The organism is Halodurantibacterium daqingense (genome assembly GCF_042666235.1).
Classification (GTDB): Bacteria; Pseudomonadota; Alphaproteobacteria; order Rhodobacterales; family Rhodobacteraceae; genus Halodurantibacterium; species Halodurantibacterium daqingensis.
The window spans coordinates 333636-391306 of sequence record NZ_JBHTFQ010000002.1; the positions used below are offsets into that span (position 1 = coordinate 333636).

At 66.4% G+C, this 57671-nt stretch carries 49 protein-coding genes (1 of these 49 only partly in view); 25 read left to right on the forward strand and 24 right to left on the reverse strand.

Annotated elements, in window-relative coordinates; genetic code table 11:
* Positions 1-85 precede the first annotated feature (85 nt).
* From phnG to phnN, 8 genes are read left to right on the forward strand one after another with little or no spacing between them, the layout of a single operon-like run.
* A complete protein-coding gene (phnG, locus tag ACFQXB_RS05025; protein ID WP_377400059.1) occupies positions 86-544 on the forward strand; it encodes a phosphonate C-P lyase system protein PhnG in 459 nt (152 codons plus the stop codon).
* Positions 544-1104, forward strand: a complete 561-nt coding sequence (gene phnH / locus ACFQXB_RS05030) for a phosphonate C-P lyase system protein PhnH (protein ID WP_377400062.1) — start codon at positions 544-546, stop codon at positions 1102-1104. The genes phnG and phnH overlap by 1 nt, the downstream gene beginning before the upstream one ends.
* A complete protein-coding gene (locus ACFQXB_RS05035) occupies positions 1104-2180 on the forward strand; it encodes a carbon-phosphorus lyase complex subunit PhnI (protein WP_377400065.1) in 1077 nt (358 codons plus the stop codon). The genes phnH and ACFQXB_RS05035 overlap by 1 nt, the downstream gene beginning before the upstream one ends.
* The gene (locus ACFQXB_RS05040; RefSeq protein WP_377400068.1) at positions 2177-2767 is read left to right on the forward strand and encodes an HAD family hydrolase; all 591 of its coding nucleotides are present in this window, start codon (positions 2177-2179) and stop codon (positions 2765-2767) included. The genes ACFQXB_RS05035 and ACFQXB_RS05040 overlap by 4 nt, the downstream gene beginning before the upstream one ends.
* Positions 2768-2777: 10 nt before the next feature.
* Complete coding sequence (locus ACFQXB_RS05045) at positions 2778-3641, forward strand: alpha-D-ribose 1-methylphosphonate 5-phosphate C-P-lyase PhnJ (protein ID WP_377400071.1); 864 nt, start codon at positions 2778-2780, stop codon at positions 3639-3641.
* Complete coding sequence (gene phnK, locus ACFQXB_RS05050; RefSeq protein WP_377400074.1) at positions 3638-4405, forward strand: phosphonate C-P lyase system protein PhnK; 768 nt, start codon at positions 3638-3640, stop codon at positions 4403-4405. The genes ACFQXB_RS05045 and phnK overlap by 4 nt, the downstream gene beginning before the upstream one ends.
* A gap of 1 nt (position 4406) precedes the next feature.
* The gene (gene phnL / locus ACFQXB_RS05055; protein ID WP_377400077.1) at positions 4407-5090 is read left to right on the forward strand and encodes a phosphonate C-P lyase system protein PhnL; all 684 of its coding nucleotides are present in this window, start codon (positions 4407-4409) and stop codon (positions 5088-5090) included.
* Positions 5090-5632 (forward strand): phosphonate metabolism protein/1,5-bisphosphokinase (PRPP-forming) PhnN, encoded by a 543-nt coding sequence (phnN, locus tag ACFQXB_RS05060; RefSeq protein WP_377400080.1) that lies wholly within the window; start codon positions 5090-5092, stop codon positions 5630-5632. The genes phnL and phnN overlap by 1 nt, the downstream gene beginning before the upstream one ends.
* Here the strand turns inward: phnN and ACFQXB_RS05065 are convergent.
* Complete coding sequence (locus tag ACFQXB_RS05065; RefSeq protein WP_377400083.1) at positions 5614-6294, reverse strand: DUF1045 domain-containing protein; 681 nt, start codon at positions 6292-6294, stop codon at positions 5614-5616. The two genes, phnN and ACFQXB_RS05065, sit on opposite strands and share 19 nt — an antisense overlap.
* Positions 6295-6392: 98 nt before the next feature.
* Between ACFQXB_RS05065 and ACFQXB_RS05070 the strand changes: the two genes are divergently transcribed.
* The gene (locus ACFQXB_RS05070) at positions 6393-7535 is read left to right on the forward strand and encodes an alpha-D-ribose 1-methylphosphonate 5-triphosphate diphosphatase (protein ID WP_377400086.1); all 1143 of its coding nucleotides are present in this window, start codon (positions 6393-6395) and stop codon (positions 7533-7535) included.
* A 2-nt stretch (positions 7536-7537) separates the two neighbouring features.
* Here the strand turns inward: ACFQXB_RS05070 and ACFQXB_RS05075 are convergent, their stop codons facing one another.
* From ACFQXB_RS05075 to ACFQXB_RS05095, 5 genes are all read right to left on the reverse strand, one after another.
* The gene (locus ACFQXB_RS05075; RefSeq protein ID WP_377400089.1) at positions 7538-8122 is read right to left on the reverse strand and encodes a protein-methionine-sulfoxide reductase heme-binding subunit MsrQ; all 585 of its coding nucleotides are present in this window, start codon (positions 8120-8122) and stop codon (positions 7538-7540) included.
* On the reverse strand, positions 8122-9021 hold the full coding sequence (msrP, locus tag ACFQXB_RS05080; protein ID WP_377400092.1) for a protein-methionine-sulfoxide reductase catalytic subunit MsrP: 900 nt from the start codon (positions 9019-9021) through the stop codon (positions 8122-8124). Before msrP ends, ACFQXB_RS05075 begins: the two co-directional genes overlap by 1 nt.
* A 54-nt stretch (positions 9022-9075) precedes the next feature.
* A complete protein-coding gene (locus ACFQXB_RS05085; protein ID WP_377400095.1) occupies positions 9076-10065 on the reverse strand; it encodes a cytochrome-c peroxidase in 990 nt (329 codons plus the stop codon).
* 374 nt (positions 10066-10439) lie between these two features.
* On the reverse strand, positions 10440-12149 hold the full coding sequence (locus tag ACFQXB_RS05090) for a catalase (protein WP_377400098.1): 1710 nt from the start codon (positions 12147-12149) through the stop codon (positions 10440-10442).
* Between the two features lie 88 nt (positions 12150-12237).
* On the reverse strand, positions 12238-13104 hold the full coding sequence (locus ACFQXB_RS05095; RefSeq protein ID WP_377400101.1) for a polysaccharide pyruvyl transferase family protein: 867 nt from the start codon (positions 13102-13104) through the stop codon (positions 12238-12240).
* A 111-nt stretch (positions 13105-13215) separates the two neighbouring features.
* Here ACFQXB_RS05095 and ACFQXB_RS05100 point away from each other — a divergent pair, with 111 nt between their 5' ends.
* The 4 genes from ACFQXB_RS05100 (at position 13216) to ACFQXB_RS05115 (ending at position 16957) form a co-directional block, all read left to right on the forward strand.
* Entirely contained in the window at positions 13216-14070 is an 855-nt protein-coding gene (locus ACFQXB_RS05100) for a glycosyltransferase (protein WP_377400104.1), read from the forward strand.
* Positions 14071-14146: 76 nt separating this feature from the next.
* The gene (locus ACFQXB_RS05105; RefSeq protein WP_377400107.1) at positions 14147-15127 is read left to right on the forward strand and encodes a TRAP transporter substrate-binding protein; all 981 of its coding nucleotides are present in this window, start codon (positions 14147-14149) and stop codon (positions 15125-15127) included.
* A 53-nt stretch (positions 15128-15180) separates the two neighbouring features.
* Complete coding sequence (locus ACFQXB_RS05110) at positions 15181-15681, forward strand: TRAP transporter small permease (RefSeq protein ID WP_377400740.1); 501 nt, start codon at positions 15181-15183, stop codon at positions 15679-15681.
* Positions 15674-16957 (forward strand): TRAP transporter large permease, encoded by a 1284-nt coding sequence (locus tag ACFQXB_RS05115; protein WP_377400110.1) that lies wholly within the window; start codon positions 15674-15676, stop codon positions 16955-16957. Before ACFQXB_RS05110 ends, ACFQXB_RS05115 begins: the two co-directional genes overlap by 8 nt.
* A gap of 3 nt (positions 16958-16960) precedes the next feature.
* Here ACFQXB_RS05115 and ACFQXB_RS05120 read toward each other — a convergent pair whose 3' ends face one another.
* From ACFQXB_RS05120 to ACFQXB_RS05130, 3 genes are all read right to left on the reverse strand, one after another.
* Positions 16961-17470 (reverse strand): isoprenylcysteine carboxyl methyltransferase family protein, encoded by a 510-nt coding sequence (locus ACFQXB_RS05120; protein ID WP_377400113.1) that lies wholly within the window; start codon positions 17468-17470, stop codon positions 16961-16963.
* Positions 17467-18591: a type III polyketide synthase gene (locus tag ACFQXB_RS05125; protein WP_377400116.1), complete on the reverse strand. Its 1125-nt coding sequence runs from the start codon at positions 18589-18591 to the stop codon at positions 17467-17469. The genes ACFQXB_RS05120 and ACFQXB_RS05125 overlap by 4 nt, the downstream gene beginning before the upstream one ends.
* Before the next feature lie 85 nt (positions 18592-18676).
* On the reverse strand, positions 18677-19705 hold the full coding sequence (locus ACFQXB_RS05130; RefSeq protein ID WP_377400119.1) for a serine hydrolase domain-containing protein: 1029 nt from the start codon (positions 19703-19705) through the stop codon (positions 18677-18679).
* A 294-nt stretch (positions 19706-19999) separates the two neighbouring features.
* On the opposite strand from ACFQXB_RS05130, the gene ACFQXB_RS05135 reads away from it, so the two are divergent.
* Genes ACFQXB_RS05135 through treY form a run of 7 tightly spaced genes read left to right on the forward strand, consistent with a single transcriptional unit; the run spans position 20000 to position 35779 of the window.
* The gene (locus ACFQXB_RS05135) at positions 20000-21994 is read left to right on the forward strand and encodes an alpha-1,4-glucan--maltose-1-phosphate maltosyltransferase (RefSeq protein WP_377400743.1); all 1995 of its coding nucleotides are present in this window, start codon (positions 20000-20002) and stop codon (positions 21992-21994) included.
* Positions 21994-25290: a maltose alpha-D-glucosyltransferase gene (gene treS / locus ACFQXB_RS05140; RefSeq protein ID WP_377400122.1), complete on the forward strand. Its 3297-nt coding sequence runs from the start codon at positions 21994-21996 to the stop codon at positions 25288-25290. The genes ACFQXB_RS05135 and treS overlap by 1 nt, the downstream gene beginning before the upstream one ends.
* A complete protein-coding gene (gene glgB / locus ACFQXB_RS05145) occupies positions 25287-27473 on the forward strand; it encodes a 1,4-alpha-glucan branching protein GlgB (protein ID WP_377400125.1) in 2187 nt (728 codons plus the stop codon). Before treS ends, glgB begins: the two co-directional genes overlap by 4 nt.
* Positions 27470-29554 carry a glycogen debranching protein GlgX gene (gene glgX / locus ACFQXB_RS05150; protein WP_377400128.1) on the forward strand — a complete coding sequence of 695 codons (2085 nt, stop codon included), beginning with the start codon at positions 27470-27472 and terminating at the stop codon, positions 29552-29554. The genes glgB and glgX overlap by 4 nt, the downstream gene beginning before the upstream one ends.
* Positions 29551-31332, forward strand: a complete 1782-nt coding sequence (gene treZ / locus ACFQXB_RS05155) for a malto-oligosyltrehalose trehalohydrolase (protein ID WP_377400131.1) — start codon at positions 29551-29553, stop codon at positions 31330-31332. Before glgX ends, treZ begins: the two co-directional genes overlap by 4 nt.
* A complete protein-coding gene (gene malQ, locus ACFQXB_RS05160; protein WP_377400134.1) occupies positions 31329-33149 on the forward strand; it encodes a 4-alpha-glucanotransferase in 1821 nt (606 codons plus the stop codon). The genes treZ and malQ overlap by 4 nt, the downstream gene beginning before the upstream one ends.
* Positions 33146-35779, forward strand: a complete 2634-nt coding sequence (gene treY / locus ACFQXB_RS05165; RefSeq protein ID WP_377400137.1) for a malto-oligosyltrehalose synthase — start codon at positions 33146-33148, stop codon at positions 35777-35779. The genes malQ and treY overlap by 4 nt, the downstream gene beginning before the upstream one ends.
* Before the next feature lie 188 nt (positions 35780-35967).
* On the opposite strand, the gene ACFQXB_RS05170 is transcribed toward treY, so the two are convergent.
* The 15 genes from ACFQXB_RS05170 to ACFQXB_RS05240 all read right to left on the reverse strand — a co-directional run bounded on the left by ACFQXB_RS05170 (position 35968) and on the right by ACFQXB_RS05240 (position 53183).
* The gene (locus tag ACFQXB_RS05170) at positions 35968-37740 is read right to left on the reverse strand and encodes a SulP family inorganic anion transporter (protein ID WP_377400140.1); all 1773 of its coding nucleotides are present in this window, start codon (positions 37738-37740) and stop codon (positions 35968-35970) included.
* A 52-nt stretch (positions 37741-37792) separates the two neighbouring features.
* Positions 37793-38656 (reverse strand): MBL fold metallo-hydrolase, encoded by an 864-nt coding sequence (locus ACFQXB_RS05175; RefSeq protein ID WP_377400143.1) that lies wholly within the window; start codon positions 38654-38656, stop codon positions 37793-37795.
* 54 nt (positions 38657-38710) lie between these two features.
* A complete protein-coding gene (gene gph, locus ACFQXB_RS05180) occupies positions 38711-39370 on the reverse strand; it encodes a phosphoglycolate phosphatase (RefSeq protein ID WP_377400146.1) in 660 nt (219 codons plus the stop codon).
* Entirely contained in the window at positions 39367-39921 is a 555-nt protein-coding gene (locus ACFQXB_RS05185) for a thioredoxin family protein (protein WP_377400149.1), read from the reverse strand. Before ACFQXB_RS05185 ends, gph begins: the two co-directional genes overlap by 4 nt.
* A 567-nt stretch (positions 39922-40488) precedes the next feature.
* Positions 40489-41190, reverse strand: a complete 702-nt coding sequence (gene rpe, locus ACFQXB_RS05190; RefSeq protein WP_377400152.1) for a ribulose-phosphate 3-epimerase — start codon at positions 41188-41190, stop codon at positions 40489-40491.
* A 541-nt stretch (positions 41191-41731) separates the two neighbouring features.
* Positions 41732-45172, reverse strand: coding sequence for an Hpt domain-containing protein (locus ACFQXB_RS05195; RefSeq protein WP_377400155.1), 3441 nt, complete (start codon positions 45170-45172; stop codon positions 41732-41734).
* Positions 45173-45220: 48 nt separating this feature from the next.
* Complete coding sequence (locus ACFQXB_RS05200; RefSeq protein WP_377400158.1) at positions 45221-45625, reverse strand: response regulator; 405 nt, start codon at positions 45623-45625, stop codon at positions 45221-45223.
* 31 nt (positions 45626-45656) lie between these two features.
* Positions 45657-47444, reverse strand: a complete 1788-nt coding sequence (locus ACFQXB_RS05205; protein WP_377400161.1) for a methyl-accepting chemotaxis protein — start codon at positions 47442-47444, stop codon at positions 45657-45659.
* 209 nt (positions 47445-47653) lie between these two features.
* A complete protein-coding gene (locus ACFQXB_RS05210; RefSeq protein WP_377400164.1) occupies positions 47654-48394 on the reverse strand; it encodes a ParA family protein in 741 nt (246 codons plus the stop codon).
* 3 nt (positions 48395-48397) lie between these two features.
* Positions 48398-48925 (reverse strand): chemotaxis protein CheW, encoded by a 528-nt coding sequence (locus ACFQXB_RS05215; protein WP_377400167.1) that lies wholly within the window; start codon positions 48923-48925, stop codon positions 48398-48400.
* Positions 48926-48927: 2 nt separating this feature from the next.
* A complete protein-coding gene (locus tag ACFQXB_RS05220; protein WP_377400170.1) occupies positions 48928-50043 on the reverse strand; it encodes a protein-glutamate methylesterase/protein-glutamine glutaminase in 1116 nt (371 codons plus the stop codon).
* Positions 50040-50852, reverse strand: coding sequence for a CheR family methyltransferase (locus tag ACFQXB_RS05225; RefSeq protein WP_377400173.1), 813 nt, complete (start codon positions 50850-50852; stop codon positions 50040-50042). The genes ACFQXB_RS05220 and ACFQXB_RS05225 overlap by 4 nt, the downstream gene beginning before the upstream one ends.
* On the reverse strand, positions 50849-52066 hold the full coding sequence (locus tag ACFQXB_RS05230; RefSeq protein ID WP_377400176.1) for a chemotaxis protein CheA: 1218 nt from the start codon (positions 52064-52066) through the stop codon (positions 50849-50851). Before ACFQXB_RS05230 ends, ACFQXB_RS05225 begins: the two co-directional genes overlap by 4 nt.
* Positions 52067-52111: 45 nt before the next feature.
* Positions 52112-52375, reverse strand: a complete 264-nt coding sequence (locus tag ACFQXB_RS05235) for a hypothetical protein (protein ID WP_377400179.1) — start codon at positions 52373-52375, stop codon at positions 52112-52114.
* A gap of 175 nt (positions 52376-52550) precedes the next feature.
* Positions 52551-53183, reverse strand: a complete 633-nt coding sequence (locus ACFQXB_RS05240; protein ID WP_377400182.1) for a response regulator transcription factor — start codon at positions 53181-53183, stop codon at positions 52551-52553.
* Positions 53184-53453: 270 nt separating this feature from the next.
* Here ACFQXB_RS05240 and ACFQXB_RS05245 point away from each other — a divergent pair, with 270 nt between their 5' ends.
* The 5 genes from ACFQXB_RS05245 to ACFQXB_RS05265 form a co-directional block, all read left to right on the forward strand.
* Positions 53454-54008: a molybdopterin-dependent oxidoreductase gene (locus tag ACFQXB_RS05245; protein WP_377400185.1), complete on the forward strand. Its 555-nt coding sequence runs from the start codon at positions 53454-53456 to the stop codon at positions 54006-54008.
* A 22-nt stretch (positions 54009-54030) separates the two neighbouring features.
* Positions 54031-56895 (forward strand): hybrid sensor histidine kinase/response regulator, encoded by a 2865-nt coding sequence (locus tag ACFQXB_RS05250; protein ID WP_377400188.1) that lies wholly within the window; start codon positions 54031-54033, stop codon positions 56893-56895.
* 63 nt (positions 56896-56958) lie between these two features.
* Positions 56959-57333 (forward strand): flagellar protein FliS, encoded by a 375-nt coding sequence (locus ACFQXB_RS05255; protein ID WP_377400191.1) that lies wholly within the window; start codon positions 56959-56961, stop codon positions 57331-57333.
* Complete coding sequence (locus tag ACFQXB_RS05260; RefSeq protein ID WP_377400194.1) at positions 57330-57656, forward strand: hypothetical protein; 327 nt, start codon at positions 57330-57332, stop codon at positions 57654-57656. Before ACFQXB_RS05255 ends, ACFQXB_RS05260 begins: the two co-directional genes overlap by 4 nt.
* Positions 57653-57671, forward strand: partial view of a hypothetical protein gene (locus ACFQXB_RS05265; protein ID WP_377400197.1) — the 5' end (the start) only. The gene runs 290 nt beyond the window's last position; the window shows 19 of its 309 coding nt (coding positions 1-19); its start codon is at positions 57653-57655; its stop codon lies beyond the right edge, outside the window. The genes ACFQXB_RS05260 and ACFQXB_RS05265 overlap by 4 nt, the downstream gene beginning before the upstream one ends.

Consider the following 57671-nt stretch of genomic DNA (forward strand, 5'->3'; position numbering starts at 1 on the left):
AAATTCACCTTGCGACGGCTTGTGAAACCGCTGCCTTGGCGGTAAGGTTTGTCTAGTTGTATAGATGAATAGACAAGTTGGCAAGATGTGTGCATTCGCAAACACGACCGCGACAGGAACCGAAACGCGCCAGGGCTGGATGGCGGTGCTGGCCCGATGCCCGCCCGCGCGGCTCGCGGCACTGCTGCCCGATCTGCCCCCCCACGAGGTTCTGCGCGCACCCGAGGTGGGTGCGGTAATGGTGCGCGGGCGGCAGGGCGCCACCGGTGCGCCCTTCAATCTGGGCGAGATGACGGTGACCCGCTGTTCCCTGCGGCTTGAGGGTGGCGCGGTCGGCCATGCGGTCGTGCAGGGGCGCGACAAGGATCACGCCCGGCGCGCCGCGGTGGTCGATGCGCTGATGCAGGGCGCCGAGGCGGAAGCGGTGCAGGCAAGGGTCATCGCCCCGCTTGCCGACGAGGCCGCCGCGCGGCGCCACGCCCGCGCTGCCCGCGCTGCCGCGACCCGGGTCGAATTCTTCACCATGGTGCGAGGAGAGGACTGATGGAGACGGCAGCCCTTCAGGGCGGGTTCAGTGACACGGCCCGTCAGTCGGCCGAGGGATTCCGCGCCTGCCTTCAGGCAATGGCCCGCCCCGGCACCATCCACCGTATCGCGGGCGCCACGCCGCCCGCGCCCCTGTCGCCAGCTGCGGCGGTTGCGCTTCTGGTGTTGGCCGATGCCACGACACCGGTGCATCTGGCCGGCGCCCATGACGTGCCGCTGCTGCGCGACTGGATCACCTTCCACACCGGGGCGCCGTTGGTGGAAGCCGGCGATGCGGTGTTCGCCCTGGGCGCCTGGCAGGCCCTTGAGCCGGGAGCATATGCCATCGGCACGGCGGAATATCCCGACCGCTCGGCAACGCTGATCGTCGAGATGGCCGCGCTGCGCCCCGAAGGTGCCCGCCTGTCCGGCCCCGGTATCCGCGACAGGGCGGCGCTGAACCTGCCGGAGGTGGCGGCCTTCCAGCGCAATGCGGCGCTGTTCCCGCTGGGGCTGGATTTCATCTTTACCTGCGGCGACCGGCTTGCGGCGCTGCCCCGCACGACAAGGGTGTCCTGATGTATGTCGCGGTCAAGGGTGGCGAACGCGCCATCGACAACGCCCATGCCTTTCTGGCCGAGGAACGGCGCGGCGACCCTGCGGTGGCGGAACTGTCGGTGCCGCAGATCCGCGAACAGCTTGCGCTTGCGGTGAACCGGGTGATGGCCGAAGGCTCGCTTTATGATCCCGATCTCGCGGCGCTGGCGATCAAGCAGGCGCGCGGCGACCTGATCGAGGCGGTGTTCCTGATCCGTGCTTACCGCACCACCTTGCCCCGGCTGGGCGGATCGCTGCCCATCGATACCGGTGCGATGGCCTGCGTGCGCCGCATCTCGGCCACGTTCAAGGATGCGCCGGGCGGGCAGGTGCTGGGGCCGACCTTCGACTACACGCACCGGCTTCTGGACTTCAAGCTGATGGCGGAGGGCGAGCTGCCCATCGCCCCGCAGGCCCCCGCCGATGACGCAGCCGTGCCGCATATCACCAGCTTCCTGAACCGCGACGGGCTGATCGAGACGGAGACGCCGTCGGATGCCATACCGCCCGACCTGACGCGCGAACCGCTCGAACTGCCCGCCAACCGCGCCTTGCGCCTTCAGGCACTGACCCGGGGGGATGAGGGCTTTGTCCTTGGCCTCGCCTATTCCACGCAGCGGGGCTATGGGCGCACCCATGCCTTCGTGGGCGAATTGCGCATCGGCACCGTTCCCGTCGAGGTCGAGATCCCCGAACTGGGCTTTGCGGTCGAGGTGGGCGAGATCGAGGTGACGGAATGCGAGACCGTCAACCAGTTCAAGGGGTCGAAAACCGAGCCGCCGCAGTTCACCCGCGGCTATGGGCTGGTGTTCGGGCAGTCGGAGCGCAAGGCGATCTCCATGTCATTGGTGGACCGGGCGCTGCGCTGGAAGGAACTGGGCGAGGATTACATCGGTGCCCCCGCGCAGGATGAGGAATTCGTGCTGTCCCACGCCGACAATGTGCAGGCCACCGGGTTTCTCGAACATATCAAGCTGCCGCATTACGTGGATTTCCAGTCGGAACTGGAACTGATCCGCCGGCTGCGGGCAGAGGCAGGCAAGGAGGCTGCGGAATGAAGGCCATCGTCTTTGACATCGGCAATGTGCTGGTGAAATGGGATCCGCATCTTGCCTTCCTTGACGCCTTGGGAAGCCGCGCGGCGGTGGATGAATTTCTGACGCGGGTGGATTTTCAGAGCTGGAACTATGAAAATGACCGCGGTCGCAGCATCATGGGCACGCTTGATGCCTTCGAGGGGCCGGATCGCGACCTGCTGGCGGCCTACAAGGACCGCTTTCACCTGACGATTGCCGAAGCCGTACCGGGAAGCTGGGAACTGCTCGACCGGCTCGCCCAGCGGTATCAGGTCCATGCGATCACCAATTGGTCGGCGGAAACCTGGCCCACGGGCGTGGCCGCGCATCCGCGGCTGGCCGAGGTGTTCGGTGTCACCATCGTTTCGGGCGCCGAGGGGCTGGTCAAGCCCGATGCCGCGATCTTCGCGCTTCTGTGCGAACGGGCGGGGTTGGCGCCGGGCGAGTGCCTGTTTGTCGATGACAGCGAAAAGAACGTGGCCGGTGCCCGCGCCTTCGGGATGGAAGCGCATCATTTCACCGATGCCGCGACGCTTGAGCGTGACCTGACCGCACGCGGCTTGCTGTAAGGGGGCCGGAATGGACGATTACAACTTCGCCTATCTGGACGAACAGACCAAGCGGATGATCCGCCGCGCCTTGATGAAGGCAGTGGCGATCCCCGGCTATCAGGTGCCCTTTGCCAGCCGTGAAATGCCGATGCCCTATGGCTGGGGCACCGGGGGCGTGCAGGTGACGGCGGCCTGCCTGACCCCGGACGACCGGTTGAAGGTGATCGACCAGGGCGCCGATGACACGACGAACGCGGTGTCGATCCGCAAGTTCTTCCAGCGCACCGCAGGCGTTGCCGTGACCGAGGCGACGGCCGAAGCCACCGTGATCCAGACCCGCCACCGCATCCCCGAGGCGCCGCTGAGCGAAGACCAGATCCTTGTCTATCAGGTGCCGATCCCCGAGCCGCTGCGGTTTCTGGAGCCGCGCGAGGTGGAAACGCGGCGGATGCACGCGCTTGAGGATTACGGGCTGATGCATGTCAAGCTGTACGAGGATATCGCCCGGCACGGCGAGATCGCGACCTCTTATGCCTATCCGGTCAGGGTTGAAGGACGCTATGTCATGGACCCGTCGCCGATCCCCAAGTTCGACAATCCCAAGCTGGGCGGCTGCGCGGCACTGCAGTTGTTCGGCGCCGGGCGGGAACAGCGGATCTATGCGCTGCCACCCTGGACCGAGGTTGTCAGCCTCGATTTCGAGGATCACCCCTTCGTTCCGTCCAAGGCCGACCACCCCTGCGCCCTGTGTGGGGCCGCCGACAGTTATCTGGACGAGGTGATCGTGGATGATGCCGGCGGGCGGATGTTCGTCTGTTCGGATACCGATTACTGCACCTCGCGCCGCGCCGCCGGCCACCGGGGCGCCCAACTTGCCGAGGATGCCGCATGACACCGCTGTTGCAGGTCAAGGGTCTGACCAAACGCTATGGCCCCCGGATCGGCTGCGCGGATGTCGGATTTGATCTTTATCCCGGCGAGGTGATGGGGATCGTGGGCGAAAGCGGCTCGGGCAAGTCCACGCTGCTTGGCTGCCTTGCCGGCCATATGGCGCCCGATGCGGGCGAGGTGATCTTTGACACCGCCACGGGCCCGCGCGACACGCTGCGCATGACCGAGGCCGAACGGCGGATGCTGTCGCGCACCGACTGGGCCTATGTCCACCAGAACCCGCGCGACGGCTTGCGGATGGGGGTTTCGGCGGGCGGCAATGTCGGCGAACGGCTGATGGCGGTGGGCAACCGCCACTATGGAAGGATCCGTGACAGCGCGACCGACTGGCTGGGCCGGGTCGAGATCGCGGCCGACCGGATCGACGACCGCCCTTCGGCCTTTTCCGGCGGGATGCAACAGCGGTTGCAGATTGCGCGGAACCTCGTGACCGGGCCGCGGCTCGTGTTCATGGACGAACCGACCGGCGGCCTTGATGTCAGCGTGCAGGCCCGGCTTCTGGACCTTCTGCGCGGTCTGGTGCGCGAGATGGGCCTTTCAGCGATCATCGTGACCCATGATCTTGCGGTGGTGCGGCTTCTCGCCGACCGGCTGATGGTGATGAAATCGGGCCGCGTGGTCGAGGCCGGGCTGACGGATCAGGTGCTCGACGATCCGCAGCATGGCTATACCCAGCTTCTTGTCAGTTCCGTTCTGCAGGTGTGAGATGATCGAGGTCGAAAACCTTTGCAAAAGCTTTACCCTGCACAACCAGGGCGGCGCCGTGATCCCGGTGATGGCGGGCGCCACGCTGCGGGTTGCGCCCGGGGAATGCGTCGGGCTGGTGGGGGCATCCGGGGCGGGGAAATCGACGCTGATGCGGATGATCTGGGGCAACTATCTGGCCGGGTCCGGGCGGATCATGGTCGGCGATCTGGACGTGGCCCGGGCCCAACCGCGCGAGATCATCGCGCTTCGGCGCAGCACGCTGGGCTATGTCAGCCAGTTCCTGCGCGTGGTGCCGCGGGTGCCGACGCTGGATGTGGTCGCCGAACCGCTGCGCGCGCTGGGCGTCGATGCGGACCAGGCGCGGGACCGGGCGGCGGGGCTTCTTGCGCGGCTGAACATCCCGGAACGGCTTTGGCCGCTGTCGCCCACCACCTTTTCGGGCGGCGAACAGCAGCGGGTGAATATCGCGCGCGGCTTTGCCCATGACTATCCCGCACTGCTTCTGGACGAACCGACGGCCAGCCTCGATGCGGCGAACCGCGAGACCGTCCTGCGCCTGATCGAAGAGGCCAGGGGCAGGGGAGCGGCGATCCTCGGCATCTTTCACGATGAAGCTGCGCGGGAACGGGTCTGCAACCGGCTGGTCGATGTGACGGCGTTCACGCCGGCAAAGGCCGCGTGATGGCGGGGCGGCTTTTCGCCGTTGTTGGCCCCTCGGGCGTGGGCAAGGATACGATCCTGGCCGCCGCCAAGGCCGCGCGGCCTGATCTGCACATCGTCCGCCGGGTCATCACCCGCCCCGAAAGCGCGGGCGGAGAACCCTTCGAGGGCGTCAGCGAGGCCGAATTCCTGCGCCGCAAGGCCGACGGTGCCTTTGCACTGGACTGGGAGGCGCACGGGCTTCGCTATGGTATCCCGGCCACCGTGGATCAGGCCATCAGCGAGGGGCGGAACGTGCTGTTCAACGGATCGCGCGCGATGCTGGGTGCAGCGTGGGAGGTTTTTCCGGGACTTTCGGTAATCCATATCACCGCTTCGGTTCCGGTTCTGGCCGACCGGCTCGCCGCCCGCGGCCGCGAAAGCCGCGATGACATCGCCCGCCGGCTGGCGCGGGCGAGCTATGACATTCCCTATGGCCTGCCGATCCGCGTGATCGAGAACAACGGCCCGCTTGCGGATGCGGTCGCGGCCTTCCTTGCCGCGCTTCAGCCGGAAAGGGTGTAACGGTGGACAAGGTGAAAGCGTCCCTCGCGTTCGCCCAGCAGGCACAGGCTGTCGATGCGGAACGGTCTGGGCAGGAGCGGAACAAGCCTCGGCTGCAGCGCGGCTTCGACCTGCGGAACCACAGCCGCGTCAAGCTTGCCGGTGAGGGTGATGTGGAAGTGGAACTCCTCCATCACATAGGGATAGCCCCAGCGTTCCAGCAGTTCGATCTGCCGGGGGTCAAGCCCGGCGGCCTTGCGGCGCGCCAGCTCTGCCTCGGAGGGGGGGGCGCGGAAGGCATCCAGTTCCATCACCACCTGGGCGGCAAGCGCGGCCAGATGGCTCTGGTCGCCTTCGGGCCGCAGGGCGAGGAAGCTGCCCAGCCGCGCCAGCACAAGGCCCGGAAGTTCGACCCGCGTGAGGCGGGCGCAAAGATCGTCCAGGGCGGCAGAAAGCCCCGGGGCATCATGGCCGGGCGCCAGCCGGAACGGTGGCTTGATCGTGGCATGAAGCCCGTATTTGCGCGGCGTCGCGGTCAGATCGGCAACCGGCAATCCATCGACATCGGGATGCGGAACCGTCCGGCCCTGCTGCACGTCCCATCCCAGCCAGGCTGCGCCAAAATCCGCAAGCGGCCCCGGATCGGGCAGGTAATAGATTGCGTAGCGCTCGTATTCCGTCATGGATGCCTCTCGCCCTGGAAGGGGCTGCTTATCGTCCTTCCGTCACATGATTGTGACAGATCCCTGCCATATCCGCCCGACCGTAACAGGAGCCTGACATGACCGAAACCGTCCTTGCCAATGCCCAACTCGTCCTGCCGGGCGAAAGTTTCCGCGGTTCGGTCATGGTGCGGGATGGGCGCATCGCCGCAATCGGGCAGGGCGGGGCCGTTCCGCCCGGCGCGCTGGATTGCGAAGGCGATATCATTGCGCCCGGGCTGATCGAACTGCACACCGACAATCTCGAACGCCATATCCAGCCCCGGCCCCGGGTGGACTGGCCGCATGCCAATGCCATCGTCGCGCATGATGGCGAACTGGCAAGCGTGGGCATCACCACGGTATTCGACGCGCTGCGGGTGGGGTCGGTCGTGTCGAACAAGGACTCGAACTATGGCAAATACGCCCGTTCCATGGCCACCGAGATCCTGCAGATGCGGGCGCGGGGTGCGCTGCGGATCAGTCATTTCCTGCATCTGCGCGCCGAGGTCTGCTCCGAAACGCTGATCGAGGAAATGGCAGAGTTCGGCGAAAGCGACCGCATCGGCATCGTGAGCCTGATGGACCATACCCCCGGCCAGCGGCAGTTTCGCGATGTCAGCAAGCTGCGCGACTATTGCGTCGTCAAGCACGGGATGACCGAGGATCAGTTCCAGGCCCATGTCGCCAACCTGCGTTCGCTGCACGACCGGTTCGGAGAGCGGCACGAGGAAGCCGCGGTCGCGAACGCGCACCGCTATGGCGCGACGCTTGCCAGCCACGATGACACCACCGCCGCGCATGTCGCGGTTTCCGCCGCTCATGGCGCGCGGCTGGCCGAGTTCCCGACCACGGTGGAGGCGGCGCGCGCCTGCCATGACCACGGCATTGCCGTGATGATGGGCGCGCCGAACCTGATCCGGGGCGGATCGCATTCCGGCAACGTCGCCGCGCATCTGCTGGCCGAGATGGACCTGCTGGACATCCTGTCCTCGGATTACGTGCCGGGCGCGCTTCTGACCGGGGCATTCCTGCTGGCCGATCTGTGGGACGACCTGCCGCGCGGAATCAGCACCGTCACCGCGGCACCTGCCCGCGCGGTCGGGCTGCGCGACCGCGGCCGGATCGAGGAGGGCGCCCGCGCCGACCTGATCCGCATTCGCCGGATCGAAGGCGTGGCGGTGGTGCGCGGCGTCTGGGTGCATGGCGCGCGGGTGGGCTGAGCCTAGCGGCTGAGGTGGTGGAGAACACGCGTCAGCGCCAGCGCGGCCAGCACCCCGGCCATTGCCATGACAACCGGGTTTTCGAACCGGGCCACCAGCCAGGCATGGGTGACGGCCAGTGCCGCGGCCGGCCAGACCAGAAGATGAACCCGTTTCCAGACCGGGACGGTCAGCCGGCGCAGGGCCGCATCCGTGGAACTGAGCGCAAGCGGCACCAGCGCAAGGAAGGCCAGCAGGCCAAGTTGCAGATGCGCCATGCTGCGCAGTTCGGCCAGGGCAAATGCAACCTGCCCCTGGTCCAGCACCAGCCAGATGCCCAGATGCGCCATCGCATAGGCAAAGCACCAGAGCCCGATCGGACGGCGGGCCCCGAACAGGGCGTTCCAGCCGCTGATGAAATGCACGAATCCGATCAGCAGGGACAACATCAGGAAGAACAGCGCCAGTTGCCCGGTGCGATGCAGCAGAACTTCGGTGGGCATCACCCCCAGAAGCCCCGCCTGCCAGCGCCACCACAGCACCACGCCCGGCACCGCGCCAAGGATCGTGGCCGACCAGCCCATGAGCCGCATCATCCTGCTGCGCATCAGTAGTCCTGGTGCAGGTCCATGCCCGCATAAAGATGCGCGACATGTTCGCCATAGCCGTTGAACATCTCGGTGCGGATGCGCCGGCCGTCATGCAGGCGCCGTTCGGTCGCCTGATGCCAGCGCGGATGGCGCACCTCGGGGTTCACATTGGCGAAAAAGCCGTATTCGCGGGGGGCCCGGGCCTGCCAGCTGCTGACGGGACGTTCCGGCAGCAGCCGGATCGCGACGATCGACTTGATGGACTTGAAGCCGTATTTCCACGGCACCACCAGCCGCAGCGGTGCGCCGTTCTGGTTGGGCAGCGGCGCGCCATACATGCCGGTCGCCAGGATCGTGAGCGGGTGCATCGCCTCGTCCAGCCGCAGTGCCTCGCGGTAGGGCCAGTCGAGGATGGCGCTGGTCTGGTTCGGCATCTGCTGCGGATCATGCAGCGTCTCGAATTCGACATAGCGCGCCTCCGAGGTCGGCCCGACCTGCTCCAGCAGCCGCGACAGCGGGAATCCCGTCCAGGGAATGACCATCGACCAGGCCTCGACGCAGCGCAGGCGATAGATCCGTTCCTCCTGCGGGAAGGCCAGAAGATCTTCCAGCGGGATCTGACCGGGGCGTTCCACCGCGCCGCTGACCGTGACCGACCAGGGATCGGTCCGCATCAGATGCGCAAGCCGCGCCGGGTCATCCTTGCCGGTCCCGAATTCGAAAAAGTTGCAATAGCCCGTTGCGACTTCGGGATCCGTCAGCGGCTCGTCGGTGGAAAAGGGCGAGCTTTCGGCGCGAAGTCCTGTCGGCACCAGCCCGGCGGCCACCATTCCGGCCAGAACTGTGCGGCGGTTTACCCAGGCAGTCTCGGGGGTGATCTCGGCGGCGCGCGGCACCGGATAACGATATGGGGTCATCTTACCTCCGTCGGACGGCCCCTGAAGGGCCGCCCGGTCTTGCAACCTCGCGCCTCAGGGCAGCGCGGGCGGGGTGATGGCAGGCATTTCACCGGTAAGCGCGTGCAGGAAGGCCACGACCTGATCCAGCTCGCCATCGGTGAATTCATAGCCAAGCATCTGATCGCCCATCATGTAGACGGCCTGATGCAGATCCTCGACGCTGCCGTTGTTGAAGTAGGGATAGGTAACGGCGACGTTGCGCAGGGTCGGCGTGCGGAAGGCGAAGCGGTCCGCCTCGTCACCGGTGACGACAAAGCGCCCCTCATCCTCGGAACCCGGCGCGTCGAACACGTGATAGTTGCTGTCGCTCAGCACCGGGCCGTTGTGGCACGAGGCGCAGCCGACATCCACAAAAAGCCGCATCCCTGCAATCTGATCTTCCGTCAGCGCACCTTCGTCGCCACGGAGATAGCGGTCGAAGGGCGAGTTCGGGGTGTTGAGCGTGCGCTCGAAGCTCGCGATAGCCTGGGCGACGTTGTCGGCATTGATGGGCTCGGCGTCATCGGGGAAGGCGGCGGCGAAATGCTCGCGGTAGGTCTCGAACTCTTGCAGGCGCGCGACGGCCTGGTCGAGGTCCATTGCCATTTCCACATCGGCCGCGATCGGGCCAAGCGCCTGGCCTTCCAGCGTCGCTTCGCGGCCGTCCCAGAACTGGGCTTCAAGGAAGCCTGCGTTCAGCACGGTGGGCGTGTTGCGGCTGCCTTCCTGGCCCAGATGTCCGACGGCGCGCGGGATACGGTCGGTCCAGCCAAGCGCGGGGTTGTGGCAGGTGGCGCAGCTGATCACCCCGCTCGAGGAGATCCGCGGTTCGAAGAACAGCATCTTTCCAAGTTCGATCTTCTCGCGCGTCATGCTGTTGTCCGCCGGGATCGGCGGCAGGGCGGGAAGCGGCTCGAACATGTCGCGGTAGAAGGCGTCGTCATCCTGTGCCAGCGCCGGGGCCGACAGCACCATCAGCGCGGCAATGGCCGGCGTAAGGCGGTTCCACGGGCGTTTGTGCATTTTCTTCTCCATCTTGCGTTGGATCAACTGTTCTTGATCCTTCGTGAGATCAGTGTAGCACCTAAATCCCCGCGCCCAAGTGACAACAAACATATGGCGGAAATGCGCTTATTCGTCGGAAGGTCGGTCTGGCAGGACTAATTGACGGACATTCCGACAAGCACCTGATTTAGAACAGGAATAATAACAAACTGCGGTAATATGTATTTCAGATGAATGAATAAACGCGGTTGCGTCCTTTTGGCGCATATTTCAGATGCATGTTTGTAAGCGGTTTCAAGGACACCGCGCGCGATTATTCCGCCGCCCGGCATGCCGGGGCGCGGTGTTCAGGCGGTGGGGCGCGCGGCAGAACTGCGCGCGCGCCCGCCAGTTCATTCGGCGGCTTCGGCGCGCCGGGGGTCGAAGCCCTGCATGCCGTTGAGGACATCCTCGGCGGTAACGCGGAAGTTCTTGACCGAGCTTGTCCACTGGCCCCAGACCTCGGAGTCGATCACGTCGCCGTTCCTGCCCAGGTTCTGCAGGCGGCGCTGGTCGTCATCGGTCAGCACCTGGCCGGGCAGGGGACCAAGCTGTGCCACATCGGCCGGGCTGATGCCCAGCTTTTCGCCCACGCCGGTGCCATAGGCGTCGTGAACCATGAGGAAGTGCCAGACCATCCGCTCTTGCACGTCCCGCTCGCACTCCATGAGAAGATCGCCCATGTTGGCGATCAGGTCTTCGCGTTCCCAGTCCATCATCGTGCAGAACCGGCCCCGCGCCTGGACATAGTCGTTCCGGCGTTCCAGAACGCTGCGCGTCAACCGGCCCGTGATTTCGGGCGGGTTGTTCGGCTGGTCGCGCGGCGATTCCCGCAATCCGTTGTGGATCGAAGGTTCATAGTTCACATGCGGGTTCTGCCCCGGCGCCAGATCGCGCTGATAGGACATCTGCCCGCCCGACAGGTTGGTCGCGACCTTTGCACCCTTGGCCTGGTTCACCGGCAGTTGCAGGTAGTTGGTGCCCACGCGATAGCGCTGGGTGTCGGAATAGGAGAAGGTCCGGCCCACCAGCATCTTGTCGTCGGAAAAATCGAGCCCGTCCACCAGCACGCCGGTGCCCATGGCGATCTGCTCGTTCTCGTTGAAGAAATCCTCGACGTTGCGGTTCAGCGTCATGGTGCCGACGTGGCGAAGGGGAAAGTCCTTTTCCGGCCAGATCTTGGTGTCGTCCAGCGGATCCCAATCCAGTTCGGGATGCTCATGGTCTTCCATGATCTGCACGAACATGTCCCACTGCGGATAGTCGCCACGCTCGATCGCGGTGAACAGGTCCTTGGAGGCCGAGCCGAAATCCTTGCCCTGCACCTTTTCCGCCTCGGCCTGTGTCAGGCTGGCGATGCCCTGACGCGGGTGGAAGTGGTACTTGACCAGCACGGTGTCCCCTTGCGCGTTCACCATCTTGTAGGTGTTCACGCCGAACCCTTCCATGTGGCGATAGCTGGCCGGGATGCCGCGGGGGCTGAACAGATGGGTCAGCATGTGCATCGATTCCGGCGTCTGCGACATGAAGTCGAAGATGCGGTTCGGCTCTTGCCGGAAGGTCACCGGATCGGGCTTGAGCGAATGGATCACGTCCGGGAACTTGATCGCGTCGCGGATGAAGAAAACGGCGAGGTTGTTGCCGACAAGGTCCCAGTTCCCGTCCTCGGTATAGAACTTCACGGCAAAGCCGCGCGGGTCGCGGGCAACCTCGGAACTGTCGCGGCCGCCGATCACGGTCGAAAAGCGGATCGCCAGCGGGGTCTTCTTGCCGGCCTCCTGGAACAGCTTGGCGCGGGTATATTTCGACGCGGGTTCATCGCCGATCTTGCCGGTTGCCTCGAACTCGCCATAGCAGACGAAGCCACGGGCATGAACCACCCGTTCGGGGATGCGTTCGCGATCGAAATGGGTGATCTTTTCAAGAAAATGGTAGTTTTCCAGCGTCGCCGGCCCACGCGAACCGACGGTGCGCTGCGACTGGTTGTTGGTGATCGGATGCCCTTGGCGGTTCGTCAGGATACGGTCGGTCTCGGCGGGGGTGCCTTTGGGCTCATCGGCCATGGGGATCTCCTTCGCATGCGCATGGGTTGCCGGACACTCGCGTGCCGGACCCTGTCAACCGATGAGGGCTCCGTTTGTTCCCGCGGGTTCAGACCGGCGCGGGCTGCTTGCAGCTGTCGGGGCTGGCCGCAGGAGCCTGCCAGCCGGGCGGGCCGAAGATTGCCGCATCCAGATCGGCGCGGAACTTGTCCGCAAGATGGCGCAGCAACGCATGGCGATCGGGCAGGTTGAAGTTCCGGGCCAGTTCATACCGGATCTTTTCGGTCACCTGCCGGAAATACTCGTTTTCCTCCTCGGCCCCGGCTTCGCAATAGAGGCTACGCAGGTTCAGCATGTCGAACAGGATCTTCTTCTTGAAATCCCCGAGCGTCCCGCGTTGCCGCTCCTCGGCGCGCCCCATGCCGATCACCGGCACGCCCAGGGTGAAGCTGTTGATCGACAGGTGGTAGGTGTCGGTCAGCACGAAACGCGATTGCAGGATCTGGTGGCGGGCCGCTTCGAAATCCGCATCCGCCGTGCTGTCGCGCAGCTTGAGCCAGGTGTTGATCGGCGCCGCCCGCAGCCCGGTCTGTTCCTCGACCATCGCGATCAGGCGCTCGGGCGCCTCGAAGCCCGAACGGCCGAAGAAGCAGGTAAAGATGTCCTGCTTTTCCATTGGCGGAAGCGGCGGCAACAGGAAGGCGCAATCCATGCCCTGCTGCACCCGCGCCATCCGGTCAAAGCCGACGCGGCGCGAGATGTTCTGGAACGAGAAGCTGTCCCGCGGCAGGATCGCGTCGAAAGCCGCATCGATGGCCCGGAACACCGGCATGAAATTGATCTTGGAGCGGCCATAGTCATGCTGGAAGTTGTTACCCACCGAAATGACCCGCTGCGATGGCGGGCCGTCGATGAAGGCGAAGAGCTTCTGCCATCTCGCATATCCCTCGGCCTGGGTCTTGCTGTGGCCGAACATCACATCGCGGCGTGCGAAATCATCTTCCGGACTGGACAATTTCCCGCGACAGGGCTGCAGTCGCAACTACTTTGAGTTAGTGTTATCATGAACAGCAGGCGGAGCAGTGTCATGGAGATCGTAGGCATATGCCGATTCTCGTTTCTGGGGCAGGGAGACTGGAGAGCCTTCCGCGGGGGACGGAGCAGCGCCGAGGCCAGCGCGCTGGTTGAGCAGACCGCGCGCAAGCTGTTTGACCCAGCGCGGCTTGCGTTTCGCCTTCGTACCTTCGAGCACATCTGCCTGCGCTCCATCGCCGGGCAAAGCGATCAGAACTTCAAGTTCGTCATCGTGACGGCGGAACAACTGCCCGACGACTGTTTCGAGCAGCTGCACGAGCTTTGCAGGCCCTACCCGAATGTGTTCATCCGCAAGGTTGGGGTGATGGATACGGTCGATGCGGTGGAAAGGGCGGTGTCAACGGTCCTCGACGACAAGGATTCCCATCTTCAATTCCGGTTGGACGACGATGACGGGGTCTTCCAGCACTACATCCGCGATCTTGGCTGGATCGGCCGGAAGCTTGCGGCGCTCGACAGCTTCGCCGTCAGTTTCGCCAGGACGCTGGTTGCCGAGAGCTTCGGAAAGGAGGATGTTCAGTACGCGCTCCGGAAACAGCCGTTCCTTTCGGCCGGGGCAGCCGCAAAGGTGGGAACCGGAGTGCGCAGCGTCTTTTCCTACGGCCATCACCAGCTGAAGCACCGGATGCCGAGCTTCGTGGATACGCGCCCCATCGGTGCCCTGATGTTGCATCACCACGGCAATGACCAGCCGCGCAAGCAGGATCTCGGCAAGAACACCTCCGCCGAAACCGTGGCCCCTGACCGGGCGAAGCAGTTCCTGCGCGAGAGCTTCCCCTACTTCAGCCATGACATGATCCACGAGTTGCTGACAGGCGCCGGCACCGGTAATGCCGAGGTCGCCTGACAGCACTTTCGCACATTGCAAAGCGCGCAGCCGTGGCTAAGGTGGCGGCCTCAAGAACGCTGTGGAGGAGTTCAGCATGAAGCGGTTCAATGTGCGCGTGGCCCTGGCCACCGCGGCCAGCCTGGTGGCTGCGCCCGTCCTTGCGCAGACCGAGGTCAAGATCGGCTATGCGCTTGCCCCCAATTCGCATTACGGCGCTGCCGCCGACGCCTGGCAGGCGACGGTCGATGCCGAGGCCGAAGGGCGCTTTGTCTTCCGCCATTTCCCCTCCTCGGGGCTGGGCGGCGAGCGTGAGGTGATCGAGGGGCTGCAGATCGGCACGGTCGAGGCAACGATCGTATCCTCGGGAACGCTGGCCAACTTCGTGCCGGAAGCGGGTGTATTCGACATCCCGTTCCTGTTCCGCGACCTTGCCCATGCCCGCACGGTGCTTGATGGCCCGATCGGGCAGGACATGCTGGCGCGTTTCGATGATGTGGGCCTTGTTGCACTGGCCTGGGGTGAACAGGGCTTCCGCCACATCACCAGCAACCGCGGCACGATCGAGGGCCCGGGCGACATGGCCGGCCTGCGGCTGCGCACGATGGAAAACCCGATCCACATCACCGCCTTCCAGACGCTGGGTGCCGCCCCCACGCCGATGGCCTGGCCCGAGGTGATCGGCGCGCTTCAGCAGGGCACGATCGACGGTCAGGAAAACCCGCTTTCGGTGATCGTTTCGGCCAACCTGTCCGATGTGCAGCGCCATCTCACCCTGTCGGGTCATGTCTATTCGCCGGCGATGCTGCTGGTTTCGCGCCCGTTCTGGGAAGGGCTGAGCGAGGAGGACCGCGAGATCTTTGCCCGTGGCGCCGCCGAGGGCGTGCGCGCGATGCGCGGTTTCGTCGATGCTGTCGAAGAGGACGGGGTCGAGACGCTGCGCGCGCGGGGAATGGAGATCGGCACGCTTTCCGCCGAACAGCGTGCCGCCTTCCAGGAGGCGCTGGCCCCGGCCTATGAAAGCTATTACCGCCAGTATGACCGCGCGCTGATCGACGCGATCATCGCCACCGAGTAAACGGTCAGGCGGGGCCCTGCGGCCCCGCCTTCGCAGGAGGGGTCATGCGTCATCTGCGCAAGCTGGAGCATCTGTTCGTGACGTTGAACGCCACGGCCGTCATCCTGTGCCTGATTGCCATGTCAGGCATTGTCTTTGCCAATGTCAGCCTGCGCGGGCTGACCAATCACTCGATCCCCTGGGCCGATGAGGTGGCGCGTTACCTGATGATCTGGATGACCTTCCTGGGCGCGGGGCTCGTGCTGCGCCAGGGCGGGCATGTGGCCATCACCAACCTTCAGGACGCCTTGCCGGGCCGGGCGCAGATCGCCCTGCGGGCGGCCTTGGTCCTGCTGTTGCTGGGCTTTTTCCTGTTCATGGCCTGGGTCGGGCGCGACTACATGCTGCGCATGCAGTTCCAGCGCACCCCGGCCACGCGGATCCCCTTCAGCTATGTCTATGCGGCGATGCCGGTGGGGTTCGGGCTTCTGATCGTTCATCTTCTTCTGGTGGCGCGCGGCTTTGTGTGCGCCGGACGCTATCGCAGCGACGAGGGCGCGCCCGCCCATGGCTGAGATCCTCTTTCCAGCCCTCTTTCTGTTGCTGCTGCTGGGTGTTCCGGTGGCCTTCGCGCTTGCCATTGCCGCCTTTGCCGCGCTGAGTCTTGCCAGCAGCTATCCCAAGATCGTCATCGTGAAAGAGATGTTCTCGGGGATCGACAGCTTCCCGCTTCTGGCGGTGCCGTTCTTCATCCTCGCGGCCGAGCTGATGACCGGTGGCGCGATGACCCATATCCTGCTGCGCTTTGCCGCGCAGTTCGTGGGCCATCTGCGCGGCGGGCTGGGCTATGCCAATGTGATGTCCTCGACCATGTTCGCCGGGATCTCGGGCTCGGCCCTGGCCGATGCGGCGGGGCCTGGGGCGATGATGATCCGGATGATGGAGAAGGGCGGCTATCCGCGCGCCTATGCCGGCGCGCTGACGGCGGCGAGTTCCGTGGTCGGGCCGATCATTCCGCCCTCGATCATCATGATCCTCTACGCCATGCAGGATCAGCGCGTTTCGGTTGTGGCGCTGTTCATGGCGGGGCTTCTGCCGGGCCTCTGCATCGCGCTGGCGATGCTTGCGACGAACTGGTGGGTGTGCCGGGCGCGTGGCTATCGCGGTGACGAACCGCGTCCCCCGGTGGCGGAAATGCTGCGCACCACGCTGCACGCGCTGCCGGCGCTGTTCCTGATCGTGCTGATCATCGGCGGCATCCGCGGCGGGATCTTCACACCCACCGAGGCCTCGGTGATCGCGGTCTTCTATGCGCTGATCTGCGGCATGTTCATCTACCGGTCGTTGCGGCTGCGCGATCTGCCCGCCATCCTGCTGCGCGCGGCGCTGACCAGCACCGCCGTCCTGCTGATCCTTGCCGCGGCACGGGCCTTTGCCTGGATCCTCATCATCGAAAGCGTGCCGCAATCCCTTGCTGCGACCATCGTTGACTGGAACCTCAGCCCGATCCTGTTCCTGCTTGCGGTCAATCTGTTGCTGCTGGCCTTCGGATTGTTCCTGGACCCGCTGCCGGGGGTGATGATCCTGGTGCCGATCCTGGCGCCGATTGCCTTTTCGCTGGGGATCGATCCGATCCATTTCGCCATCGTCGTGATCGTGAACCTGACCATCGGGCTGACCACGCCGCCGGTGGGCAGCCTTCTGTTCGTGGTCGCCTCGGCAGTGCGGCTGCGCCCGTCCGAGCTGATGCGGGAAATGCCGCCCTTCCTGGTCGCGCATCTGGCCGTTCTGGCGCTTCTGACTTTCGTGCCGGCGGTATCGACCTGGCTGCCGCGGATCAGCGGGTTCTGATCGCTAGCCCCCGTCCGCCCGCGGGGCAAGGGCCGCGTTTTCCACGCGGATGCGCCAGGTCAGCAGCGCCAGGTTCATCAGCCCCCAGACGATTCCCGCCCAATGCAGCCCCAGAAGTGCCGGGACCAGCGGGATTTCCAGCGCGACCACCGTATAGTTCGGGTGCCGCAGCCAGCGGAACGGCCCGCGCCGGACCAGCGGCGCCCCGGGAAGCGAGATGATGCGCGTGGTCCAGAACCGTCCCAGCGTGCCGATCACCCAGAAGCGCGCGGCAAACAGCAGCGCAAAGGCGCCCAGCAGCCAGATGTTCAGGGGCGGAGACGGCTGGGTCAGCAGTGCCATCGCGGCAAGCCAGCTGCCATGCAGCAGGATGAACAGCGGGTAGTGGCCTTTGCCATGTTCCTCTGCGCCTTCGGCCAGAAGCCGGCGCGTGTTGCGTTGCGCAAGCACGAGTTCCGCCAACCGCTGCACCGCGATCAGCGCGATCAGCGCATGGGCCCAGCCAAGGATCATTGCGCCGGCCCCAGTGACAGCATCTGGAACGCGCCGGTAAAGCCCGGACCAAGCGCGGTCAGCAGATGCGGCCCCGTGGCGCCATCGCGACGCAGCCGATCCAGCACGAACAGAACCGTCGGCGCCGACATGTTGCCGCAGTCGCGCATCACGGCGCGCTCGGCCTCCAGCCCGCGTGGCGGAAGGCCAAAGACCCCTTCCAGCGCATCCAGAACCTTGACGCCGCCGGGGTGGCAACAGGGGCGCGCGATCTCTGCAGGGGCAATTCCGGCGCGGGCACAGAAATCTTCCATCGCGGCGCGGAAACGGCCCTCGACGATCTGGGGGATGTCGCGGTGAAAGATCACCTCGAACCCCTCGGGGTCGATCCCCCAGCCCATGACGTTCAGCGTATCGGGCCAGAGATGTTCGCCCGCCGCGCCCAGCCGGCCGATGCCGCCGGCGTTGCCTTCCGTGCCCGCCGCGGCGCCGGTCAGAACGGCGGCCGCGGCACCATCGCCAAACAGCGCGGTGGCGACCAGGTTGCTCTTGCTCAGGCTGTCATGGCGGAAGGCGAGGGTGCACAGTTCGACCACGATCAGCAGGCAGCGCGCACCGGGCCGCCCCGCAACCATCTGGCCCGCACGGGCAAGGCCCATGGCCCCGCCGGCGCAACCGAGACCAAAGATCGGCAGCCGTGCCACATCGGGGCGGAACCCGATCCGGTTCATCAGCCGCGCCTCGATCGAGGGCGTCGCGATCCCGGTCGAACTGACGAAGACCAGCACGTCGATATCTTCGGGCGCAAGGCCCGCGTCGCGCAGCGCCGCGAGCGCGGCCGTTTCGGCCAGCTCGGTGGCATGCCGGGTGTAAAGCCGCGTCTTTTCCGGCATGTCGGTGCCGCTTTCGAACCAGTCAAGCGGCATGCAGGACCAGCGGCTGTCGATCTCGGCATTGGTATAGACGGGTTCGAGCGTTTCAAACAGGCCGGTGCGCGCCCCGAAGATGCGGCGGGCGTGGGCGATCACGTCCTGCTGGTCCAGCCGATGCGGGGGCAGGGCGGTGGCAAGGCCGCTCAGCACCGCGGCCCCTTCGGCAAGGGTTGTCGCCTGTCGCGCGCCTTCGGTCGCTGTCCGCAGCATCGTCACCTCACTGGCTTTCCGCCGGCGCTGTGCGGCCGACCTTAGCTGACAGTAGGGCGGCAGGGCCGCAGGGCGACCAAAATCGTCATGCAGCGGCAGCGGCGGGAAGAAGCCCGGTGTCGATCAGGTGCAGAAGGTCGCCGAAATACCCGCCCGACCGAGCCGGCAAGGTCGGATCCGAGGTGATCGCAAAGCTCAGCTCCAGCGCCGGTGCGATGCCGATGATCTGCCCGCCGTAGCCCCGCGCCAGCGCGACTTCGGTGCCCTGCATCCGGCCCAGGAACCAGCCATAGCCGTAATCAAGCCCCGAATAGGGCGAGCGCGTGCGCCGGCGCAGCGATGCCTCGACCCAGTCGCCGCTCAGGATGCCGGCGCCACCGGTGCGATACATTTCGGCAAAGCGGACCATCGCGCGGGGCGACAGCGCCATCTCGTTTCCACCCAGATAGAAACCCTGCGGGTCCCGGGTCCAGGCCGGGATCTCGATGCCGAGGGGCGTGCCGATCCAGTCGCGGGTCATCGTCAGCAGGCTTTGCCCCGAGGCACGGGCAAGCGCCGCCCCCAGCACATGCACGCTGCCGGTCGAGTAGAGCATCCGGCTGCCAGGCTCGGCCACGACGGGACGCGACAGCGCATTCGCCACCCAGTTGCGGCTGGCGACCCAGCCGCCGTAATTGCTGCCCGAGGTCCGTTCGAGCCCCGCCTGCATGGTGCAGAGATCGGCGAGGGTGATGTCGCGCACCCGGGGATCGGCTGCGGCCGGGATCAGATCGGGCGCGACGTCGGCCAGGGTCGCCGTGACATCGGGCACGACAGCGCGGTCGAGCGCCGCGCCCAGCACCGCCGCCACCACCGTCTTGGACACGGACTTGACATTGACGGGGCGATCGGTGCCGGGGCCGCGCAGGGCCTCGTCCAGCACCGTCGTGCCGCGATGGGCGACGACGATGGCGCGAAACTGGTCAAAGCCGCGCGCGCGATCGACAACATGCCCCCAACCCGCGCCAAGCGATGCGGCGACGGCCCGCTGGCCGACCAGAAGCGCGGCAGCGCCCAGCAGAAGGCTGCGCCGGTCAGGGTGCAGGCGCCCGGAAGGCAAGGAATGTCGCGTCATCGGAACCTCGGAAACTGGTGCAGACCAAGAGGTCGCGCGTCGGGAGCTGCGGCGCAAATCATATGGCCGTGAAAGCGGCGTGACGCCTGCGGCAAGGCAGATGTCGGGCCGGAACTTTTGCCACTGGCGCCGGTTGAGTGCGAGGACCGTGAACAGAGGGGGCAGCCGGTGTCTGCAGGCAATCCAGAACTTGAACTCCCACCCGCAGAGAAAGCCGAGCGTCCGCCCCGGCAGGCTGCCAAGGCCTCGGCCCCCAGGGCGAAACGCGCCGCCAAGGCGGTTGTGTCAGCCGTGGTGACGGATCCCACGCTCCACCGCCTTGCCGCCGACCGGCTGGCCATCGAGGGCGTGTCGCTGGAGATCGATGGCGGGCGCTTTGCGGCCAAGGTCGTCGCCGGGCGCCCGGTCAGCATCGAGGCCGACATCTTCTCGGACGGACATGACGAGATCGACGCGGCCTTCCTCTGGCGTCCGCGGGGCGCGGCCGACTTCATCGAGGAACCGATGGAGTTCCTGGTGAATGACCGCTGGACGGCCACGGTGACTTTCCCCGAACCGGGCGATTACGAGATCAGCTTCATCGCCTGGCGGGATCTTTTCGCCACGTGGCGCAAGGAGGTGACGAAGAAACACGCCGCCGGTCAGAACATCGCGCTGGAACTGGAAGAAGGCCGCCGGCTGATCGATACCGCCTGCGGCAGCGAAGGCCGTGCCCATCGCGAGGCAAAAGCCCGGCTGAAAGACCTGCTCAAGGCCGACAAGGCACTGGCCAAGGGCGCGGGTGCCGACACCGATGCCGCGCGGTTCGCGCAGCTTGGCGCGCCCGAGGTTCTGGCGCTGATGCAGGAGGTGGGGCCGCGCACCAACGCCACCCCCTACAAGGTGCTCCCGCTTTATGCCGACCGCGAGGCCGCAGCCTTCAGCGCCTGGTACGAGATCATGCCGCGCTCGCAGTCAGGCGACGTGAACCGGCACGGCACCTTCGACGACGTGATCGCGCGGCTGCCCTATGTGCGCGATCTGGGCTTTGACGTGCTTTACTTTCCGCCGATCCATCCGATCGGCAAGACCAATCGCAAGGGCCGCAACAACAGCCTGACGGCGCAAGAGGGTGAGCCGGGCAGTCCCTATGCCATCGGGTCTGACGAGGGGGGCCATGACGCGCTGCACCCCGAGCTTGGCAGCTTTGACGATTTTCGCCGGCTGGTCGATGCCGCCCGCGATCACGGGCTGGAAATCGCGCTGGATTTCGCCATCCAGTGTTCGCCCGATCATCCCTGGATCCGGGAACACCCCGAATGGTTCGACTGGCGCCCGGACGGCACGATCAAGTTCGCCGAGAACCCGCCCAAGAAATACGAGGATATCGTCAACGTCCATTTCTACCGCGATGCCCTGCCGGGGCTCTGGTATGCGCTGCGCGATGTCGTGCTGTTCTGGGTCGGCCATGGCGTGCGGATCTTCCGCGTTGACAACCCGCACACCAAACCGTTCCCGTTCTGGGAATGGATGATTGCCGAGGTCCGCGACAAGCACCCCGATGTCATCTTCCTGGCCGAGGCCTTTACCCGGCCCAAGGTGATGAAGCGGCTTGCCAAGGTGGGGTTCTCGCAAAGCTATTCCTATTTCACCTGGCGCAACGAGAAGGCGGAGATCACCGACTATCTGACCGAGCTGACGCAGGAAGAATGCCGCCACTACATGCGGCCCAACTTCTTCGTCAACACGCCCGACATCAACCCGAAATTCCTGCAGACCAGCGGCAGGCCCGGCTTTCGCACCCGTCTGGTGCTGGCGGCGACGCTGGGCGGCAACTACGGCGTCTATAACGGCTACGAGATCTGCGAGGCCGCGCCCGTCCCGGGCAAGGAGGAATACCTCAATTCCGAGAAATACGAGATCCGCGCCTGGGACATGGACCAGCCCGGCCATATCAAGGACGATATCCGACTGATGAACCGTCTGCGCCGCGATCATCCGGCGCTGCAGGGGTTCGACAACCTCTCGTTCTACCACGCGGGCAACGATCAGGTTCTGGCCTATGGCAAGCAGGCGGGCGACGACTTCGTGCTGATCCATGTGAACCTCGATCCCCACAACGTGCAGAGCTTTCAATTCGAAGTGCCGCTGTGGGAATTCGGCCTGCCCGATGACGCCTCGGTCGAGGTGCGCGACCTGATCCATGGCAACAGCTTTACCTGGCACGGCAAATACCAGTGGCTCGAGCTTGACCCCGAAACCCGCCCCTATGCCATCTGGCAGATTTTCGCGCCCGGAGTGCCGCGCTGATGAACCTTCCCCTTTCCAAACGAGACAATGCCAACTTTGCCGTCCGGTCCGGCACCGCGATCGACCGCAGCCAGTCCGACTGGTACAAGGACGCGATCATCTATCAGTTGCACATCAAGGCCTTCCAGGACAGCAACGGTGACGGTATCGGCGATTTCGCCGGGCTGATGCAGCGGCTGGACTATGTGCAGGAACTGGGCGTGACCGCGATCTGGGTGCTGCCCTTCTACCCCTCGCCGCTGCGCGATGATGGTTATGACATCTCGGACTATCGCTCGATCAACCCGTCTTACGGGTCGATGAAGGACTTCAAGGCCTTCGTGAACGAGGCCCACAGGCGCGGCATCCGCGTCATCACCGAACTGGTCATCAACCACACCTCCGACCAGCACCCGTGGTTCCAGAAGGCGCGGCGGGCCAAGCCGGGATCGGCGGCGCGCGACTGGTATGTCTGGTCGGACACGGATGAGAAATGGCCGGAAACCCGGATCATCTTTCTCGATACGGAAAAGTCGAACTGGACCTGGGACCCGGTGGCCGGCGCCTACTACTGGCACCGCTTCTATTCGCACCAGCCCGACCTGAACTTCGACAATCCCCGGGTGCTGGAAGAAGTGCTGAAGGTCATGCGGATGTGGCTCGACATGGGGGTGGACGGGCTGCGGCTCGATGCGATCCCCTATCTGGTCGAACGCGACGGGACCAACAACGAGAACCTGCCCGAAACCCATGAGGTGCTGAAGAAGATCCGCGCCGATCTGGATGCGCATTTCCCCGACCGGATGCTGCTGGCCGAGGCGAACCAGTGGCCCGAAGATACGCGGCCCTATTTCGGCGAAGGTGATGAATGTCACATGGGCTTTCACTTCCCGCTGATGCCGCGGATGTACATGGCGCTCGCGCAGGCCGACCGGCATCCGATCACCGACATCATCCGCCAGACGCCGGAGATTCCGGAAGGCTGCCAATGGGGTATCTTCCTGCGCAACCATGACGAGCTGACGCTGGAAATGGTCACCTCCGAGGAACGCGACTACCTCTGGCAGACCTATGCCGCCGATACCCGCGCGCGCATCAACCTTGGCATCCGCCGCCGTCTTGCGCCGCTGATGCAGAACGACCGCCGCAAGATCGAGCTTCTGAACTCGCTTCTGCTGTCGATGCCGGGCACCCCGATCATCTATTACGGCGACGAAATCGGCATGGGCGACAACTATTACCTGGGCGATCGCGACGGGGTGCGCACGCCGATGCAATGGTCGGGCGATCGCAATGCCGGCTTTTCGCGCGCCAAGCCGCAGGAACTGTATCTGCCCGTCATCATTGATGCCGTCTATGGCCATCAGGTCATCAATGTCGAGGCGCAGGCCGATGATCCGTCCTCGCTGCTGAACTGGATGCGGCGGATGATTACCGTGCGCAAGCAGCACACGGCCTTCGGGCGCGGAACGATGACGCTGCTTTACCCGCGCAACCGCAAGATCCTTGCCTATGTGCGCGAACATGAGGGGCGGGCGTACCTGTGTGTTGCGAACCTGTCGGACAGCGCGCAGGCGGTCGAGCTTGATCTGGCCCGCTACCGCGACACGGTGCCGATCGAACTGACGGGCCGGTCGGCCTTTCCGCCCGTGGGCGATCTGCCCTACATGCTGACGCTGCCGGCCTATGGCTTCTACTGGTTCGCCCTGAGCACCGAGGAAGAAATGCCCAGCTGGCACGAGGCGCTGCCCGAGATCCTGCCCGAGTTCATGACGCTAACCACCCGCGACGGCCGCGTTCAGACCGCACTCAAGGGCCGCGAGGGCGCGCAGTTCCAGAATGAGGTCCTGCCGCAATGGCTGCCCCTGCAACGCTGGTTTGCCGCCAAGGATGAGGCGATCAGTTCCGTCCGCCTGACCCATCTGGGCGAACTGGGCCAGGGGGAACATGCGCTCGTGTCGGTTGATGTGGGGCTTGGAGACGAAGAGCAAAGCTATTTCCTGCCCATCGCCGCCCGCTGGGGTGACGAGAACCTGCGCCCGGGCGCGCCGAAGCTTTCCTATACCCTTGCCAAGATCCGCCACACCGCGCGGGTGGGCGCGCTGATCGACGGCGCTTATGACGAGCGGTTGCCACAGGTATTGCTGGACGGGATGAAGGCGGGGCTGACCAGTGGTTCGCTTCGGTTCGAGGGCAGCGCGGCCCTGCGCGAGATCACCGATCCCGGTGATCCGCGCCAGCTGGGGGCGGAACAGTCGAACCTGTCCATCGCCTTCAGCGACAAGATCATCCTCAAGCTCTATCGCCGCCTGCGGGCCGGCGATCAACCCGATGTCGAGGTTGCCCGCTTCCTGACCGAGGTGGCCGGTTTCGAACATACGCCGCGCTATCTTGGGCAGGTGGCCCATGTCGGCAAGGGCGCGACGACGCTGGCTGCGGCCTTTGCCTTCGTCGCCAACCGGGGTGATGCCTGGACGGGCATCTTCGATGCGCTGATGCTGGAGCTGAACGAGCATGAGACCTGGTCCTCGACCACCGATGCCCCGTCCGAGGCACCGGGCTTCGACTTTCCGCTGAGCCTTGGCGCGCTTCTTGGCCAGCGCACGGCAGAACTGCACAAGGCGCTGGCCACCGACACCGAGGATCCGGCCTTCGCGGCCGAGGATCTGACCAGGGACCATCTGCGCCAATGGGCATCGGATGCCGAGGCCGAGGCGCGGGCGATGCTTGCGCGGCTGGAACAGGCGCCGCTGCCCGAAGATGCCGCGCCCCTGGCGCAGGCGCTTCTCGATCAGCGCGAGGCGCTTTTTGCGCGGCTGCGGGCGGCGGGCGATCTGGCGCCCTCGGGCAAGCTGTCGCGCATCCATGGCGACTATCATCTGGGGCAGGTGCTCTTGGCGCAGAACGATGTGGCCATCATCGACTTCGAGGGCGAACCTGCCCGCAGCCTTGCAGAACGGCGGGCCAAATCCTCGCCCCTGCGGGATGTCGCGGGGATGCTGCGGTCCTTCGATTATGCGGCACTGTCGGTGATCGCGCGCCACCGCGCGAGCTTTGGCAGCACGGCGGAACGCGCGCTGGACCGGATCGAGGAATGGCGTCAGCAGGCGGCCCGCGACTTCCTTGCCGCCTATCGCAGCCATGCCGAGGGTGCGGCAAACCTGCCTGCCGATGCAAAGGTGGCAGAGGCGCTGCTGGACCTCTTCCTGCTGCAAAAGGCCGTTTACGAAACCGCCTATGAACTTGGCAATCGACCGGCATGGGTCGGGATCCCGCTTGGCGGCATTCTTGACCTGCTGGCACGGGAGACTTCATGACCAACGCTGCGACTTTCCCCGAGACCCTTCCCGAAAGCCTTGCTGCGGCTGATGTCGAAGCCATCGTCCGGGGCAATCACCACGACCCCTTCGCGATCCTTGGCCCGCATGGCGGCGAGGTGCGCGTCTTTGCCCCGCAGGCAGCCGAAGTGGCCGTGCTCGCGGGTGGCAAGGTCACTCCGCTGCCCCGCGTTCACCCCGAGGGATTTTTCGCGGGGCCTGCTCCGGGGCGCGACTATCGCCTGGCCATGAAGGCCGGGAACCACGAGTGGGAAGTGGATGACCCCTACCGCTTTGGTCCGGTTCTGGGCGAGATGGATGAATATCTGGTGGCCGAGGGCCGGCACCGGCGCCTCTATGACCGGCTTGGCGCGCATCCCATGACGCATGAAGGCACCGAGGGCGTGGCCTTTGCCGTCTGGGCGCCCAATGCCCGGCGCGTCAGCGTCGTGGGGCATTTCAACGCCTGGGACGGGCGCCGGCATCCGATGCGCAAGCGGCTGGGGCCGGGCGTGTGGGAGCTGTTCATCCCGGGCCTGCAACCGGGCGAGATCTACAAATACGAGATCATCAGCGCCCATGGCGAGCGGATGCCGCTCAAGGCCGATCCGGTGGGGTTTGCCCATGAAAGGCCGCCCGAGACGGCCTCGGTGATCCACGGGCTGCCGGAACACGACTGGCACGACAGCGGCTGGATGGCGGTTCGCGCCGGGCGTCAGGACCGTCAGGCCCCGATCTCGATCTACGAGATGCACCTGGGATCCTGGCGACGCGGCGGCGCGAACGAGATCCTCGATTACGACGCGCTGGGGGATCTTCTGGTGCCCTATCTTGCCGAGATGGGTTTTACCCATGTGGAGTTCCTGCCGGTGTCGGAGCATCCCTTCACCGGCTCCTGGGGCTATCAGCCGGTCGGGCTGTTCGCACCGACCAGCCGCTATGGCTCGCCCGAGGCCTTCGCCCGGCTGGTGGACCGCCTGCACGAGGCCGGGATCGGCGTGATCCTTGACTGGGTGCCGGCGCATTTCCCGTCGGATGCGCATGGGCTGGCGCGGTTCGACGGCACCGCGCTTTATGAACACGAGGATCCGCGGCAGGGGTTTCATCAAGACTGGAACACGCTGATCTACAACTTCGGCCGACGCGAAGTGTCGAACTTCCTGCAGTCGAGCGCCCTCTACTGGCTGGACCGCTTCCATATCGATGCGCTGCGCGTGGACGCGGTGGCCTCGATGCTCTATCTCGATTATTCCCGCCGCGAGGGGGAATGGATCCCGAACGAACATGGCGGGCGGGAAAACCTCGAGGCGATCGCCTTCCTGAAGGATGTGAACGACCGCGTCTGCGCCGATCACCCGGGCGCCATCACCATTGCCGAGGAATCCACCGCTTTCCCTAAGGTCAGTCGCCCGGTCAGGGATGGCGGCCTCGGGTTCAACTTCAAGTGGAACATGGGCTGGATGCACGACACGCTGGCCTATTTCCGGCGCGATCCCATCCACCGCCGCCACCACCAGCATGATCTGACCTTCGGTCTTGTCTATGCCTTCTCCGAGGATTTCGTGCTGCCGCTCAGCCATGACGAGGTGGTGCATGGCAAGGGCTCGCTCATCGGGCAGATGGCGGGCGACCGCTGGCAGAAATTCGCGAACCTGCGGGCCTATTTCAGCTTCATGTGGACGCATCCGGGCAAGAAGCTTCTGTTCATGGGGGGTGAGTTCGCGCAAGAGCGGGAATGGAACCACGACCAGTCGCTGGACTGGCACCTGCTGGACGACCCGCTGCACAAGGGCGTGCAGTCGCTTGTGGCCGACCTGAACCGGCTTTACCGCGACCAGCCCGCCTTGCACCGGCTGGATTGCGACCCCGAGGGGTTCGAATGGATCGACGCCAGCGACGCGGCACAAAGTGTCCTGGTCTACATGCGGAAATCCGACGATGGTGCACCGCCGGTGGTGATCGCCTGCAACCTGACGCCGATCCCGCGCTATGACTACCGGATCGGCGTGCCGCTGGCCGGTGGCTGGCGCGAGGCGCTCAATTCCGATGCGGAACGCTATGGCGGTTCGAATGTTGGTAACCACGGGCTGATGCAGGCGGATGAAACGCCCTGGCACGGCCGCGACCATTCGCTGCGACTGACCCTTCCACCCCTGGCCACGATTGTGATGACCCCTGCATGAGCAAGTTTGAATTTACCGTTCTCGAAGGGTCGCCCGCGACGCTTGGCGCAACCTGGGACGGGTCGGGCACCAACTTCGCCATCTTTTCCGCCCATGCCACCAAGGTCGAGCTGTGCCTCTTCGACAGCCGCGGCCGGCGCGAGACGGCGCGCATTCCGCTGCCGGAATATACCGACGAGGTCTGGCACGGCTACCTCCCCGAGGTGCGCCCGGGCCAGCTTTACGGCTACCGCGTCCACGGACCCTATGATCCGGCCAACGGCCACCGCTTCAACCCGAACAAGCTCGTGATCGATCCCTATGCGCTGGAGCTTCAGGGCGACATCCGCTGGCATGATGCGGTTTTCGGCTACCGCATCGGCCACAGCCGCGACGACCTGTCCTTCGATCGCCGCGACAGCGCCTTTGTCATGCCGAAATGCGTGGTGGTGGATCCGGCCGTGACCTGGGGCCCGGATATCCGTCCGAACATACCCTGGGCCGAGACGATCATCTATGAGGCCCATGTGAAGGGCATGACCGCCCGTCACCCCGACCTGCCGGACAATCTGCGCGGAAACTTCGGCGGCCTGGCCGACCCGAAGGTGATCGATCATCTGGTCAAGCTGGGCGTGACGGCGATCGAGCTGATGCCGACCCAGGCCTTCTTCGACGACCGCTACCTGATCGAGAAGGGGCTGACGAATTACTGGGGCTACAACACCGTCGGCTTCTTTGCACCGGCCACGCGCTATATCTCGCCGGGCGCGAATGTGCATGAGTTCAAGCTGATGGTGCGGCGCCTGCACGAGGCCGGGATCGAGGTGATCCTCGACGTGGTCTATAACCACACGGCCGAGGGCAACCAGATGGGCCCCACGCTGTCGTTCCGCGGGATCGACAATGCGAGCTACTATATCCTCGCCGATGATCCGCGCTATTACTTCGACACGACCGGTTGCGGAAATACGGTCGATCTGACCCATCCGCGGGTGCTGCAGATGGTAATGGACAGCCTGCGCTACTGGGTCGAGGCCTGCCATGTGGACGGGTTCCGCTTTGACCTCGCGTCTTCGCTGGGGCGCGACCGCGACCAGTTCAGCCCCTCGGCCACCTTCCTCGATGCGGTGCGGCAGGATCCGGTCCTGTCCAAGGTCAAGATGATCGCCGAGCCCTGGGATACTGGCGCGAACGGCTATCAGGTCGGCAACTTCCCGCCCGGCTGGGCCGAATGGAACGACCAGTATCGTGATACGGTCCGATCCTACTGGAAGGGCGACGCGGCGGTGCTGCCGGCGCTTGCCTCGCGGCTCATGGGAACGGCCGAACGGTTCGACCGGCGCGGACGTCGCCCCTGGGCGAGCGTCAACTTCGTCACCGCCCATGACGGTTTCACGCTGATGGATACGGTGTCCTACAACGACAAGCACAACGACGCCAACAAGGAAGACAACCGCGACGGCCATTCCGACAACCGCAGCTGGAACTGCGGCGTCGAGGGGCCGACCGATGATCCCGCCGTGCGTGACCTGCGCGACCAGATGCGCCGCGCGATGATGGGCACGCTGCTTCTGTCGCAGGGCACCCCCATGATCCTGATGGGCGACGAGGTGGGCCGGACCCAGGGCGGCAACAACAACGCCTATTGCCAGGACAACGAGATGAACTGGCTCAAGCTGGACGAGCTTGATCCCCGGGATGCGGCGTTCTGCGAATTCCTGCGCGGGCTGATCGCGATGCGGCGCACGCGGCCGCTTCTGTCGCAGCCGGATTTCCTGCACAAGGGCAACAAGCGCGGCGTGGATGTGTGCTGGCTGCGCCCCGACGGCAAGGAGATGTCCGAGGAGGACTGGCACAACCCCGAGGCGCGAACCCTTGGCATGCTGCTGCGCAACAAGACCGCCAGCCTGCTGGCCCTGTTCAACAGCCACTACGAGTCCGTTTCGTTCCATCTTCCGCAGGAAACCCACAGCGCGCACTGGGTCCGGATTGCCGACAGCCATACCGGCGAGTTGCACCTGCGCCGCGCCCCGGCCGAACGACATCGCCGGCTGGATGTGCCGGCCCGCGGACTGATCGTTCTGGAGGACAGTGCCGAATGAAGCGGGTCTTTCGCAAAAGCTGGGGCGCCGAACTGGTGGAAACCGGGGCCCGTTTCCGGCTCTGGGCGCCAGGAGAACGTCAGATCCGGCTGCGGTGCCGTGGCGTCGATCATGCCATGCATGCCGAGGGCGACGGATGGTTCGATCTGACCCTGCCGGATGTGGGTGCGGGGGATGACTATGCTTTCGTTCTCAGCACCGGCGCCGCGGTGCCCGACCCGGCGGCGCGCGCGCAGAAGGGCGACGTGCATGGGCCGTCGCTGCTGATCGATCCCACCGCCTTCGACTGGACGCCCTGGGAGGGCCGCCCCTGGGAAGAGGCGGTGATCCTCGAGGTCCACATCGGCACCTTCACCCCCGAGGGCACCTTCCGCGCAGCGATCGATCGCCTTCCGCATCTGGTGGAAACCGGCATCACGGCGGTCGAGATCATGCCGGTGGCCCAGTTCGCCGGCAATCGTGGCTGGGGCTATGACGGGGTGCTGCCCTATGCGCCGCATCCGGCCTATGGCAGCCCCGACGACATGAAGGCCTTTATCGACGCCTGCCATCGCCACGGGCTGATGGTGTTGCTGGATGTGGTCTATAACCACTTCGGACCCGAGGGGAATTACCTCCACGCCTATGCGCCCGATTTCTTCGACCCGGCCCGCCAGACGCCCTGGGGCGCCGCCATCGCCTACAACCGCGATCCGGTGCGCCGCTTCTTCGGGGAAAACGCGCTTTACTGGATCGAGGAATATCATCTGGACGGGCTGCGGCTGGATGCTGTCGATCACATCCGCGATCCCGGCTCGGACCCGGAAATCCTGGCCGAGATCGCCGGGCGGGTGCGCGCCGCGCATCCGGGCGCGCATATCCACCTGACCACCGAGGACAACCGCAACATCACCCGCCTGCACGAACGCGACGGCGCCGGGAAGGTGCGGCTTTACTCCGGCGAATGGAACGATGATTTCCACAACGTGGCGCATGTGATCGCCACCGGTGAAAGCGAAGGCTACTACGCCGATTTCACCGAGGATCACTGGGCAAAGTTCGGGCGGGCGCTGGCCGAGGGCTTCATCTGGCAGGGCGAGCATTCCCCCCATGCCGATGCCCCGCGCGGTGAACCCTCGGCCCATCTGCCGCCCACCGCCTTTGTCGATTTCCTGCAGAACCACGACCAGACCGGCAATCGCGCCTTCGGGGAACGGCTGCTGGCGTTGTCGTCGCGGCCGATGGTGCGGGCGCTGATGACGATCCACCTGCTGTCGCCGCACATCCCGCTTCTGTTCATGGGCGAGGAATGGGGCGAGGTGCGGCCCTTCGCCTTCTTCACCGATTTCCACGGCGAACTGGCCGAAGCGGTGCGCGAGGGGCGGCGGCGCGAATTCGCGGCCTTTGGCGAGTTCCAGAACGCCGAACTGCGCGCGGCGATCCCCGACCCGAATGCGCTGAGCACCTTCGAGGCCTCGCGTATCGACTGGGGGCGGGCCGCCAATGACGAGGGGCAGAACTGGCTTGCGTTCACCCGCACCCTGCTGGCGTTGCGGTTTCGTCACGTGGTGCCGCATCTGGCCGGCGCGCCCGGCAACGGCGGCCGGGTGCTTGTGGCGGACGAGGGGATGATCGCGGTGGACTGGCAGCTTGCCGGGGCGGTGCTGCGGCTGCGCGCGAACCTTCTGGACCGGGCGCAGGACGCACCCCCGGCGGCGGGCGAGGTGATCATCGGCCCCGGAACGCGGGGGCCGTTGCGCCCGCATACGGTCGTCTGGACGATCGAGGCCGAGGCATGAGCCTGGAGGATCGCGCCCGCGCCTACGGGATACAGCCAGACTATGAAGGCATCGGCGGCAAGATCCACCGCGCGCCTGCGGCCACGCTTGAAAAGCTGCTGGCCGCCTTCGGCGAAGGGCGTCTGCCACCGCTGACCGACGAGCCGCAGCTTGTCGCGCCGGCCGGTGCGCTGTGTCATGTTCCCGGGGGCGGGAACAGCGATACCGACGGGGGCAAGTCCGCCCGGTTCTGGGGGATCGCGCTTCAGCTTTATCAACTTCGTTCGCCCCGGAACTGGGGCATCGGCGACTTTGCCGATCTTGCCTGGCTTGCCGGCCCGGCCGGGGCGGCGGGGGCGGATTTCCTGGGCCTCAACCCGCTGCACGCGCTGTTCCTGTCGGACCCGCGCCGTTGCAGCCCGTTTTCGCCCTCGAACCGTCGGTTTCTGAACCCGCTTTACATCGCGGTGGATCATGTGCCCGGCTTCACGCCGGATATGGCCGATCCGGCCACGCTTGCGCGCCTGCGCGCAACTGATCTGGTCGATTACCCGGCGGTGGCCCAGGCCAAGCTTGGGGCGTTGCGGCGCATCTTTGCGCAGATGCCGGCGCGGGCCTTCGACCCCGGCGACCCCGATCCCGAGCTTGCCCGCCATGCCCTGTTCGAGGCAGTCTCGGCCCATATGGTCGCGCAGGGGCATGGCGCAGGCTGGCTGGCATGGCCCGAGGAATGGCGGGACTGCGACGGGGCAACCCTGCGCGCCTTTGCCGCGCAGGCCGGGGAAGAAATCCGCTTTCATCTCTGGCTTCAGCATCTGGCCGGCGAACAGCTTGCCGCCGCCCGCACGGCCTGCGAAGCCGCGGGAATGCGCATCGGCCTTTATCTCGATTTCGCCGTGGGCGAGGCCGCGGACGGCTCCGGAAGCTGGGGCAGCCCGATCGTTCTGCCCGATGTGCGGGTGGGCGCGCCGCCCGATTACTTCAACGAACAGGGGCAGGACTGGGGCCTTGCGCCGCTGTCGCCGGTTGCCATGGCGGCCGAACGCGCCGCGCCCTTCCGCAGCCTGATCGAAGCGGCCACCCGTCAGGCCGGGGCGCTGCGGATCGATCACGCCATGGGGCTCTGGCAGCTGTTTCTCATGCCCGAAGGGGCAGGGGCCGAGGATGGCACCTATGCCCGCTATCCCCTGGCCGACATGCTGACCGCGCTGGCCGACGCCTCACGCAAGAACCGGACCGTGATCATTGGCGAGGATCTGGGCAACGTTCCTGCCGGCTTCCGCGAGGTGATGGAGGCCTGCCGCATCCTGTCCTACCGCATCTTCTTCTTCGAACGGGACGAGGACGGTTTCATCCCGCCCGAGGATTACCCGCGTGAGGCGCTGGTCTGCCTGTCCACCCACGATCTGCCGACCTTCCGCGGCTGGTGGCGCGGCGATGACGTGGCGCTGCGGGCCGGATTTGGCTTCATCAGCCCCGAGGCCGCCGAGGAACAGGGCGCGGGCCGGGTCCGCGAACGCGCGGATCTGCTGAAGGATCTGGTTGCCGCCGGGCTTCTGGATGCGACCGTGGTCGGAAGGATTGGCCCCGAAGATGCGCCCGCCCTGCTGACCATCGCCGTGCACCGGCATCTGGCGCGGGCGCCGTCGCGGCTGTTCGCGGTGCGGCTGGAAGACCTCGCAGGCGAGCTGGAGCCGGTCAACGTGCCCTCGACCGTGGATGAATACCCCAACTGGCGCCGGAAACTCGGGCCTGATCTCGACGCCCTCTGCGACAGCAGCCTTTACCGCGACATCACCGCAGGCCTTGCCGCGGAACGACCAAAGGACAGCGAATGACCCTGCGCGCCACCTACCGGCTGCAATTCACCGCCGATTTCCGCTTTGCCGATGGGGCGGCGCTGGCGCCTTATCTGTCGCGGCTGGGGGTCAGCCATGTCTATGCCTCGCCGGTCTTTGCGGCCCGCCCCGGCAGCACCCACGGCTATGATGTGACCGATTACAACCGTCTCAATCCCGAGCTCGGCTCCGAGGCCGAATTCCGCGCCATGGCGGCGGCATTCCGGGATCACGGGCTGGGGCTGATCCTTGATTTCGTGCCCAACCACATGGGGATCGGCGGTGCGGGCAATGCCTTCTGGGAAAGCGTGCTGGAATGGGGGCCGGACAGCCCCTGGGCGCATTGGTTCGACATCGACTGGAAGGCGCCCGGCATGGGTGGAAAGGTGCTGTTTCCGTTTCTGGGGGCGCCCTTTGGCGTCGTGCTTGTGGAAGGGGGCTTGCGGCTGCGCCTGGACGAGGACGGACGGCTTGCCGTCTGGGCCCATGACAGCCATCGCCTGCCGATCTGCCCGCGCGATTATCAGGCGGTGCTTGCGCAGGCGGGATCGCCGCTTGCCGGTGCCTTTGCCGCGATGGAGGGCGCAGGCCCGACCGATCCGCGCTGGCCCGACCTGCACCGCCAGCTTGCCGAAAACCCTCCCGATCTGGACGCCTACGAGGGGCGGCCCGGTGATCCGTCCAGTTGGGCGGCGCTCGCATCGTTGATCGCGCAGCAGCATTGGCGCGCGTCCAAGTTCAACCTTGATGCGGATGCCATCAACTATCGCCGCTTCTTCACCATCAGCGATCTGGCCGGTGTCCGGGTCGAACACGAGAGAGTGTTCGAGGAGACGCACGCCCTGATCCTGTCGTTCCTGCGCGAGGGCCTGGCCGACGGGATCCGAATTGACCATATCGACGGGCTGCTGGACCCGAAGGGATATTGCCTGCGTCTGCGTGCTGCCGTGCCGCGCCGCTTTCCGCTTTACGTCGAGAAGATCCTCGGCCCCGAGGAGCATCTGCCCGAGGATTGGGAAACCGATGGCACCACCGGCTACGAATTCGCCAACGAGATCGTGGGCGTTGTGACCGATCCTTCGGGCGAAGCGCTGCTGACCGAAAGCTATCACGCCTTTACCGGCCGGACGGAACCCGCGGCCGAGGTTGTCCACGCGGCAAAGGTGGCGGTGCTTGAAGGGCCGATGGCCGCAGAGCTTGCCGCCCTCACCTCGCGCTTCGCGGCGCTGGCCGCACAGGTTCCGGACTGGGCCGATATCGGTCAGGGCGCCTTGCGGCGGGGGCTGGTGCAGGTCATCGCGGCGCTGGATGTCTACCGCACCTATGCCGATGCGGAAGGCATCGCCCCCGAGGGCCGCGCCCGGATCCAGACCGCGCTTGCCCGTGCGGCCGCCGCGCTGCCCGGGGCAGACCCCGCCGTCCTTGCCCTGATCGGCGCGGTTCTGGCCGGGGATCTGCGCGACCGTCTGCCAAGCGCGCGCGCCGATGTGACCGAGGCCGCGATGCGGTTCCAGCAGCTCAGCGGGCCGGTGATGGCCAAGGGGCTCGAGGATCGGGCGCTTTACCGTTACAACCGTCTGATCGCGTTGAACGAGGTCGGGAGCGAACCCGGCCATCACGGCATGGCCGTTGCCGCCTTCCATCTGGCGCAGGCCACCCGCGCGCGCACCGCGCCGCGCAACCTTCTGGGCACCTCGTCCCATGACACCAAACGGGGCGAGGATGCGCGGATGCGTATCGCCGCGATCTCGGGCCATGTGCCGCTGTGGCAGCAGAAGGTTGCGGAATGGCATGACCTTCTTGCTGACCCGGGCGCACCGATCGATCGGAACGAGGAATATTTCCTCTATCAGCTTCTGGTTGGTGCCTGGCCGGCAACCGGGGAACCCGCCAGCGATCTTCCCGACCGCGTGACCGAGGCGATGCTCAAGTCGGTGCGCGAGGCGGGGGTGAACAGCCGCTGGGTTTTCGGCGACAGCCATTATGAGGCAGCTCTGGGCGATTTCATCCGCCGCGCTTTCGCCTCCGACCGGTTCCGCGCCTCGTTCCGGGGGTTTCTGGATCATATCGGCGGCGACATGCTGGCGAACAGCCTGATCCAGACGGCACTGAAATTCACCCTGCCGGGGGTGCCCGACCTCTATCAGGGGGCCGAGATGCTGGATCAGAGCCTTGTGGATCCGGACAATCGCCGTCCCGTCGACTTTTCCCGCCGTGCGGCCTCTCTGGGGCTGTTGCAGCAACCCGGGCCGCTCTGGCCGGGCGGGAAACCCGATCTGGCGCGGCTGGACGAGGACAAGCTGGCCCTGACCGCGCGCCTGTTGCAGCTTCGGGCCGCGCAGCCTGAACTCTTTGCCACCGGCAGCTACGAGCCGCTGGCGGCCGAGGGGCCGGCCGCCGAGAGTTTCCTGGGCTTCCTGCGCCAGCAGGGCGGGCAGATGCTGATCGTCGCCGTGGCGCTGCATGGCGGCACACGGCGCCCTGCCGATTGGGAGGATACCCGGCTTGTGCTTCCCGGCTGGGCCGCGGGGCCCTGGCACGACGTGATTTCCGATCGGCCCGCAGCCGGGCTGGAACCGGGCCGGCTGTTTCGTCACGGCCCGGTTGCCGTGCTGACTGCGGGGATCTGAAGCAGCGCCGGGTGGCGATGGGCCGTCATGCCCCGATGCTGCCAGGACCGACCCGTTCCGGGACCGGCTCCGGCCGGCGCCTCGGTCTCGGGTGGCGCCATGCGCGGATGGCGCGTGCCCGCCCGTGCCGACGGCCATGGCCGGACCGGGATCACCCTCGTCGGGCCCTCAGGCCTTCTGCCCGCCCGTCAGCGGGCCGCACCCGCCAGGGCCTGACGATCGGTTTCGCAGCGGGGTGCGGCGGCGGTGGCGCGCGTCAGCCCCGGCGACAGGCGGCACATCGCGTCGAACTGGGTCAGAAAAACCTCGCCGCTCAGATCGTCCAGGAAATGGCTCCGGCGCAGCCGGTCCATGACCGGACCCTTGACCTCGGACAGGTGCAGCGTGATGCCCCCCGCCCGCAGCCGGGCGTTCATCGCCTCAAGGCTTTCCAGTGCCGAGGCGTCGATGTCATTCACGGCCGGGCACATCAACACCACATGGCGCAGTGCCGGGTTGCGGGCGACCTGATCCTGCACGCAATCCTCAAGAAAACGCGCATTGGGGAAATAGAGGCTTTCATCCACACGCAGGCTCAGCACGGCGGGGTCGGTCACCACCTCGTGCCGCAGCACGTTGCGGAAATGCTCGGTTCCCTGAACCTGTCCCACCACCGCCACATGCGGGCGCGAGGTGCGCCACAGATGCAGCACCAGCGAGGCCAGAACCCCGAGGATGATCCCGATTTCCACCCCGGCTACCAGGGTGACGCCCAGCGTCAGCGCCATGGCCGTGAAATCGGTCCGGCTGTAGCGCCAGGTCCGGCGCAGGGCGCCCGGATCGATCAGCGAGAGAACGGCAACGATGATGGTTGCCGCCAGCGTGGCCTTGGGCAGGTAATAAAGGAACGGTGTCAGCACCAGCGTCGCTAGCGCCATGCCCACGGCGGTATAGGCGCCGGCGGCAGGGGTTTCGGCCCCCGCCTCGTGGTTCACGACCGAGCGGGCAAAGCCCCCCGTGACCGGAAAGCCGCCGGACACCGAGGCGCCGAGGTTCGATGCCCCAAGCGCGATGAGTTCCTGGTCCGGGTCGATGCGCTGGCGGCGCCTGGCGGCAAGCGTCTGCGCGACCGAGATCGATTCCACATAGCCCACCACCGAGATCATCAGCGCTGGCACCAGGATCTGCATCCAGAGCCCCGGATCAAGCGGCGGCAGGGCCGGCCGGGGCAGGCCGCGCGGCACCTCGCCCACCAGCGCCACGCCTGCGCCGCCCAGATCCAGCCCAAAGGCCGCAGCCGTGGTGGCTGCAACCGCGAGCACCGGCGCGGCACGAGTGATCAGCCGCGCCGGCCCCGCCGGAACGCCGATCCGTGCCAGAAGCCCGCCCAGCCGGCTGCGCGACCAGAACAGGAACGCCAGCACCAGAAGCCCCATGGCCAGCGTCGGCAGGTGCACGCGGTCGATCTGGCCAAGCAGCGCCAGCGCCAGTTCGGGCAGCGTCTCGCCCCGCGCCGACAGGCCCAGAAGCGGCGGAAGCTGACCGGCCGCGATGATGAGCGCCGCCGCGGTGATGAAGCCCGAGATGACCGGATGGCTCAGGAAAGCGGCCAGAAACCCCAGCCGCAGGAAGCCCATTGCCAGCAGCAGAAGGCCCGACAGGAACGCCAGCGCCATGGCCGCGCCCAGATACTCGGGGCTGCCCTGCTGCGCCAGCCCGCCCACCGCCGCCGCTGTCATCAACGAGGCGACTGCCACCGGCCCGACGGCAAGGCTGCGCGACGTGCCGAAGATGGCATAGATCAGCAGCGGCGCGATCGAGGCGTAAAGCCCGGTCTCGGGCGGCAAACCGGCCAGAAGCGCATAGGCAAGCGATTGCGGGATCAGCATGATCGTCACGATCACCGCCGCAACAAGGTCGTTGACCAGGGCCTCGCGCCCATAGCTGCGGCCCCAGTCGAGGATCGGGAAAAAGCGTCGCATCCGGGCCTCCGTCAGGCTGGCCCCGGCCCGCAACAGGCCGGGGCGAAAGGGCTCAGAGACCGTTCACCGGCACTTTCAGGAAGGTCTTGCCTTCCTCATCCGCCGGCGGCATCTGGCCCGCGCGCATGTTCACCTGCAGCGAAGGAATGATCAGCCGCGGCATGGCCAGCGTCGCATCGCGTTCCTGGCGCATGCGGACGAACTCTTCGCGCGGCTTGCCCTGGCCCACATGGATGTTCATGCGCTTCTGCTCGCCCACGGTGGATTCCCAGGCATAGGAATCGCGCCCGGGCGCCTTGTAGTCATGGCCGACAAAGATCCGGGTTTCATCCGGCAGCGCGAGGATCTTCTGGATCGAGTCATAAAGCGCCTCGGCCGAGCCGCCCGGGAAGTCGCAGCGCGCGGTGCCGAAATCGGGCATGAACATAGTGTCGCCCACGAAGGCGGCGTCACCGATCACATAGGTCAGGCAGGCCGGCGTATGTCCCGGCGTGTGCAGCACCTGCGCGGCAAGCGCGCCCACGCTGAAGCTGTCGCCTTCCTTGAACAGCTTGTCGAACTGCGATCCGTCCCGCTGGAACTCGGTTCCTTCGTTGAAGACCTTTCCGAACGTGTTCTGCACCACGGTGATCTGGTCGCCGATCCCGATCTTGCCGCCAAGACGTTCCTGCAGATAGGGGGCGGCGGAGAGGTGGTCGGCATGGACATGGGTTTCGAGGATCCACTCCACCTTCAGCCCGTGGTTGCGGACATGGTCGACGATCGCATCGGCCGAACGCGTATCGGTGCGGCCCGAGGCATAATCGAAGTCCAGAACGGAATCCACGATGGCGCAGGCGTCTGACTGCGGATCCTTGACCACATAGGAAACGGTGAAGGTGGCTTCGTCGAAGAAGGCGGTGACATCGGCTTGCATGGCATTTCTCCTGCGTTCGAGTGTCATCCTTATATGCGTCAGTGCAAACACATTTCAAGATATGAATGTGTATTCCCGAAGCCAGCCCTCAAGCTCGCCGTGATGGCTGAAGGCAAAGGCATGCGGCAGCGTATCCACCGGAGCTTTCCGATAGCCCTCGGTGAACAGGGCAAAGTCCATCCCGGCGCGCGCGGCGCATTCGGCATCCACCTCGCTGTCACCGACGAAGACGGCCTTGCCGCATCCCATCTCGCGCAGGCAGGCCAGCAGCGGCGCGGGGTCGGGCTTGCGCTGCGGCAGGCTGTCCCCGCCGATGACCGTCGGAAAGTGCTGCGCAAGGCCGAAATGCGCCAGCACCGCCCGCGTCGGGCCGATGGGTTTGTTGGTACAGAGGCCGACGGGGCGTCCTGCGGCGGCCAGGTCCTCAAGGCAGGCCGCCACCCCGTCATAAAGCCGCGTCAGGGTGACGGCTGTCTCGTAATGCTCCAGAAACCGGGCCAGAAGCCGGGCGTGCAGGGCCGGATCATCGGGCAGGGCCACCGCCGCCATGACCCGTCGCACCAGCACCGGCGCGCCATTGCCGATGAAGCTGCGGATCTGCGGCAGCGTCAGCGGGTCAAGGCCCTCGTCGGCCAGCATCAGCGCCGCACAGCGATGGATGTCGGGGGCTGAATCGATCAGCGTGCCGTCCAGGTCGAAGATGACGCCGCTCATGCCGCCTTCCACTTGATCGAACAGCCCATCGAGGGGATCTGCTCGGCCGGGCCGGCCCCGGTGCGCGCCACAAGCCGCATCGCCTCGAAGAGGTCGCGCGGCGCATCCTCGGGCGCGGGGCGGCTGCCCGAGGCATCAAGCCTGCCACGGTATTGCAGTTCCAGCCGCGCGTTGAAGCCGAAGAAATCAGGGGTGCAGACCGCACCATAGGCGCGCGCGACGCTTTGGTCGGCATCGTGCAGATAGGGAAAGGGCAGCGCGCGGCTGCGGGCAAGATCCTGCATGCGCTCAAAGCTGTCGGCGGGGTAGGCTTCGGCATCGTTCGAGCAGATGGCAGCCACGCCCACACCCATCGTCAGCAGGTCGCGCGCATCGCGCACGATGCGGTCCAGAACCGCCAGCACATAGGGGCAGTGGTTGCAGATGAACATGATCAGCGTGCCGCGCGGCCCCGCCAGATCGGCAAGCGACAGCACGCGCCCGTCGGTCGCGGGAAGGCTGAAGGCGGGGGCGGGATGTCCGAAGTCACAGACGGGGGGCGAAACGGCCATGGCAGGCTCCTTGAGGGTCGGGTGCCGACACATGTCGGCCCCCTGGGTGAGCGGGACGGCCTGATTCGGGCCGAGGGGCGGGACGGGGGACGAAGGCGGGCGGCAACGGCAGGCGGGCCATGACGGGCGATAACGCGAGGGGCCGGGGCAACGAGAGGAGGGGAACGGGGCGGGGCAGCGGCCGGCGCAACGACAGGAGGGGATCGGGACGTGATCGGCTGGGACGGAACAGGGGCAGACGCCGGGTCGGCAGGGGCAGGCAAGGCGATTGCAGGCAAGGCGATTGCAGGCAAGGCAACGGCAGGGACGCCGACGGCAGGCGTGCGGACGGCAGGCAGGGACAAGCCAACGTCAGAGCCAGCACGGGCAGGCGAGCCGGGGCCAGGCGGGGCAGGCGGTGGCGTTCCTGCACATGAAAGGCCAGAGACGGCCCCTTGGCAAGCCTTGCTGCCGGTTTTCGCTTCTGTTGCCGCATGAACTCCATCCCACGCCCTGCATCTGGATGGTCGGCACATGCCCGTCGGCCGGTCGTCCGAAGGCCGCCTTGCCGCGACGCCCGGCGACGGGTCAGGCCCAGCTGGTCTGCGCCGCCTCGGCCGCGGCACGGATCGCGCGGATATTCTCGCCATAAGGGGCCGGGTCGGCAACCGAGCCGCCGCGGAAGACAGCCGAACCCGCCACCAGCACATCGGCCCCCGCCGCCGCGACCAGGGGCGCGGTTTCGGTCGTCACGCCGCCGTCGATCTCGATATGCACCGACCTGTCACCGATGAGCGCGCGCAGCTGGCGGATCTTCTCGAGCTGGCTGTGAATGAACTTCTGGCCTCCGAAGCCGGGGTTCACCGTCATCACGCAGATCAGGTCCACCATGTCCAGCAGATGCGCCACGCTGTCGATCCCGGTCCCGGGATTGAGCGCCAGCCCCGCCTTGGCGCCGGCGCCGCGGATCGCCTGCAGGGTGCGGTGGATGTGGGGGCCGGCCTCCAGATGGGCGGTGATGATATCGGCGCCGGCAGCCGCGAAGGCCTCGATATAGGGATCGACCGGGGCGATCATCAGATGCACGTCCATCACCCCCTTGATATGCGGCCGGATCGCCGCGCAGGTGGCGGGGCCGAAGGTGATGTTGGGCACGAAATGCCCGTCCATCACATCGACATGCACCCAGTCGGCGCCCTGCGCCTCGATCGCGCGGCATTCCGCGCCGAAGGCCGCGAAATCGGCCGAGAGGATCGAGGGCGCGATCTTGATGGAACGGGTGAAGGACATGGCATCTCTCCGGGGCTGGTTTGGCCCCCTTTTCTCAGATTGGCGTGCCGGGGGAAAGCCCGCAGCGGCGATCGTGATCCGCAAGCGCGGCGCGGTTCTGCGTGGGCCGGTGGCCGGCTGGCGGCCCGGGGTGATCCGGTTCGCGCAAGGTCCGGAAGGGGCGCGGTGCGACCGGGGCCGGCGCGCGCGATCTCCTCGATTGCGGCCGGATGCGCCGGATCGCCCGGGCCGCGGCCTTGGTCGGGGTTCGGCCAGAAGTCCAGGCGGCCCTGTCCTGCCAGAGCGGGACGCTGTCGCTGCGGGGGCCGGCTTTCGCAGGCGCGGGCCGAGAGGCGGGGCAAGGCAAGGGGCATGGCGCGCGCCACCCTGCCGGAGCGGGATGGAGGCGCTTCTTGACGGCTTTCAGGCGTTGCGGTGGCGACGAATACGGGCCGCCGACCGGCGCGGCCCGCGACCCATCCGCCAGGAGGTCATCATCGGCGGCCCGGCCCGGAACGGCAGCCCCGGGCGATCTTCGGGCGAAGGAACGGGTCCCGACCGGTCACGCTGCCGGAGGCAGAGCCACAAGCCGCCCCAGCGACAGGACCATGCCGACACCGCCATCGGCAAGGATCGCGCTGCCGGTGACATTACGCATCCCCGCCAGAAAGCCCCGCAACGGGCGCAACAGGACAAGCTGCTGTCCCAGAAGCTCGTCCACTGCAAGCGCGATACGCTGCCCGCCGCTTTCCAGAACGACGTAAAGCGCGGGATCGGCCCCGCCATCGTCCAGATGGTGCAGCGGCAGCAGATCGTCCTCGCCCAGTCGCAGCATGCCTGCCCCACCCGCGGCGGTGACGGGCACGCGTGCCGCCGCCGCGGCATCGATGATCCGGCAGATCGCGGTGATCGGCAGGACATACCGCACCCGACCCACCCGCACGACCATGCCCTCGATCACCTGCATCGACAGCGGCACCACGATGCGGAAGCGGCTGCCCCCCGAGGCGACTTCGGCAACGCGGATCCGCCCGCCAAGCCCCTGCAGATCCTGCGTCACCTCGGCCAGGACGGTCTGCGAATGACCCGCGCGGCTGTCATCCTCGATCTCGGCGACGATGCTGTCATCCTCGCGGCGAACGGCCAGGTGCAGATGCAGGATCCGGTCGCTGCTGCGGGCAAGCCGGTCCTGCAGAAGGTTGCGCAGCGCCAGCCGCAGACCGTCCTGCACGGCATGGTCCAGCGGGATGTCCTGCCCCTCGGTCAGAAGCGAGACGCGCCGGCCCGTCTGAAGGGCCTGCGTCTGCAGATAGGCGTCAAGCTGGCGGAACAGATCCTCGGCCGGTCGGCTGCGCTGCGCCACCGCCTGTTCCTGAAGGGCCGACAGTTCCGAGGCGATCTCGCGCTCGGCCTGGGTCAGGGCCTGGATGCTTTCGGAATGATCCTCGATCAGGCGGCGCACACGAAACCGCACGGCGGCCCAGTCGTGCGCGCCCTCCTTGAGGATCATGTCGATCCGCGCGAACAGATCCTGCCCGGCCAGATCGGCCAGTCGGTAATGCATCATGCTTTGCCGGGCGGCGATCTTGCCGATATTCTCGATCATCTCGGCGCTGACGTCGGGTGCCGGGGTTGTCTCGGGGGCAGCTTCGGCCTGCTGGGCGCCGGTCTGACTGCCACGGCCCGGCTCCAGAACATGGGTCAGCACCAGAAGCTCGCGCCGGGGCGAGAGGGCCGCGAGCGCCTCGGCCAGCGGCGCGGGGGGGATGCTGCTGGTCAGCAGAAAGTCGTAGAGCGTGCGCGCCCCGTCCATCACCGTGACATTGGTGATGATCCGCACCGGCCCGCCCGAGGCCCACTCCATGAAGCGTTCGGCCGTATCAGGATCATCGTTCAGATCGGCCCGCACGATGTAGAAGCCAAGGCCGCGGTCCATCGCCTGCATCGCGGCGCGCACGCTGGAGGGGGAGAGCACCCGCTGGAAGGTTCCCGGCAGGCCCAGCCGCCGTTCAAGAACCGACGCCCGCACCAGCCCGTTGCCGGTAAAGCAGCAGTTCGCCGCCTCGTCGAACAGAACCTCGATCCGCGCAAGATCGGGCTGTTCGCCCTGTTCCAGCACGTCAAAGACATGTTCAAGCGCGTTGAGGAAATTCTGCGCGATCTGGATCACCAGCTGCCCCGAGCCGAGCGTTCCCGCCGCCAGCCGCGCGACAAGATCCGACAGCGCCATGGCCAGCTGCGCCGCCGGTTGCAACCCGTACCAGCTGCAGGCGTGAAACAGCTGCCGCATCTGGCGCTGGAAGGCGGCGCCGTCAAACCCGTCACGCCGGCGCAGTTGCCCCAGCCCCTGCGTCAGGGCGCCCAGCGTGTCGAGCACGGTGGCGGCGCAGGCGCGGCCCAGCAGGGCGCGCGGGTCGATCCCGGCCTCGGCCGCAGCGTCGGAAGCGACCTCCTGAACCAGAACAAGTTCTTCAAGCACCATGAGGCGGCCGTTCGGCGCCCCCTGGGCACAGGCAGTCGCGGCCGCGGCCAGACGCGGAAAACACCATTCGCCGGCAATATCGCGCAGCTGCAACGCCGCCCGAACCGTTCCCGCAGGGTCGCCCTCGGGCTGAAGCTGCGCGACCAGCGGTGCAACCAGGCTGAAGAAGGACGCATCTGCACGGATCTCTGCCGCGGCCTGTTCGGGCGCTTCGCCTTGTGCCGGCGTCCCCAGATCCCGGGCAAGCAGGCCTGCCAGACGCGCGATCAGCGCGTCGGTGCTGACGGTGGAAAGCTCGGCGCCGGACAGGAAGCCATCAAGCACCTCCGACCAGTCGCGCAGACCCATCTGCTCGGCTGCATGCGACAGGCCGGAAACGGCGCGGCGGATCTGCATCGCCGCGTTTTCGGGGGAAACCGGAAGATCGGCGCAGGCGTCGCCAAGCGTCTTCAGCGCGTCCTCGGCCATCTGCCGGAAGATGTCACGGTAAAGCGGATCGGAAAAGAAGCTGCCAGGCCGCTCGGAGCGCGGGCCGGCCGCTGTTTCGGCTGGCACCTCGGGGGCGGGGGGGAGGGTTTCGGATCCGGCTTCGGGATGGGATCCGAAAGCGCCGCCGACCTCGGGTTCAAGCCCGAGATCGCGAGCGGCAAGCGCCCGGAGCCGCGACAGCGCAGGCCCCAGCGCATCCGCCCCGACGGCGGCCAGATCGTCCGGGATCAGCGCCAGTGCCGCACGCCAATCCGCCAGATCCAGCTGGCCTGCCGCATGATCCAGCCGCGCGCCTGCCTTGCGGATGGACGCTGCCGCACTGTCGGGCGCAGAGGCAAGCGTCACGGCGGCGGCGGCGATTTCGGCGATGACCTCGGTGGCCATGGTGCCAAAGATGTCGCGATAGAGCGGATCATCGAACAGGGACGCAGAGCGCGGCGTGCCGGGGGCCGCGTCCGGACCGGATGCGCCGGCGGGATCGCTGACCGCGCCATGCGCCGCCGGATGGTCGGCGCCCGCGGGATCCTCGGGCGCGGCCGCCGGATCAGGTCGTGTCGCCGGAGGGTCGCCCACGGGTTCGGCGTCAGGGGACGCATCGGCATCGGACACCGCGCTGCCGGCAAGCGCCGCACGATGTCCGTCCCGGCAGATTTCCATGCGGCGCACCAGCGCGGCCGAGCCCTCGGGGCCCACGTCGTGGCGGGTGCGGGCGGTTTCCTCCAGCATGGCGCGGAGCGTATCGCCCGCATGCAGCATCAGCTCCAGGATGGTCGCATCGAGGGCGACGCCATCGTCGCGCACCAGACCGATAAGATCTTCGGCCACATGCGCGCAGGCCTCGACCGTCGCCAGCCCCAGCACCCGCGCATTGCCCTTGAACGTGTGCACCGCGCGGAACAGCGCCCCGATCAGCGCCGGATCGGCCTGATCCGGGCGGTCGCGCAACTGCAAGAGCGCATCCTCCATCGCATCCAGCGATTGCGCGCCGTCATCGGCATAAAGCGCCCAGATTTCGTCAAGTTCGTCTGACATCGGTGGTCCTCGGCAAGGGCTGGCCCGTTCAGGCCGGGCGCGTGGGGGTCAGCCCCCCATCACGGCCCGCATCGTCGTGGCAAGTTCATCACCCGTCGTTTCCTCGAGATCGTGCGAAATGGCACCCGAGGGTTTGGAGACGATGGCATCCGCGCCCAGTTCCCGCGCCTTGGCGGCCTGGGGTGTGCCCGCAGCCGCAACCGAGGACAACATGCAGATCTTGGCGCGGGTGCGCAGCTTGGCGTGGCGCAGGAACTCCAGCCCGTCCATCACCGGCATCTCGATGTCCAGCAGGATCAGATCGAGGTTCTCGATCGCATCCAGCTTGTCCAGCGCCTCGCGGCCGTTCGCGGCCTGGGCCACGACCTTGAAGTCGGGCAGGGTCTTGATGAAGCTCGCGATGTAAAGCCGCATCATCGCGGCGTCATCGACAATCATGACATTGTATTTCACAGAAACGGTCCTTCCTTTGTTGGTCTGGGTCTCAGAACCCGCCAAAGCCGCGGGAATCATGATCCCGGGTGCCGGCGGATGCGAGACGGGCCGCAGCCGGGGCGGCGGAGTCCTGGGCGGCAAGCAGCGCCCGCAACTGGGCGATCACATCGGGCGTCAGCGTTTGCGGCAGCTCCAGCCCCGGCACGGCGCTTTGCACGCGGCGCAGCCGGAAGCGGCCGATTTCCTCGCGGATATACTGCGTCGCCGCGTGCATCTGTTCGGCGGTGGCGGCCAGTTCGTCCGCCTGCTGGCTGGTGGCGAGGGCCGATTTCGCGACCTCGCCGATCGCCAGGTTGATCTGCGCCACGCCGCGCGCCTGTTCCAGGCTCGAGGTCGAGATCTCGCGCACCAGGGCCTTGACCTGCTCGATATCGCCCGAGATCTGCTCGAAGGCGGTGCTCGTTTCGTTGGCGATCCGTACGCCCAGGCCCACCCGCTTGGCCGAGTTCTCGATCAGGTCCGAGGTTTCGCGCGCCGCCTTGGCCGAACGGCCGGCAAGGTTGCGCACCTCTTGGGCCACGACGGCAAAACCGCGGCCGTGCTGGCCTGCGCGCGCCGCCTCGACAGCGGCATTCAATGCCAGCAGGTTGGTCTGGAAGGCGATTTCGTCGATCACCTTGATGATCTTGGCGATATCCTGCGACGAGGCGTTGATGTCATCCATCGCGCGCACCATCTGGCCAATCTTTTCCAGCCCGGTGCTGGCTACTTCCGAGGCGCCGGAGACAAGGCGGTTCGCCTCCTTGGCAGCGCTGGCATTGGCCTTGACCTGGCTGTCGGTCTGCTCGGCCGAGGCCGAAACCTCATCGACCGAGGACGACTGGATCTGCGACGTGGCGGCAAGCGTCTGCGACGAGCCGGTCATCTGCTCGACCGTCATGCTGACCTGTTCCACCTGGGTGCCGATCGCCGCAAAGACCCGGTTCAGGCTTTCGAAGGCCTTCAGGTAGGAGTCGATGATGAGCTTGTATTCGCCGTTGTAGGCGTCAAGATCGACCGTGATGTCGAGATTGCCGTCCACGATCGCCTGCGACATCCGGCGGATGCCGTCCGTCACCTCGCGGAAGTTGCGGCGGATCTCGTCGAAGATCTCGTTGACGCGCGCCTTCTTGCCCGGATAGGCCGGCATCTGCACCTCGAAATTCCCACCGGCGAATTCGGCAAAACACTCGACAGCCTCGCCGATGGTGAGGATATGACCCTGCACCATCTCGTTGACCTTCCGGGCGATGGCGGCGATATCCTTCGAAAGGCCCTCGGTCGGGACGAAGACGTCGATTTCGCCTGCCTCATGTGCGGCGGCCATTTCCGTCAGGCCCTGGATCAGACGGTTGATCTCGCTCTTGCGCTCCAGTTCGAACGATCCCATCCATTCCACCAGCGTGCCTTCGCGCCGACCGGCCGGATCGAAAAGCGGCAGGGCGCTGAAGGCCAGTTCCCGCCCGCCCAGCACGATCGTGGACTGATAGCGTTCGCTCATCCCGGCCAGCATGGTTTTCTGGAATGCCGGGCTCTTGTGAAAGGCGTCGATCGAGGTGCCGACGGCGGCATCGATCCGGAAGCCGGGCAGATCCCGCTGAATCTCGCCTTCAAGCTCTTGGAAAAGCCGTATCGTGGCCGGGTTGATGTATCGGATGACATGCGCATCGTCGGCAATCATCACCGGGCTGCACATGCCATCCAGCACGGCATGAACCGGCACGGCCGCCAGGCCGGCAGGAAAGCCGGCGGGCGAGAGGGAGGCTTGGGCAGGAATATCCTGGATCGTCGTGGTCATGGCGGGGGTCCTTTCTGCGCCAGAGGCGGGCGGGGATGCGGCCGGGGCAGGGTGTGACGGGCGGGACGCGTCGGCGGCTGGCGCCGGCTGAGCCCGGGAGGCGGGTGGCTGGGCTTTCGTGCCTGCCGGAGGATCGGCGCCATCCACCCAGGCAAGCGGGTCATTGGGCATGGCGCGGTCGTTGCGGCGCGGTGTCTTGCCAGGCTTGGTCATGGCGTGGTCTCCTTGACGGTCAGGCCGGTGGGGATCTCGCTCAGCAGCAGCCGGGCAAGGGCGGCGAAATCGCGGGCGCCGGTGCTGGTGGGGGCGTGGTCGAAAACGCTGCGCGCATGGCCCGGGGCCTCGGCCAGCCGGACCGAGTTGCGGATGACCAGGGGCACGAGAACCGGCGGCGCAAAGCGCTGCGCCAGGCTTTCGCGCACCGCGCGATGCACGCCGAGCCGCGGCGCGAAGCGCGACAGCAACAGGCGCAGCCGGTCGCGCGGGATGTTTTCGTCCTGGAGGGTCTGCAACAGACGGTTCACGCCCTGCAGGCCCAGGAAATCGGGTTCGAGCGGCGACAGGACAAGATCGCTTGCCCGGACCAGATGTGCGATCCCGCGTGACCAGACCGGCGGCGCATCAAGGATGGTGATGCCGGGCATGTCGCGCAGGAGGGCGGCACCGCCCATTGCCGAGTCTGCAGCGTCCATCGCGCTTTCGGGCACGCCGGGCACCAGGCTCAGGCCCTGTTCGAGCGCAAGCGGCGTGCCGGATTGCCCGGCCAGCCAGTCGCGCACGGAATAGGCGAATCCGGGACGCAGGAATCCCAGGGCTGCCGTCAGATGCATCTGCGGATCCAGGTCGATCAGCGTGACCGACTGCCCCGCCCGGGCCAGTGCCGCGCCAAGGTTGAGCGCCGTCGTGGTCTTGCCGACGCCCCCTTTCTGATTGAAGACGATGATCCGCATGGCTCAGTTCGCCTGTTCGACGGTCGTCAGGCCGGGCTCGGCCACTTCGGCCGAGAGCAGCTGCTCGATGTCCAGCAGGATCGCAACCCGATCATCCAGCCGTGCCAGCCCCCGCACGAAGCTGCGGCCGCTGCGGCCAAGGTTGATCGGCGCGTCGATGCGTTCGGGCAGGATCTCGCGCACTTCGCTGACCGCATCGACGATCATGCCCACCGGCGCATCGCCGCGGTCCAGCACGATGATGACCGTGCGCTCGTCATAGGGCTGGTCCGGAAGGCCGAAGCGCAGCCGCGCGTCCATAAGGGGCACGACCTTGCCGCGCAGGTTGATGACCCCGCGGATATAGGCCGGCACATCAGGGACTTCCATGATGTGCTGCATGCCCACGATCTCGGTCACGGCGCTGATGGCGACGCCATATTCCTCCTCGGCCAGGGCAAAGGTCAGGTACATGTCGTCGATGGCGTTTTCGTCCGAAAAGCTCAGGCCGGCCATCGTGGCGCCGGCAATCGCGACCTCTGGGTTCTGCATGGTCAGATCTCCTGGTTCGGGGTATGGCGGGCAGGGCATGCGCCACCGGCGGGGGGGACCGAATCCAGCAGGGATCCGGGTATCTGGGCAAGGGCGACGGCGCGTTCGGAGGCACCGATCTGCTGGGCGGCGAACGGCATGCCGAAAACCACGCAGCTCGCCTCGTCCTGGGTGAAGGTGCGTCCGCCGCTGCGCCGGATCTCGAGCAGGCCCGCTGCGCCGTCGCGGCCCATGCCCGTCATCAGCACCGCCGAGGCACTGCCCTGCGTCGCCTCGGCGATCTGTCCAAAAAGGACATCGACCGAAGGGCGGGAAAACGACACCGGCGGCCCCTCGATCAGGCGGATGCGATAGCGGCCGCTGGCGTCGCGCCGCAGGCCCATGTGGCGTTCGCCGCCCGGGGCGACATAGGCCGTTCCGGGCACGAGAAGCTCTCCGTCGGCCGCTTCGCGGACCCGCAGCCGACAGAGCCCGTCAAGACGCTGCGCGAAGGAACGGGTATAGCCTGCCGGCATGTGTTGCGTGATGAGAAGTGGCGGGCTGTTGACCGGGAAGGCCGGCAGGATCTGCCCCAGCGCCTGAACCCCGCCGGTCGAGATGCCGATCCCGAGCACCCAGTCGGCGCGAAAGCCCTGCCTGCCGTCTGACGGCCGGTGCAGCACCCGGCCGGGCCCTGCTGCCCGCGCCCCGGCCGCGCCACGGACCAGATCGCAGATCTGGCCCATGATCGTGCCAAGGCCCGATCCCACGCCCATGGTCGGCTTGGGGATCACCGCCACGGCGCCGGCTTCCAGCGCGCGGATCGTGTCGCGCTCGCCCCGGCCGGTGCGCGAGGAAATCACCACCACCGGCATCGGGCGCCGCTTCATCATCTCGCGCAGGAAAGTCAGCCCGTCGAGCCGCGGCATCTCGAGGTCAAGCGTCAGCACATCGGGCCGCAGCCGTTCGATCATCTCGGGCAGGCCCGCCGCATGCGACGCCTCGCCTACGACGGTGATGCCGCATCCGCTTTCGAGGCCCATGGTCAGAACGCGACGGATCATGGCGCTGTCGTCCACGACCAGCACGCGCACCGGTCGCAGGCCGGATCCGTCGTGCAGGGCATCGACGGTCCTCATGTCGCCCTCTGGTAGATGGCGCTCATGTTGCGCAGGGGCACCCAGGGCGAGATGAATTCGCGCAGCGGCTCGGTCACGCTGGTGACAAGCCAGCCGTCGGGCAGCGTGACATCCGCCATCGCGTTCACGATCATGGATTGGTCGGCCTTGCTGAAGTAATACAACACGTTACGGCAGAAGGTCACATGGAAGGGCTTTCGGAACGGATAGGGAACAGCCTTCAGGTTCATGCGCCGGAAGGTGCAGCAGCGGCGGATTTCAGGAATGACCTCGTAGCTGTTGCCGGCGCCGCGGCGGAAATAATCGCCCAGCGTGCGCAACGGCATGTGTTGCAGATGCTCGTTCTGGTATTGCGCGGCCTCGGCCAGGCGGATCATCGACGCGCTGAGGTCTGTGCCCAGGATCGAGACGCGGCTGAGCGCGCGCAGCCCCAGCGTCTCGGCCAGGATCATCGCGATGGTGAAGGCTTCGTCCCCTGACGAGGCCGCCGCGCTCCAGATCCGGATCTCGCCCTGGGCCGGCAGTTGCGGCACGATGATCTGGCGGAAATGCTCAAGCACCTGCGGTTCGCGGAAGAAATAGGTGTGGTTGGTCGATGCGGCATCCATCACCGCCAGTTCAAGCGCCTGCAGCTGCCCGCCCCGCAGCCCGCGCGCGAGCTGTTCCAGCGTCTCGAATTCGAATTCGCGCAGCACCGGGACCAGCCGCTGACGCAGGATCTCGTGCTTGTGCTCGGGATAGTGGATGCCGCAACTGTGGCTGAGCCAGCCGCAGATATCCTCGCATCCCCGGATCTCGGAGCGCGTCATCGGCCTGCCCCCTGCCACAGACGCTCGGCGTCAAGGACAAGGGCGATTTCGCCGCTGCCCAGAAGCGCGCAGCCCCAGCTGGCGCGCACCTGCGCAAGCGGCCCGGTCAGCGGCTTCATCACCACCTGCTGACGGTCCAGAACCTCGTCCACCGGCACCGCGACCGGGCCCTTGGAGGTGGTGAACACCATCAGGATCGGCACCGGTCCGGGTTCTGCCACCCTGCAAGCCGTTTCCGGATGGGCATAGAACAGATCCAGCCGACACAGCGGCACGAAGGCATCGCGGATCCGCACCATCTCGATCCCGTCGCCGGCCGATGGGGCGATCAGCATGCCCGGGCGGGGTTGCAGGATCTCGGCCACGACATCGATCGGCGTGGCAAACAGCCGGCGCCCCTGACGCATGATGATGCAATCGAGAAAGGCCAGCGACACGGGAATGAACAGCCCGACCTCGGTGCCCGCCCCGGCGGTGCTGTCCACCGCGATGCGCCCGCGCAGATCGCGCATCGTCGTGTTGAGCACATCCATGCCCACCCCGCGCCCCGAAAGGTTCGAGACGGTTTCGGCCGTCGAAAAGCCGGGCTCCAGGATGACGCGCCACAGGGCACCGTCTTCCGGCTCCTCGTCCGCGCCGAAGAAGCCACGGTCCCGGGCGCGGGCAAGGATCTTGTCGCGCCGCAATCCACGTCCGTCATCGGCGACGGTGATCCGCACCTCGCTTCCGATCTGCTGGGCCGAAAGGCGGATGATGCCGGTTTCCGGCTTGCCCGCGGCGCGGCGTTCATCGGGCGGTTCCAGCCCGTGATCGGCAGCATTGCGCAGCACATGCAGCAGCGGATCGTAAAGCCGGTCGGCCACGACCTTGTCGATCGGGGTATCCTCGCCGCTCAGCAGCAGCTCGATCTTCTTCCCGGTCTGGCGCTCGAGCTCGCGCACCATGCGGCGCAGGCGGCGAAACACCTCGTCCAGCGGCACGAGCCGCAGTTCGACCGCGGCGTCCTGAACCTCGCGCAGGATCATGCCCAGACGATGCGCGCGGGTCTGGAAACCGTCGTCGTCCAGCGCGGCTGCCGTGCCGGCCAGAACCTGGGCCATGCACAGCGACAGTTCCCCGACCAGATCCATCAGCCGGGCGATCTTTTCGGACGAGACGCGCAGAAGCGCATCCCCTCCGCCTGCCTGGGACGGGGTTTCGGCCGCGGTCACCATCAGGTCACCTGGCCGTTGCGGGCAACCGGTCGCAGCGTCGCGATATCAGGCAGCCGCGGTTTCTTCATCTTCGCTCTCGAAGCTGTAGATGCAGACCCCGTCGAACCCGGTCGACTTGAACATGAATGTCTTCTTGAGTTCGTTGAGAAAGTTGCCGTGCTTCTTCTCGAACAGCTTCAGCCCGGCGGATGATCCGAAAAAGACGTTGATGCTGACATCTCCGGCCTTGCTGATCAGGACATTCAGGCTGTGGATCGTCGCCCCGTCGATGGCCGAGGATAACACATCGATCATGTAGGGAGCGGCCACCTGGGCTTCTGAAAGTGTCGCGAATTTTAGGTAATAGGTTTTCGAGAGCATGCGGCACCAGAACTTTGAGACGGCTTCTGACCATAGAAAGCCGGCAGGAAGAAAAGAACACGAGCGGAAGTCGGGTCGGGTGGCCCATTGGGATGGGTCTTGCGCAAAGGGCCGGGTCGGGCTGTCAGCCCATGCCCAGATCGCGTGCGATGACAACGGCATGCGTGCGGTTGTTGGCGCCCAGCTTCTTGCAGATCGACTTGACATGCATCTTGATCGTCACCTCGCTCAGGCCAAGGATGAGGGCGATCTCCTTGTTCTGCTTCCCCTCGCAGAGGTGCCCCAGAACGATCTTTTCCTTGGCGGACAGGGCGGTGGTCGATCCGGCGTTTTCCGGGAGGTCCTCGCGCAGATAGGACATCGGCAGATAGATCTCGCCCGACTGGATGAAGCGGATCACATTGGCCAGGGTTCGCGCGGGCATCGTCTTGGGCACGAACCCGGCCGCACCTTCGGCCATCGCCTCGTCCACGATGCGCCGGGTGGCGGTTCCCGACAGGATGGCAACCGGGCCGGGCGCATTTGCGGTGATGACACGGCGCAGCCCTTCCATGCCGTTCATGCCCGGCATGTGGTAGTCCAGAAGCACCATGTCATAGGGGCCGTGCGTCGTGATCTGTCCCAGCGCATCCTCCAGATCACGCGCGGTCTGGACCGTCATGTCCGGCTGCCCCGCAAGATACAGCGACATGACGTCAAGCACCATTTCATGATCATCCGCCAGCAGGATGGACATCGGCAAGGGCTGTGCGGTCATGACTAAACTCCTGATTGCGGCGGCCATCCGGACGATGCAGGCCCGTGTCCGGCCGGAAGCGACCGACGGCGGCGACGTCTCTTAATTGAGCGCCGACATCCGTTATAAGAGGGGCATCCGGTCTGGAAAGGGTGTAGAACCGCAGCGATCCGCAAGCGTCCGGATCATATCCCTATGCGCGGCAATCCATACTTTTGCGCGCGCCTCAGGGTCCAGCCTTTCGTATAGATTGCCTCTCGTTCGAGGCGACACACCAACGGGGAACCACAGATGATTGCATCCCACCTGACAGCCGGCAGCCTTCGCCCGATTCTTGCGGCACCGGTTGCGGCACTGCTGTTTCTTGTTCAGGCGCCGGCCTTCCCGCTTCTGGCGGCCGAGACGCTGCCCTCGCCCGAGAGCGCGCCGGTGCTGGTGATCGACGGAGCCATCGCGAACACGACCGATGGCGATCTCGCGCTGTTCGACATGGCGGCGCTGCGCGCGCTTCCGGCCGAATCCTTCACCACGGGAACCCTCTGGACCGAAGGCACCAGCACCTTTACCGGCGTGCCCCTGCGGGCGCTTCTTGACCATGTCGGCGCCGAAGGCGGCACCGTGGTGGCCCGGGCGCTGAATGAGTATTCGGTCGAGATTCCGGTGGATGAAATCGGCGAAACCTACCCGGTTGTGGCCTATCTGATCGACGGCGAGGAATTTCCCGTTCGCCGCAAGGGGCCGCTCTGGATCGTCTATCCCTATGATGCGGATCCCGCCCATCGCAGCGACGCGAGCTATGCGCGCAGTGTCTGGCAGCTGCACCGGCTGACCGTGCAGGACGACTGAACTCAGGCAAGGGGGCGCGCACGTGCCGCGATGGGTGCTGGATGAAACCGCCGCGCGCTGGGGACGGCGATCGTGGCACGGGCTGATCGGCTATGCCGCGCTCGGGTTCTTCGTGGTCAGCGGCTTTGCAATATTGCTGCTGACCTTCAACAAGATCGACGAACAGCTTGAGCGGGCACGCGAAGCGCAGTCGGACAACTCCACCTGGGTGATCTCGCAGCTGCAGGTCGATTATCTGAACCTTCTGGTTGCCGCCAAGACGGCTAATGCCACCGTTGCGGCCGCGCCCGCTGCGGTGGGGCCGGCTCTGGCCGACGTCCGCCAAGCCTATGACATCATGTTCAGCCGGGTCAATCTGCTGCAGACCAGCCGCGTCGGCGATTTTCTGGATACCGATCCGCGCAACGCGGCGCGGGTAGAGGCCCTGCAGAACCTCGTGGAAGGGTGGATGCCGGCGATCGACGGCCCCGACGAGGCGCTGCTCGAGCGCCTGCCGGCGATCGAGGCCGAGCTCGAGGCCGAGGCCGCGAATGTCCGCGAGACGGCGGTGCGCCTGCTGCAGGCGATCCTCGAACGCGCCGAAGCGCAGCGGGTGGCGGTGCGCGACCAGCTTGGCAGCTTTGCGGTCAGTGCGACGATCCTGTTTCTGCTGCTGTCCTTTGTCGCGGTCTATCTTGTCCGTCTTTACCGGGCGCTGAACCAGCGCGCGGGCCTGACCGAGCGCATCGCCGCCAACCTGCGCGCCACGATCGACGCGGCGCTTGATGGTGTGGTGGTCATCGACGACACGGCCCGGGTGCTGGAGTTCAACGGCGTGGCCGAGCGCATCTTCGGCTACAGCCGCGCCGAGGCGCTGGGGTCCGATCTGGTCCGGGCGCTGGTTTCCGAGGAGGAATACCGGACCCTGCGCGAAGAGCTCAAGACCTACCTTCGCGAAGGGCAGTCGCGGCTGGTGGATGGGGCGCGGATGGTCATCACCGCGCGTCGGCGCAACGGCGAGAGCTTCACCGCCGAAGTTGCCCTGACGCGGGCCGCGGGCCTTGGCGGGCAGCCGATCTTCATCACCTTCGTGCGCGACATCGAGGAGCAGGTGCGTTACGAGGCGTCGCTGCGCGAGGCGCGCAATGCCGCCCTGAAGGGCGAACAGGCCAAGTCGCGCTTCCTTGCCGTGATGAGCCACGAGATGCGGACGCCCCTGAACGGGCTGATCGCCTCGCTCGAGCTTCTGGAATCGTCTCTCGACGCGGGCGAACACCAGCGCCGGCTGCTGGACGTGGCGCGCAACTGCTCGCAGATCGCGCTCGAGCAGGTCAACAACGTGCTCGAACTGACACGGCTCGAGGCCACCGACAGCCGTCCGCCGCTCAGCTCCGTCTTTGCTCCGGCCCAGGTCCTCGACGAGATCGTGGAACAGAACCGGGCCGTGGCCCGATCGCGCGGGAACCGGATCCTGACCGATTTTCCACCCGGCATGCCCCTGCATGTCCTGGGTCTGCGCCAGCAGTTCCAGCGCGTCGCCTACAACCTGATCGGCAATGCGGTGAAGTTCACCGAAAACGGCAAGGTGGGGGTCTCGCTGAAGGTGATCGACGAAACGGACCATGATGTCGGCCTGCTTCTGGAGGTCTTCGACACCGGCATCGGCATCGCCCCTGAAAATCTGGACCGCATCTTCAACAATTTCGAAACGCTGGATGCGACCTATGCACGGGCGGCGGCCGGAACCGGGCTGGGGCTCGGGATCGCGCGAATGGCCTCGGATGCAATGGGCGGAACGATCACGGTCGAAAGCCGGCTTGGGCTGGGCAGCAAGTTCACGCTGGCGGTGCGCTTTCCCCGCGCGGATCCCCCACAAGAGGCGCCCGCCACCGCCAATGCCACCGCGCCCGCCGCGATTCAGGCTGCGCCTGAGCCGGTCCGCCCGCCGCCGCCCGCCGCCGCGGTCACCGGCCTCAGCATCCTCGTTGCCGAGGACAACGAGATCAACCGTTTCGTGCTGCGCGAACTGCTGCTGGCCCGCAACCACCGGATCACCGAGGTTCCCGACGGTCTGGCCGCGGCCGAACGCGCGCATGCCGAACGGTTCGATCTGATCCTGATGGATATCAGCATGCCGGTGATGGATGGCATCGCCGCGACCGAGCGCATCCTGCAGGGGGGTGCTTCGCAGGACACGCCGATCATCGGGGTCACGGCCCATGCCTCTCCGGATGAGCTGAGGCGCTTTCTGGCCAATGGCATGAGCGATGTGGTCATCAAGCCCATCTCGGGCGCGGCGATCGACGGCGCGATCGAACGGGTCATGACCGGTCGGACCGGCACCCCGCCAGGCGAGGGAACCACCGCCCGATCCGGCACCGGAACCGCCACGGCCGGGAACCGCAAGGCCGCGGCCGCAGCGGCACGCAAGCGGCGCAGGCCCGCCGGGGCGCGCAGCAATCCGCGGCCGGATTCTGATGCCGACAACGCGGCGGAAGCCGCGGCCCGCGTGGTTCTTGCCCTCGCCGCAGACCGGCCCCTTCTGGATGCCGACGTCGCCGAGGAGGCCTGTTCCCTGCTCGGGGCGGAACGATGGGCCGGCTTCGTGCTGCGCTTCAGCGAGGAAGCAGCGGCCGAATTGCCGCGCCTCCTTGCGCTGTGCGAGGCGGCGGCGCATGCCGATCTGGCCTCGCGGGCGCATCGTCTTGCCGGATCGGCGGCCATGATCGGCGCGGCCCGGCTGCAAAGCTGCCTTGGCGCGGTCGAGCGTGCAGCCCGCGACGGCGCCAGCGCCGACCTTCCCGGGCTTCTCGCTGCGACGCAGACGGTTCTTTCCGCCACCACCGACGCGTTGCACCATCAGGGAGACGCCTTGCGCCGAAACGCCGATCCGCCGGGGCCGGGCTAAACAGTTCCGGCGCCACGCCGTTACCTGTGGAAAGGGGGCCAGCCCCGGGACCGGAGAGCAGACATGAGCCATATCAACGCCCGCAGCCTTTACCGACGCTCCGAACTTGCCGGGGCAAGCGAACTGTCTGACCCGCATGAGATCATCGGCGTGACGCTGCGCGAGCTGGAAAAGTCGCTGCGCGTTCTTGCGGCGGCGCGCAGCGCGGGCGGGGTTCTGCCCGAACGCCATCTGACGCGCGCCTTCACGGCGATCTACATCCTGCAAAGCTCGCTCGATTTCGAACGTGGCGGCGATATCGCAGCGCAGCTGTTCCGGGTCTATGAATACTGCCGCCTGCAGGTGACACGGCTGTTTCGCCGCGAACCCGAGGCAGAGCTTGCCGTCACCGTGGACACGATCGCCGCGATCCGCGACGCCTGGGATCAGATCGCATGACGCCCGACAGCGTTGCGGCGCTTTTCGCCGCCCTGGCCGCAGCGTCACGCGGGGCTTTTCGCGCCGAGGACGCCGAGGCGCTGGCCCTGACGGAATCACGCCGCCGCGCCCTGATCGCCGAGCTTGCCGGCATCGCGCCCGGGCCGCAACGCGACGCGCTGCGTCCGGTGGTGGCGGAAGCAGCGGCGGAACTGGCCCGGGATCAGGCGCAGGCGGATGACCTGCGGAACGGATTGTTGCGCCAGCGGCGCAGTGGCGGTCGGGCACGTCGCGCCTATCTGGGGGCCGATGCTGCGACCAGGGGGCCGCAGGTGGCGCCATGACCACGCCCCCGCGTG

What these genes read in the sequence shown, in the direction of transcription:
- phnG (WP_377400059.1), top strand. Translation starts at nt 86, where the DNA reads ATGTGTGCATTCGCAAACACGACCGCGACAGGAACCGAAACGCGCCAG.
- phnH (WP_377400062.1), top strand. Translation starts at nt 544, where the DNA reads ATGGAGACGGCAGCCCTTCAGGGCGGGTTCAGTGACACGGCCCGTCAG.
- ACFQXB_RS05035 (WP_377400065.1), top strand. Translation starts at nt 1,104, where the DNA reads ATGTATGTCGCGGTCAAGGGTGGCGAACGCGCCATCGACAACGCCCAT.
- ACFQXB_RS05040 (WP_377400068.1), top strand. Translation starts at nt 2,177, where the DNA reads ATGAAGGCCATCGTCTTTGACATCGGCAATGTGCTGGTGAAATGGGAT.
- ACFQXB_RS05045 (WP_377400071.1), top strand. Translation starts at nt 2,778, where the DNA reads ATGGACGATTACAACTTCGCCTATCTGGACGAACAGACCAAGCGGATG.
- phnK (WP_377400074.1), top strand. Translation starts at nt 3,638, where the DNA reads ATGACACCGCTGTTGCAGGTCAAGGGTCTGACCAAACGCTATGGCCCC.
- phnL (WP_377400077.1), top strand. Translation starts at nt 4,407, where the DNA reads ATGATCGAGGTCGAAAACCTTTGCAAAAGCTTTACCCTGCACAACCAG.
- phnN (WP_377400080.1), top strand. Translation starts at nt 5,090, where the DNA reads ATGGCGGGGCGGCTTTTCGCCGTTGTTGGCCCCTCGGGCGTGGGCAAG.
- ACFQXB_RS05065 (WP_377400083.1), bottom strand. Translation starts at nt 6,294, where the DNA reads ATGACGGAATACGAGCGCTACGCAATCTATTACCTGCCCGATCCGGGG.
- ACFQXB_RS05070 (WP_377400086.1), top strand. Translation starts at nt 6,393, where the DNA reads ATGACCGAAACCGTCCTTGCCAATGCCCAACTCGTCCTGCCGGGCGAA.
- ACFQXB_RS05075 (WP_377400089.1), bottom strand. Translation starts at nt 8,122, where the DNA reads ATGCGCAGCAGGATGATGCGGCTCATGGGCTGGTCGGCCACGATCCTT.
- msrP (WP_377400092.1), bottom strand. Translation starts at nt 9,021, where the DNA reads ATGACCCCATATCGTTATCCGGTGCCGCGCGCCGCCGAGATCACCCCC.
- ACFQXB_RS05085 (WP_377400095.1), bottom strand. Translation starts at nt 10,065, where the DNA reads ATGCACAAACGCCCGTGGAACCGCCTTACGCCGGCCATTGCCGCGCTG.
- ACFQXB_RS05090 (WP_377400098.1), bottom strand. Translation starts at nt 12,149, where the DNA reads ATGGCCGATGAGCCCAAAGGCACCCCCGCCGAGACCGACCGTATCCTG.
- ACFQXB_RS05095 (WP_377400101.1), bottom strand. Translation starts at nt 13,104, where the DNA reads ATGTTCGGCCACAGCAAGACCCAGGCCGAGGGATATGCGAGATGGCAG.
- ACFQXB_RS05100 (WP_377400104.1), top strand. Translation starts at nt 13,216, where the DNA reads ATGGAGATCGTAGGCATATGCCGATTCTCGTTTCTGGGGCAGGGAGAC.
- ACFQXB_RS05105 (WP_377400107.1), top strand. Translation starts at nt 14,147, where the DNA reads ATGAAGCGGTTCAATGTGCGCGTGGCCCTGGCCACCGCGGCCAGCCTG.
- ACFQXB_RS05115 (WP_377400110.1), top strand. Translation starts at nt 15,674, where the DNA reads ATGGCTGAGATCCTCTTTCCAGCCCTCTTTCTGTTGCTGCTGCTGGGT.
- ACFQXB_RS05120 (WP_377400113.1), bottom strand. Translation starts at nt 17,470, where the DNA reads ATGATCCTTGGCTGGGCCCATGCGCTGATCGCGCTGATCGCGGTGCAG.
- ACFQXB_RS05125 (WP_377400116.1), bottom strand. Translation starts at nt 18,591, where the DNA reads ATGCTGCGGACAGCGACCGAAGGCGCGCGACAGGCGACAACCCTTGCC.
- ACFQXB_RS05130 (WP_377400119.1), bottom strand. Translation starts at nt 19,705, where the DNA reads ATGACGCGACATTCCTTGCCTTCCGGGCGCCTGCACCCTGACCGGCGC.
- treS (WP_377400122.1), top strand. Translation starts at nt 21,994, where the DNA reads ATGAACCTTCCCCTTTCCAAACGAGACAATGCCAACTTTGCCGTCCGG.
- glgB (WP_377400125.1), top strand. Translation starts at nt 25,287, where the DNA reads ATGACCAACGCTGCGACTTTCCCCGAGACCCTTCCCGAAAGCCTTGCT.
- glgX (WP_377400128.1), top strand. Translation starts at nt 27,470, where the DNA reads ATGAGCAAGTTTGAATTTACCGTTCTCGAAGGGTCGCCCGCGACGCTT.
- treZ (WP_377400131.1), top strand. Translation starts at nt 29,551, where the DNA reads ATGAAGCGGGTCTTTCGCAAAAGCTGGGGCGCCGAACTGGTGGAAACC.
- malQ (WP_377400134.1), top strand. Translation starts at nt 31,329, where the DNA reads ATGAGCCTGGAGGATCGCGCCCGCGCCTACGGGATACAGCCAGACTAT.
- treY (WP_377400137.1), top strand. Translation starts at nt 33,146, where the DNA reads ATGACCCTGCGCGCCACCTACCGGCTGCAATTCACCGCCGATTTCCGC.
- ACFQXB_RS05170 (WP_377400140.1), bottom strand. Translation starts at nt 37,740, where the DNA reads ATGCGACGCTTTTTCCCGATCCTCGACTGGGGCCGCAGCTATGGGCGC.
- ACFQXB_RS05175 (WP_377400143.1), bottom strand. Translation starts at nt 38,656, where the DNA reads ATGCAAGCCGATGTCACCGCCTTCTTCGACGAAGCCACCTTCACCGTT.
- gph (WP_377400146.1), bottom strand. Translation starts at nt 39,370, where the DNA reads ATGAGCGGCGTCATCTTCGACCTGGACGGCACGCTGATCGATTCAGCC.
- ACFQXB_RS05185 (WP_377400149.1), bottom strand. Translation starts at nt 39,921, where the DNA reads ATGGCCGTTTCGCCCCCCGTCTGTGACTTCGGACATCCCGCCCCCGCC.
- rpe (WP_377400152.1), bottom strand. Translation starts at nt 41,190, where the DNA reads ATGTCCTTCACCCGTTCCATCAAGATCGCGCCCTCGATCCTCTCGGCC.
- ACFQXB_RS05195 (WP_377400155.1), bottom strand. Translation starts at nt 45,172, where the DNA reads ATGTCAGACGAACTTGACGAAATCTGGGCGCTTTATGCCGATGACGGC.
- ACFQXB_RS05205 (WP_377400161.1), bottom strand. Translation starts at nt 47,444, where the DNA reads ATGACCACGACGATCCAGGATATTCCTGCCCAAGCCTCCCTCTCGCCC.
- ACFQXB_RS05210 (WP_377400164.1), bottom strand. Translation starts at nt 48,394, where the DNA reads ATGCGGATCATCGTCTTCAATCAGAAAGGGGGCGTCGGCAAGACCACG.
- ACFQXB_RS05215 (WP_377400167.1), bottom strand. Translation starts at nt 48,925, where the DNA reads ATGCAGAACCCAGAGGTCGCGATTGCCGGCGCCACGATGGCCGGCCTG.
- ACFQXB_RS05220 (WP_377400170.1), bottom strand. Translation starts at nt 50,043, where the DNA reads ATGAGGACCGTCGATGCCCTGCACGACGGATCCGGCCTGCGACCGGTG.
- ACFQXB_RS05225 (WP_377400173.1), bottom strand. Translation starts at nt 50,852, where the DNA reads ATGACGCGCTCCGAGATCCGGGGATGCGAGGATATCTGCGGCTGGCTC.
- ACFQXB_RS05230 (WP_377400176.1), bottom strand. Translation starts at nt 52,066, where the DNA reads ATGGTGACCGCGGCCGAAACCCCGTCCCAGGCAGGCGGAGGGGATGCG.
- ACFQXB_RS05240 (WP_377400182.1), bottom strand. Translation starts at nt 53,183, where the DNA reads ATGACCGCACAGCCCTTGCCGATGTCCATCCTGCTGGCGGATGATCAT.
- ACFQXB_RS05245 (WP_377400185.1), top strand. Translation starts at nt 53,454, where the DNA reads ATGATTGCATCCCACCTGACAGCCGGCAGCCTTCGCCCGATTCTTGCG.
- ACFQXB_RS05255 (WP_377400191.1), top strand. Translation starts at nt 56,959, where the DNA reads ATGAGCCATATCAACGCCCGCAGCCTTTACCGACGCTCCGAACTTGCC.
- ACFQXB_RS05260 (WP_377400194.1), top strand. Translation starts at nt 57,330, where the DNA reads ATGACGCCCGACAGCGTTGCGGCGCTTTTCGCCGCCCTGGCCGCAGCG.